This is a genomic window from Pandoraea sp. ISTKB, assembly GCF_001721285.1.
GTDB lineage: Bacteria > Pseudomonadota > Gammaproteobacteria > Burkholderiales > Burkholderiaceae > Pandoraea > Pandoraea capi.
This window is the reverse complement of sequence record NZ_MAOS01000105.1, coordinates 1-57,074: the sequence shown is the minus strand read 5'-3', so window position 1 is coordinate 57,074 and position 57,074 is coordinate 1. Positions and strand designations below refer to the sequence as shown.

The window sequence follows — 57,074 nt, the reverse complement described above, 5'->3', positions numbered from 1 at the left end:
GTACCCGGCTTCGCGCCCCCCCGTCGGCGTGACCGACACGGAGAGCTTCTCGAGCGTCGGGTCGTAGCGCAAACCCGCTTGTTTGAACGCCTCACGCGGCGCGAGCTTCACCGACAGTCCGTCGGCTTCGGCCTGCGACACGTTGCCCAGCACGATCACGGCACGCAACGGCTGGCCCGGACCCGAGCGAACCTGCTGCGGACCAAACTCGGCGGCCCCGGCGTTGAGAAGCCCGAGGCTCCACAAGACAGCCGCTGCCGCACTCAAGCGAAACGAACTACGGGACGAATTTGCGCGCTTGCCGGTCGAGTATTTCCGCACTGTGTCTTGTCTAGCCTGTCAGTCGTTTGTCACTGGCGCCCCCAACGAATTGGAGGGCCTCCCAAAGCGCGGACGGCGGCCTCGCGGGCCGCCGTTCTTCACGCACTACCGATACGCTGCAACGCTCAAGCGTCGAGCAGGATCCGCAGCATGCGACGCAGCGGTTCCGCCGCGCCCCACAACAGTTGATCGCCCACCGTAAATGCCGACAGGTACTCAGGACCCATCGACATCTTGCGCAAGCGACCCACCGGGATCGTCATCGTGCCGGTCACGGCCGCAGGCGTCAAATCAGTCATCGACGCTTCGCGCGTGTTCGGCACCACCTTCACCCAGTCGTTCGCCTGGCCGATGATGTCGGTCAGTTCGTCTAACGGCACATCTTTCGTAAGCTTGATGGTCAGCGCCTGGCTGTGGCAACGCATGGCGCCGATACGCACGCACAGACCGTCGACCGGAATGGCGCGCGTGCCCGGGAAACCATCGCCCAGACCCAGAATCTTGTTGGTCTCGGCACCGCCCTTCCACTCTTCCTTCGACTGACCGTTGCCCAGGTCCTTGTCGATCCAGGGAATCAGGTTGCCGCCCAGCGGCACACCGAATTGCTTGGTTTCGTCGGCCGTCAGCGCGTGCTGCTTGGCGAGCACCTTACGGTCGATCTCGAGAATGGCCGAGTGCGGATCGTCGAGCAGCGCCTTGACTTCAGCGTTGATCGTGCCGAACTGCGTGAGCAGCTCGCGCATGTGCTGCGCGCCGCCACCCGATGCTGCCTGATACGTCATCGACGTCAGCCAGTCCACCAGACCGTGCTGGAACAGACCGCCCAGACCCATCAGCATGCAGCTCACCGTGCAGTTGCCGCCGACGAAGTTCTTCGTGCCCTTGGTGAGCGCGTTCTTGATGACGTCGAGGTTGACCGGGTCCAGAACGATGATCGCGTCATCCTTCATGCGCAGCGTCGATGCCGCGTCGACCCAGTAACCGTTCCAACCCGCAGCACGCAGCTTCGGGAAGATCTCTGTTGTGTAGTCACCGCCCTGGCAGGTAATGATGATGTCGCATTTTTTCAGCTCGTTGACATCATTGGCGTCTTTCAGCGAAGTTTCGTTCTTCGCCATCGACGGGGCTTTGCCGCCCGCGTTGCTGGTGCTGAAAAACACCGGCTCGATCAAAGCAAAGTCGTTCTCCTGCTGCATACGCTGCATCAGAACCGAACCGACCATGCCCCGCCAACCTACCAGACCTACGGTTTTCATTTATCCACTCTCTTATCGTTGCAATTGCGCCGAGGGGCGTCTCACGACGCCCCGTCAACGTTATAGCGCGGCCACCACTGCCGCACCCATTTCGCGCGTACCGACCTTGGTCGCGCCTTCCTGCCAGATATCGGGCGTGCGCAACCCCTGCGCCAGCACCTTCTTCACTGCATTCTCCACGCGGTCGGCCTGCTCGGCACGGCCCAGCGTGTAACGCAGCATCATGGCAGCCGACAGGATCGTCGCCAACGGATTGGCCACGCCCTTACCGGCAATATCGGGCGCCGAACCGTGCGACGGCTCGTACAACCCCTTGTTGTTGGCATCGAGCGATGCCGACGGCAGCATGCCGATCGAACCCGTGAGCATCGCGGCCTCGTCCGACAGGATATCGCCGAACATGTTACCCGTCACCACCACATCGAAGTTCTTAGGTGCCTTGACCAGTTGCATCGCGGCATTATCGACGTACATATGCGAGAGTTCGACGTCCGGATACTGCTTCGCGACCTCGATCATCGTGTCGCGCCACAGTTGCGACGTCTCCAGCACATTGGCCTTGTCGACCGAGCAAAGACGCTTGTCGCGCTTGGCCGCCGCCTGAAATGCCACGTGTGCGATACGCTCCACTTCGGGCACGCTATAGCGCATGGTATCAAAACCTTCGCGCGCACCTTCGAAAGCCCCATCCGGCGATTGACGGAAGCCCTTCGGCTGACCGAAATAAATGTCGCCGTTCAGCTCGCGAATGATCAGGATATCCAGCCCTGCCACGATTTCCGGCTTCAGGCTCGACGCGTCTGCCAGTTCCTTGTACAGAATGGCCGGACGGAAGTTGGCGAACAGTTGCAGATGCTTGCGCAGCCCCAGAATCGCCTGCTCGGGACGCAGCGCGCGCTCGAGCGAATCGTACTTCCAGTCACCCACGGCGCCGAACAGAATGGCGTCCGCTTCCTTGGCCAGCTTGAGCGTGGCGTCCGGCAGCGGATGACCCGCAGCCTCGTAGCCAGCACCGCCCACCGGCGCCTCTTCCAGCTCGAACTTCTCGCCAAGTGCGTTGAGCACATTGACGGCTTCCGTCACGATTTCCGGACCAATGCCGTCACCCGGCAACACAGCGATTTTCATGCAATCTCCTTGGATGTACCTGACGCCCTCTCAACGAACGCGCAAGCACCTTCAGTACACGCGGCGCACTCGGTCACCCGGTGCGCCCAGCACATGGAATCAGCCCGGCAAGCGCGTTGCGAGCCACGGTTGCTTGGCGATTCGCTCGGCTTCATAGGCGCGAATCTTGTCGGCGTGACGCAGCGTAAGGCCAATATCGTCGAAACCGTTCGTCAGGCAATACTTGCGGAACGGAGCGATGTCGAACTCATACGCGCGGCCGTCCGACGTGATCACCGCCTGCTTGTCCAGATCGATGGTCAGTTGATAGCCATTGAACGCAAACGTGTCGTTGAACAGGTGATCGACCTGCATCTCGGACAGCGCGATCGGCAGCAGCCCGTTCTTGTAGCAGTTATTGAAGAAGATGTCGGCAAAACTCGGCGCAATCACGGCACGGAAGCCGTATTGCTGCAACGCCCACGGCGCGTGCTCACGCGAGCTGCCGCAGCCGAAGTTCTTGCGGGCGAGCAGCACGGTCGCGCCCTGATAGCGCGGCTGGTTCAGCACGAAGTTCGGGTTGAGCGGACGCGTGCTGCAATCCTGCCCCGGCTGCCCCACGTCGAGATAACGCCACTCGTCGAACAGGTTCGGGCCGAAGCCCGTGCGCTTGATCGACTTCAGGAATTGCTTGGGGATGATCGCGTCGGTATCGACGTTTTCGCGATCCAGCGGTGCCACCAACCCCGTATGGACGGTAAATTTTTCCATCACGAACCACCTGATCAAAACAGTTCGGCTACGGCCTGCCGCTGCGGGACATGGCCGTCAAAACCGGGAATCTCAAAGGTGCGCGCGACGGGCGTCCCGCCCGTGCAACGCGCACCGTCGCATCACTTCTTCGCGGCGTTCTCGAGGGCCGAGCCGGCGGCTTGCGTGTCCTTGCCGAGGCCCGCCATCGTGTTGCAACCTGCTACGCCCAACAGCAGCACCGCACCGATCAGCATCCACAGTTTCTTCATGGTCTTGTCTCTGTCAAAGAAATTGTCAAACGACGGATAAATCGATGCGTGCGCGTCAGACGAGACGTCGCACGTCCACGAAATGGCCTTCGATGGCAGCCGCTGCCGCCATCGCCGGGCTCACCAGGTGGGTACGCCCGCCTGCGCCCTGACGGCCTTCGAAGTTGCGGTTCGAGGTCGAGGCACAACGCTCGCCCGACTCCAGACGGTCGGCATTCATCGCCAGACACATCGAGCAGCCCGGTTCACGCCATTCGAAGCCAGCGGCCTTGAAGACCTCGTCCAGACCCTCCTGCTCGGCCTGCTGCTTCACCAGCCCGGAACCCGGCACGACCATCGCCAGACGCACGTTCGACGCGACACGTCGACCGAGCTTCTTCACGACGTACGCTGCCGCGCGAATGTCTTCGATGCGCGAGTTGGTGCACGAACCAATGAACACCTTGTCAACGTTGATGCTCGCCATCGGGGTGTCCGGCGTGAGCGCCATGTACTCCAGCGCGCGCTCCATGGCGCTGCGCTTGACCGGATCCTTTTCCTTCTCGGGGTCCGGCACGCGATCTTCGATGCTCACCACCATTTCCGGCGACGTGCCCCAGCTCACCTGCGGGCGCAGCGTGTTCGCGTCGATTTCGACCACGTGATCGAACGCCGCACCGGCATCGGTGTGGAACGTGCGCCAGTAGGCTTCAGCCTGCTGGAATTCCACGCCGGACGGGGCAAACGGACGGCCCTTCACGTAGTTGATCGTCGTGTCGTCGACGGCGACCAGACCGGCGCGCGCACCGGCTTCGATCGCCATGTTGCACACGGTCATGCGACCTTCCATCGTCAGCGAACGAATGGCCGAACCGGCAAACTCGATCGTGTAACCGGTACCGCCTGCCGTGCCGATGCGGCCGATGACGGCCAGCACGATGTCCTTCGCGGAGCATCCGCGCGGCAGCGTGCCTTCGACCTTCACGAGCATGTTCTTGCTCTTCTTCATGAGCAAGGTCTGCGTCGCGAGCGTGTGCTCGACTTCCGACGTACCGATACCGAACGCCAGCGCCCCAAAGGCGCCGTGCGTCGACGTGTGCGAGTCACCGCACACCACCGTCATGCCCGGCAACGTGGCGCCCTGCTCCGGGCCGATCACGTGCACGATGCCCTGACGGACGTCGTTCATCTTGAATTGGGTAATGCCGAAGCTGTCGCAGTTCGAATCCAGCGTATCGACTTGCAGGCGCGACACCGGATCGGCAATGCCTTGCGTACGGTCCGTGGTCGGCACATTGTGGTCCGACACGGCGAGGTTGGCGGACAGGCGCCAGACCGGCCGCTGCGCGAGTTTTAGACCCTCAAACGCCTGCGGACTGGTCACCTCGTGCAACAGGTGACGGTCGATGTAAAGCACGGTCGTGCCATCGTCCTCGGTATGCACGACGTGTGCATCCCACAACTTGTCATACAGCGTCTTGGCCATGATAAAAACGCGGGGGCGGAATATCGTTCTGGGAACGGAAACTATCGTTCTGTGAACTTTTGATTATGCCATAGCGCTTTCGCGCCGGCGGAATACGAAATCCCCGGGAAACCGGGCGGTAAACGCACGATGAACCGGGGATTTGTGCGAATCACAGCAGCTTGTGCCGTGGATTCGAATATAGCGCAACGAGGGCTCGTTGCGGGGCGCACCGCCTTGCCGTTTCGGCAAGGTTACGGTGCCGGCACGGCAAGCGGGGGCCGTGCCGGACGCCTCGACAACGCTTAGCGCTTGTCGATGGTCGCGACTTCGCGCGGCGTGTGGCCGATGAACAGCTGACGCGGACGGCCGATCTTCTGGTCCGGCTCCCCGATCATTTCGTTCCACTGCGCGATCCAGCCCACGGTACGGGCCAGTGCGAAGATGCAGGTGAACATCGAGGTCGGGATACCCAGCGCGCGCTGGACGATACCCGAGTAGAAGTCAACGTTCGGGTACAGCTTGCGCGACACGAAGTATTCGTCTTCCAGTGCAATCTTCTCGAGCTGCATGGCCAGCTTGAACAGCGGGTCGTCGTGCAGGCCCAGTTCGTTGAGCACTTCGTAGCACGTCTCGCGCATCAGCTTGGCACGCGGGTCGTAGTTCTTGTACACGCGGTGACCGAAGCCCATGAGCTTCACGCCCGAGTTCTTGTCCTTCACCTGCTTGATGAATTCGGGGATCTTGTCCGGCGAACCGATCTGCTCGAGCATGTTCAGCGCGGCTTCGTTCGCACCGCCGTGCGCCGGGCCCCACAGACATGCGATACCGGCAGCGATACAGGCGAACGGGTTCGCACCCGACGAGCCGGCCAGACGGACGGTCGACGTCGAAGCGTTCTGTTCGTGATCAGCGTGCAGGATCAGGATACGGTCGAGCGCGCGCACCAGCACGTCGTTGACCTTGTACTCTTCGCACGGGTTGGCGAACATCATGCGCATGAAGTTCGCGCTGTACGACAGGTCGTTGCTCGGGTACACGAACGGCTGACCGATGCTGTACTTGTACGCCATGGCGACCAGCGTCGGCAGCTTGGCGATCAGACGAATCGCCGACACTTCGCGGTGATTCGGGTTATTGATGTCCAGCGAGTCGTGGTAGAACGCCGACAGGGCACCGACCGAACCGGTCAGCACGGCCATCGGGTGAGCGTCGCGACGGAAGCCACGGAAGAAGAAGTTCATCTGCTCGTGAACCATCGTGTGACGGGTCACGGTCTCGACGAAGTCCTTCTTCTGTTCCGCGTTCGGCAGCTCGCCCTTGAGCAGCAGATACGAGGTTTCGAGGAAGTCGCAGTGGGTGGCCAGCTGCTCGATCGGGTAGCCGCGGTACAGCAACTCACCCTTGTCGCCATCGATGTAGGTGATGGCCGAATTGCACGACGCCGTCGACATGAAGCCGGGGTCATACGTGAATTTGCCGGTCTGGCCGTACAGCTTGCGGATGTCAATCACATCCGGGCCCATCGTACCCTGATAAATCGGCAGCTCTACGCTGGGCGAATCGTCAGAGAAAGATAGGGTGGCTTTAACATCAGACGGAGTCATATCGCTTCCTCAAAAAAATTCCAAAACCCCTACACGGCACGCAGAAGCGCCAGCAGGCGCCGCACGTCCGGCCCGTCCAGATCCGCCTCGGGCTCTTTACGCGCTAGCAGCAGATCCATCAAATCGTTATCGCTCAAGTCGAGCAATTTCGTGAGGGCGCCCACATCCTCGTCGGTCATCGAAGCTTCGTACTTGGCGAAGAATCGTTCGAGAATGAGGTCGTTTTCCAGCAAACCGCGGCGTGCCCGCCAGCGCAGGCGGGCACGTTTTACCGGATCGGACTGGTGATTGGTATCCGGCATGATCAATGCATCAGACGGCGCGACGCACCATCAGCTCCTTGATCTTGCCGATCGCCTTCGTCGGGTTCAGACCCTTCGGGCACACATCCACGCAGTTCATGATCGTGTGGCAGCGGAACAGGCGGTACGGATCTTCCAGGTTATCCAGACGCTCGCTGGTCGCCGTGTCGCGGCTGTCCGCGATGAAGCGATAAGCCTGGAGCAGACCGGCCGGGCCGACGAACTTGTCCGGGTTCCACCAGAAGCTCGGGCACGACGTCGAGCACGATGCGCACAGAATACACTCGTACAGACCATCAAGCTCATCACGTTGCTCGGGCGACTGAAGACGCTCCTTCTCCGGTGCCGGCTCGGGGTTGATCAGGTACGGCTTGATCGAGTGGTACTGGTTGAAGAAGTGCGTCATGTCGACGATCAGATCGCGAATGACGGGCAGACCCGGCAGCGGCTTGAGCACGATCTTGTTCGGCAGATCGTTCATGTTGGTCAGGCAGGCCAGACCGTTCTTGCCGTTGATGTTCATCGCGTCCGAACCGCACACGCCTTCGCGGCACGAGCGGCGGAAAGCGATGCCTTCGTCGATCTTCTTGAGCTTGACGAGGGCGTCGAGCAGCATGCGCTCATGACCGTCGAGTTCGACCTCGTAGGTCTGCATGTACGGTGCGGCGTCCTTGTCCGGATCGTAGCGGTAGACTTCAAAAATGCGTTTCATGATCTTGCGAATCCCTTAGAACGTCCGCGCCTTGGGCGGAACCGAGTCGACGGTCAGCGGCTTCATCTGCACCGGCTTGTAATCCAGACGGTTGCCTTCGCTGAAGAACAGCGAGTGGCGCATCCAGTTGGCGTCGTCGCGCTCCGGATAATCGCTGTGCGCGTGCGCGCCGCGGCTTTCCTTGCGGGCTTCGGCTGCGATCATGGTGGCCTTGGCCACTTCGATCAGGTTGTCGACTTCCAGCGCTTCCATACGCGCCGTGTTGAACACCTTCGACTTGTCCTTCAGGTGGACGTGCGACACGCGCTCGGCCACTTGCTTGATCTCGTCCACGCCTTCCTTGAGCAGGTCCGACGTGCGGAACACGCCTGCGTGCTTCTGCATCGTCGCGCGGATGTCGTTGGCGATGTCCTGGGCGTACTCGCCCGAGCTGGAGCCTTCCAGACGACCCAGACGCGCCAGGGCGTTCTCGCCGGCATCGGCGGGCAGCGGCTTGTGGTCACCGTGGTTCTTGACGAAGTCGACGATGTGGTTACCGGCAGCACGGCCGAACACCACGAGGTCGAGCAGCGAGTTCGTACCCAGACGGTTGGCACCGTGGACCGACACGCACGAGCACTCGCCCACGGCGTAGAAGCCGTTGACGGGCACCGACGAGCCGTCCTTCTGCAGGACGACCTGACCGTTGTAGTTCGTCGGAATACCGCCCATCTGATAGTGGATGGTCGGCACGACGGGGATCGGTTCCTTGATCGCGTCGACGTTGGCGAACTTCAGCGCAATTTCGCGAATCGACGGCAGGCGCTTCATGATCGTCTCGGCACCGATGTGCGAGAGATCGAGCAGCACGTAGTCGCCGTTCGGGCCGCAACCACGGCCTTCCTTGATTTCCTGGTCCATCGAACGCGACACGAAGTCACGCGGCGCCAGATCCTTCAGCGTCGGAGCATAGCGCTCCATGAAACGCTCGCCGTTCGAGTTACGCAGAATACCGCCTTCGCCGCGCACGCCTTCGGTGATCAACACGCCCGCGCCGGCCACGCCGGTCGGGTGGAATTGCCAGAATTCCATGTCTTCGAGCGGAATGCCTGCACGCGCAGCCATACCCAGACCGTCACCGGTGTTGATGAACGCGTTGGTCGATGCAGCGTACACACGGCCGGCACCGCCGGTCGCGAACAGCGTGCACTTGCCTTCGAGCAGGTAGACTTCGCCGGTTTCGAGTTCCAGCGCCGACACGCCGAGGACATCGCCCTCTTCGTTGCGGATCAGATCGAGCGCCATCCACTCCACGAAGAAGTGCGTCTTGGCTGCAACGTTCTGCTGGTACAGCGTGTGCAGCAGCGCGTGACCGGTACGGTCGGCAGCCGCGCAAGCGCGCTGAACGGGCTTCTCGCCGTAGTTGGCCGTGTGACCGCCGAACGGACGCTGGTAAATCGTGCCGTCCGGGTTACGGTCGAACGGCATGCCGAAGTGTTCCAGTTCGTAGACGGCGTTCGGTGCCTGACGGCACATGAACTCGATCGCATCCTGGTCGCCGAGCCAGTCGGAGCCCTTGATGGTGTCGTAGAAGTGGTAATGCCAGTTGTCTTCGCTCATGTTGCCGAGCGAAGCGCCAATGCCGCCCTGAGCGGCCACGGTATGCGAACGGGTGGGGAACACCTTGGACAGCACTGCCACCGACAGACCGGCCTTGGCCAGTTGCAGCGAAGCGCGCATGCCCGAACCACCTGCGCCCACAATGACAACGTCAAAGCGGCGGCGCGGCAGCGAATTTTTAATTGCAGCCATTCTTTACACTCTCCACAGAATCTGCGCGGCATAGCCGGCACAAGCCAGCAGCCAGACGATCGTCAGCGCGTACAGCGCCAGTCGGATACCGACGGGCTTGACGTAGTCCATCCAGATGTCGCGCACACCGACCCACGCGTGATAGAACAGCGCGAGCAGCGTGACGAACGTAGCCAGCTTCATCCACTGATGCGAGAAGATGCCAGCCCAGCCTTCGTAGGAGAAATCCTTGGCGGTGAAGAACCACACCAGCAGGATCACGGTGTACACGGCCATGATGACCGCGGTCATGCGCTGCGCAATCCAGTCGCGCAGGCCGTAGTGGGCGCCGACGACGAGGCGCTTGGAACCGATATTGTTCTGTGCCATCTTAGAACGCTCCGAACAGCTTGAGGGCGACGGCCAGCGTCAGCACCAGCGACACGGCCAGCACGACCACTGCCGAATTCTTGCCGCCTTCCTTGCTCACTGCGTCGTGATTGAAGTCCATGCGCAGATGGCGCACGCCGGCACAGAAGTGGTGCAGGAAGCCCCACGACAACGCCAGGATGACGAGCTTGACAAACCAGTTGGAGGCGACGCTTCGCAGAGTGTCGAAGGTCAGTTCCGACGTGAGGCTCTGTTCGAACAAATACAGCGCGAACGGCAACAGAAGGAACAAGATGACACCGCTAATACGGTGCAGAATCGAAACGATACCAGCCGGCGGGAGACGGTACGAGACAATCTGTCCGATACCGATATTCCTGTAGACTGGCCGCTCTTTTTTTACCACTTCAGCCATGCTAGACCCCATGTAGTTACATCAGCCCCGGATTTTAGCGCCGATTCTAGTGCGTTGCACCATACCGGTTCCAATGCTCCGGAAATTCCTGCCAACGGCGCACGACACGCCGCCCCCAAGCCTCGACTCCCAGGGACTTGCCAGCCACGACACCGGCGCATTCCCGAGAACGTCTCCCTACCCTCTCAATACCAATTCAAATCAGATTCATCGACCGAATCAATGCCATGCATCAACTCAGTTCGTTCTGATAATGATGTTCGGTGGTGACATACCAACCCCGGCGCACTTCCACCGGTTTGTCGCCGTAGGTGAACGACACACGCTCCACACTCAGCAACGGAAATCCCTTCGGCACTTTGAGCAGATCCGCGGTCATGTCGTCTGCGGCCACGGCGCGGACTTTTTCCACGGCGCGAATCATGCGCGTACCGAATTCGTCTTCGAACAGGCCGTACATCGGCCCTTTATACTCATTGAGTCTTTCCGCGGTTAGCCCGCGAAACAGCGAACCCGGCAACCAGATTTCGTCGAGCACCGTCGGACGGTCCGAGAAATCCATCATGCGACGGATCAGAATCACGCCATCGCCCGCGCGCAAATCGAGCTGACGCGCGATTTCCGCCGGTGCGCGCATGCGGCGGCACTCGATCAGGCGGCTGGGCGGGTGATGGGGTTCGCCCGAGTCGGGCGCAAGACGCAGGAACCGGAACTGCACCCGGTCCTCATGATGGGTAGCCACGAAGGTGCCCCGGCCCTGACGGCGCACGAGCAAATTCTCGGCAGCCAGTTCGTCAATGGCCTTGCGCACGGTTCCCTGACTCACCTTGTAACGGGAGGCCAGATCGACTTCGCTGGGAATGATTTCGCCGGGCTTCCATTCGCCGGCTTGCAGGCTCTGGGTAATGAGCCCCTTGATCTGCTGGTACAGCGGGCTGAATGTCGGCGACGCTCCGGCAGCCGCACCTTGTTGCAAGGCCTGAGCGGCCTGAGTCACTGGTACGGCGTCGCGCGCGCTGTCCGATCGCTGCGGGGCATCGACAGGCGGCGTAGTGTTGGATGTGTCGCGAACGTTCGCATTCATGGCGGGGATTTGACCACAAATCAAGACCTTCGTCCATCGAATAACAGCAATAATCCTATGTCTTATATAAGACATAAGATAGAGTTGACATTCGATGTGGCGACTCCTACACTGGCGCGGGCTAACAGGGGCCTGCAGCTGCAGCACGGCTATCTTATAAGATAAGAAAGACCGGTGCTTCGCACATATCGACCGCAGTACACCCCGCGCAGCCCGCAAGCTTCCGTAGGTCAAGGAATTTTAGAAGCTTAATGTGACGCGGCGCTGTCAGCCTGGCAAAGCAATTGCCACCCGGACGGCGAGCCTCTCTTGAGCTTCGCAGGAATTTGTACACGTCTGGAGAGATTCTCATGGCAAAACCCGCAATGCGTGTCGCCGTCACCGGCGCCGCTGGCCAAATCGGCTACTCCCTGCTGTTCCGTATCGCTAATGGCGACATGCTCGGCAAGGATCAGCCCGTCATCCTGCAACTGCTCGACCTCCCGCAAGCTCAAGCCGCCGTCAAGGGCGTCGTGATGGAGCTGGAAGACTGCGCATTCCCGCTGCTGGCTGGCGTCGTCGTGACCGACGACCCGAAGGTTGCCTTCAAGGATGCCGACGTCGCCCTGCTGGTGGGTGCCCGTCCCCGTTCGAAGGGCATGGAGCGCAAGGACCTGCTCGAAGCCAACGGCGCAATCTTCACGGTGCAAGGCAAGGCCCTGGACGAAGTCGCCAGCCGCAATGTCAAGGTGCTGGTCGTCGGCAACCCGGCGAACACCAACGCCTACATCGCCATGAAGTCGGCACCGAACCTGCCGAAGGAAAACTTCACCGCGATGCTGCGTCTGGACCACAACCGTGCTCTGTCGCAACTCGCCGCCAAGACCGGCAAGCCGGTCGCCAGCATCGAAAAGCTGGCCGTGTGGGGTAACCACTCGCCGACGATGTACGCCGACTACCGCTTCGCCACGATCGACGGTCAAAGCGTCAAGACCCTGATCAACGACGACGTGTGGAACAACGACGTGTTCCTGCCGACCGTCGGCAAGCGCGGCGCCGCCATCATCGAAGCCCGTGGCCTGTCGTCGGCCGCTTCGGCAGCCAACGCTGCCATCGACCACATCCATGACTGGGTGCTCGGCTCGAACGGCAAGTGGGTCACGATGGGTATCCCGTCGGATGGCTCGTACGGCATTCCGGAAGACGTGATCTACGGCGTGCCGGTGATCTGCGAAAACGGCAAGTACAAGCGTGTGGAAGGCCTCGAGATCGATGCCTACTCGCGTGAAAAGATGAACATCACGCTCAACGAGCTCGAAGAAGAGCGCGCCGGCGTGGCGCATCTGCTGGGCTGATCCTCCAGGATCGCCCCAGGGAAACGGCCCCGCGAGATGCCAAAAGCATCGCAACGGGCCGACAGCGCGCCGGCGGCTACCCCCAGTGCCGGCGCCACTTCCCTAACCTGGTAGCACCTGAACGTTCCTTGAATCCAGAGTGACGACATCGCGTAAGCGCCCCACGGCGACGCAAAACGGGCAAGCCCCGTTGTCGCAATAGGCTCCCGCCACTCCCTCAAGCCTCATCGAGCGATTTCTTGGCCAAGCGAATGCAGCGTCTGATTGCCGCAAGCAACGCAACGCTCCGGACGACCGGCGTCGACAATGTCCGCGACGAGCGTATTGTCCCCTGCCCTGCCCGCGACTTCGTGCATCGTTTCGCGCTCATCTCGCGCTCGTTTCGCCAAGCATTCCGCGCTCCCGATTTCCCGCATTTTTCCGCACCGTCTTCCCGCAGCCCGATCCGGGAAAAGCCCCGCCACATCCGGCGAAACCCCGAATTCCGCACTGCAGCACGATCGAACGCGACGCCGGCTCGTCCCGCTGTCGCCCATTGCGCTTGCCTGAAAGGAATTGAAAAAATTTGTGTGGTGACGTCGAACGACGCAGAGTTCGTACGATAATCTGCGCTTTTGTGAACGTCGGACTTTTCCCTCTGGAGACTCACCATGAAGAAGCTTTGCCTGACTGCGCTGATTGCCCTGTGCTCTGTTGCCGTCTTGCCGACCGCGTTTGCCGCTGAACCGGCGAACAAGACCACGGCCAAGAAGGCTGCGCCGAAGAAGAAGGCGCCGGCCAAGAAGAAGGCCGCAGTGGCTGCGGCACCCGCGCAACCGGACGAAGGTTCGGAACTCTGGAGTTGCAAAGAGAGCAATCGGTTGTACATCAAGGGCGACATGAAGCGCGACCAGATCCTGACGATGTTCTGGCAAGGTCGTAATTACAAGTTGCCGCGCCAGCAGACCACGACCGGCGCCGACCGCTTCTATGACGCCGCAAGCGGCATGGACCTGGTCGTGATCCCGGCCAAGGCGATGCTGTTCAAGCACGAACGCAATCCGATGGATGACACGCGTCTGGCTGACGAGTGCATGACGCAGGCGATGTCGGAGCAAAACAAGGCTGCCCCGACGCAATCGAACGAACTGATCAAGGTCACGAACTGAGCGAGTGCTCAGTGGACGCCAAATCAGTCCGCGTAATGCGCCAGCCGCTTTCCTGCTGTAGCTTTTGCAAGATTTGTAGTAACCGGTACGCCGGATGTTCGACGTACAGGTGTCGCAGCGAGCACTCACGCAGGTGCTCGCGCGATACCGTCCCCCGTTAATGGCATCACCACCGCTTTGTTTTTCTGTATCACTCAAGGAAAGATCATGGCCCACAACCTCCACAAAACGCTTAAAGAGTTCAAGCTCGGCGGCAACAAGAAAGGCAAGTTCTACTCGCTGCCCCAACTGGGCAAGGCCCTGGGTGTGAACGTCGATCGTCTGCCGGTATCGATTCGCCTCGTGCTCGAGTCCGTGCTGCGCAACTGCGACGGCAAGAAAGTGACCGAAGAGCACGTCAAGCAACTGGCCGGCTGGAAGCCGAACGCCGAGCGCACCGACGAAATCCCGTTCGTCGTGGCCCGCGTCGTGCTGCAGGACTTCACGGGCGTGCCGTTGCTCGCCGACCTCGCCGCGATGCGTAACGTCGCAGAGCGTCAGGGCACGAACCCGAAGCGTATCGAGCCGCTGGTTCCCGTGGATCTGGTGGTCGACCACTCGGTCACGATCGACCACTTCCGCGAGAAGAAGGCGCTCGACCTGAACATGAAGCTGGAATTCCAGCGCAACAACGAGCGCTACCAGTTCATGAAGTGGGGGATGCAGGCGTTCGACACGTTCGGCGTCGTGCAACCGGGCTACGGTATCGTTCACCAGGTGAACCTGGAATATCTGGCACGCGGCGTCCACAAGAAGGACGACGTGTACTACCCGGACACCCTCGTGGGTACGGACAGCCACACGACCATGATCAACGGTATCGGCGTGGTGGGCTGGGGCGTGGGCGGTATCGAAGCCGAAGCCGGCATGCTGGGTCAGCCGGTGTATTTCCTCACGCCTGACGTCGTCGGCGTGGAACTGACGGGCCGTCTGCGCGAAGGTGTGACCGCCACCGATCTGGTGCTGACGATCACGGAAATGCTGCGTCGCGAGAAGGTCGTCGGCAAGTTCGTCGAGTTCTTCGGCGAAGGCACGTCGAGTCTGGCGTTGCCGGACCGCGCCACCATCGCCAACATGGCCCCGGAATACGGCGCCACGATGGGCTTCTTCCCGGTCGACGAAAAGACGATCGACTACTTCGAAGGCACGGGCCGCACGAAGGAAGAAATCAAGGCATTCGAATCGTACTTCAAGGCACAGAACCTGTTCGGCGTGCCGAAAACGGACAGCATCGATTACACGAAGACGCTCAAGCTGGATCTGGGCACCGTGGCGCCGTCGCTGGCTGGCCCGAAGCGTCCGCAGGACCGCATCGAAATCGGCAACGTGAAGCACACGTTCCAGGACCTGTTCACGAAGCCGGTCGCCGAGAACGGTTTCAACCTGACGAAGGAACAGCTGGAAACGACGTACAAGACGGCCGGTGGCATCGACGTCAACAACGGCGACGTGCTGATCGCCGCCATCACGTCGTGCACGAACACGTCGAACCCGAGCGTGCTGCTCGCCGCCGGTCTGCTCGCGAAGAAGGCCGTGGAAGCCGGTCTGACGGTCGCTCCGCACATCAAGACGTCGCTCGCCCCGGGAAGCCGCGTGGTGACCGAGTACCTGGAAGCGGCAGGCCTGCTGCCGTACCTGGAGAAGCTCGGCTTCGGCGTGACGGCTTACGGCTGCACGACCTGTATCGGTAACGCCGGCGATCTGACGGCCGAGCTCAACGAGGTGATCACCAAGAACGACATGGTGGCGGCCGCCGTCCTCTCGGGCAACCGTAACTTCGAAGCGCGTATTCACCCGAACATTCGCGCCAACTTCCTGGCATCGCCCCCGCTGGTCGTGGCTTACGCCATCGCCGGCAACGTGCAGCGCGACCTGATGACGGAACCGGTCGGCAAGGGCAAGAACGGCCGCGACATCTTCCTGGGCGACATCTGGCCGACCAGCGACGAGATCCACAAGCTGATGAAGTTCGCCATGAACGCCAAGGTGTTCAAGGCCAACTACGACTCGGTGAAGGAGCCGAGCCCGCTGTGGGCGAAGGTGAAGGGCTCGAAGGGTCAGGTCTACGATTGGCCGACGTCGACGTACATCGCCGAACCGCCGTTCTTCGACGGCTTCGCGATGGAACCGAATGCCGACATCAAGCCGATCCAGGGCGCACGCGCACTGGGCGTGTTCGGTGACTCGGTCACGACCGACCACATCAGCCCGGCCGGTTCGATCAAGGAAACGTCGCCGGCAGGCAAGTGGCTGCTCGATAACGGCGTGCTGAAGGCCGATTTCAACAGCTACGGCTCGCGTCGCGGCAACCACGAAGTGATGATGCGCGGCACGTTCGCGAACGTGCGCATCAAGAACCTGATGATCCCGGCAAAGGCCGACGGTTCGCGCGTCGAAGGCGGTCTGACGATTCACCAGCCGAGCGGCGAACAGCTCTCGATCTACGACGCCGCCATGAAGTACGTTGGCGAAGGCACCCCGACGGTGGTGTTCGGCGGCGAGGAGTACGGCACGGGTTCGTCGCGCGACTGGGCAGCCAAGGGCACGCAGTTGCTGGGCGTGAAGGCGGTCATCACCCGCTCGTTCGAACGCATCCACCGCTCGAACCTCGTCGGCATGGGCGTGCTGCCCCTGCAATTCAAGGGCTCGGACAGCGTGGAATCGCTCGGTATCACGGGCGAGGAAACGTACGACATCGAAGGTCTGACGGCCGACATCAAGCCGCAACAGGATGTCACGCTGGTGATCCATCGCAAGAACGGCGAAACGCAAAAGGTGCAGGTCCTGCTGCGTATCGATACGCCGATCGAAGTGGACTACTACAAGCACGGCGGGATTCTGCCGTTCGTGCTGCGTCAGTTGCTCGCGGCTGCCTGAGTCTGGCGGACGTAGCAATTTAGTCGTTGTGCATTGTGCCGTCGGCGGGTGGATTCCCTCCCCCCCCCCGATGGCGCGCTAAACCCGGCCCTTGCGCCGGGTTTTTTTGTGGTGTTTTCTCCCTGGGGCTAAGCCTCGTCCCAGAAACCCCGCTGTCCCTTATTTCCCCCACCCTCCCACAACGCAGCGGGACAGACGCCAGCGGACACTTCCCGACACTCCACTGAAAGTCGCATCGGTAAGCGCCCCCTGGCGTCTGCCTGCCTTGCCCAGGGCTAACACCTCCCCGCTTTCCTGCGCTTGCGCTCGCGCTTGCATCCCCCCACTTTTCATCGCATCTCTTTCCTTGTCATGTCCGAAAATGACTAGCTTGACGTACGGCTCGCGCGTAGAGTGGGGCCCATGTTCCCCCGCACCGCCCTCCCCATGACGCTCGATCCGGAAGTCTGCTACAAAGCCGTCTCCGCCCGTGACCGGCGCTTCGACGGCTGGTTCTTTGTCGGTGTTTCATCCACAGGTATTTACTGTCGGCCGGTCTGTAACGTCCGGACGCCCCGTTTCGAGAACTGCTCGTTTTACGGCAGCGCCGCCGCCGCAGAAAAGGCCGGCTACCGCCCCTGCCTGAAATGCCGCCCGGAACTCGCCCCCGGCAGCGCTCGCTTCGATGCCTCACGCGAACTCGCCGATGCCGCCGCCGCCATGATCGACGAAGGCTTCCTCAATCACGCCGCCCTGCCCGATCTCGCCGCCCGTATCGGCATCACCGAACGACACCTGCGACGCATCTTTGCCGACGAATTCGGCGTCTCCCCCGTCGAGTACGCACAGACGCAACGACTGCTGCTCGCGAAGCGTCTGCTGACCGATACCGCTTTGCCGGTGACGGAGGTCGCGCTGGCATCCGGATTCGGTAGCGTCCGGCGTTTCAATGGCCTGTTTAAATCACGCTATGGCTTCGCGCCGGGCCGGCTGCGCCTTAGCGCCCACAACGCGCGGATGGCCCGCATCGCGGCACCACCGGAAGGCGATCTGGTCTTCCAGCTCGCCTATCGACCACCCTTCGCCTGGCACGCCCTGCTCGATTTTCTCGGTGACCGCGCCATCGAAGGCGTCGAACACCGCGAAGGTGATACCTACACCCGCACGCTGCGCATCGAGCGACAGAACGGACAGTCGATCACCGGCTGGTGTCGAGTCTCCCCGCTGCCGGATCGTCATGCCCTGCAAGTGACACTGCCGCCGGCGCTCGCAGGCAGCGTGCCGCAAGTGCTGGGCAAGCTGCGTCATCTGTTCGATCTCGGCGCCCGCCCGGACGTCATCGATGCCCATCTGGGGCCCCTCGCATGCGCGACACCGGGCCTGCGCGTGCCGGGCACCGTCGACGGCTTCGAGATCGCCGTACGCGCCATCGTGGGCCAGCAAATCACCGTCAAAGGGGCACGACGCCTGCTCGGCCGCCTCGCCCAACGCTTCGGCACGCCACTGCCGGTCCCCGCCCACGAATTGACGCATACCTTCCCGAGCGCCGCGCAAATGCTCGCCGTTCCCGTCGACGCCCTCGGCGAAGCCGGTATCATTCGAAGTCGTATCGCCGCAATTCACGGTGTTGCACAGGCGATCGTCGAGGGACGGCTGCGGCTCGATCCGCTCGCACCGCTCGACACGACGATGGCATCGCTGCTCGCGATCAAGGGCATCGGCCCCTGGACAGCCCAGTACATCGCAATGCGTGCCCTCGGATCGCCCGACGCGATGCCCGTGGACGATCTGGTGCTGCGTCAGGCGCTCGGCGTCGCCAATGGACGCGCCGTTGCCTCGCGGGCCCATCAATGGGCTCCGTGGCGCGCGTACGCTGCGCTTCATATCTGGCGCGCAGCGGCCCAAGGACCGGCAGGCCAGCCGGTCGAGACTTTGCAGGAGGCAATTGCATGACCCGTATCACTTCCGCCACGCCAGTGACCCACTACGAAACGCTGTACGAGAGTCCGCTGGGCCAGATGCTGCTCGTCGCGAACGGCGACGCGCTGACCGGCGTTTATTTCTCGCATCAGAAGTATTTCCCGCAAGACGGGGATGAGCGCCGCGATGGCGACGGCGTCGCCGTGCTGACAGCCGCAAAACAGCAGCTCGACGAGTATTTTCACGACGGACGCCGCCTCTTCGAACTGGACCTCGCCCCCGAGGGCACGCCGTTCCAGAAGAGTGTGTGGGATGAACTTCGCCGCATTCCCTTCGGGGAAACGCGCAGCTACGGCGATCTCGCGCATGCCTTGGGCGACGCCAACAAGTCGCGCGCCGTCGGCGCCGCCAACGGGCGCAATCCGATAACGATTATCGTGCCGTGCCATCGCGTGATCGGCGCAGACGGTACGCTCACGGGCTACGCCAGCGGCGTGGAACGCAAGCTCGCCCTGCTCTCGCTCGAAGGCGCAGCACTCTCCCCCGTCAAGGGTGCGAGCGCCGCGACGACGCGCCATACGCGACTCTCCGCCCCGGCCAATCTCGCGTTCGACTTCTGAACGCCGCCCAGAACGCTCCGGAAACGCTCCCGAAACGCCCCGTCCCGCAGCGGCCACGCCGCAGCGAACACGGGGTGACGCAGAAGCGACTGGCGGCAGGCGTCGACGCGATTGGTGCAAGCGTCCCATCTATCGCGTTCACGCATGCCGTACAATCGTGAGTTCATGTGTTTCTGCTTTGCACGACTATGCGCTCACGCACCGCCAAACGACTGACCCCCGACGCCGAAAAGCTGGTCGGCCACGCGCTCGCGCTGGCTGCCTCGGGTAGCCGCATCGAAGACCGATTCTGGGAAGCCCAGCTCGACACGTTGCTCACGCGCGTGCTGCGCACGGGCAACCAGCCGGCGATCGATGCCGCGCTCGACCATCTTCAGGCCAACCATAGCGAAGCCTATGGTGCACTCGCCGATCTGATCGAATCGCAAAGCGAATCCGCCGAGCCCGAGGCCGACGGCGAGATCTGGGACGGCCTGCTCGTCGCCATCCCCATTCTCGCGTGGACGCGTTACGCGATTCCCTCGGGTCAGGTGAAATCCGACGCTCTCATGCCCGTGCGCGCACATCTGCACGCCCACGTGCTGGCGGAATCGGCTCGCGTGGCCATCTCGCCCTACCTCTACAGCATCGATCAGCTCCCGCGCACGCACTGCGAATCGTGGAAGGTCACGCAACAGCTCGTGCAGGCCGCCGTCAGCAACGCCGAAGTCAAGGAGCCCGGCAGCGATTTGCCGGAAACCGCACCGATCCTCGCCGATCCGCGTTTCCTGCTCGCCGCCGTGACCGTCCCCAAGGGCGCGCCGATGTTCCGCTGGCAGGAAGATGGCGCTCGCCACGCAGAACGCGGGCAATGCCAGGAGGCCTGGTCGGCCCAGGGCGGCCCCAACCTGAATGCACTGCTGCCGGGCTGCGAAATCGAATGCCTGCTGCCTGACGCTTACTACGCCAGTTGCCGCGAAGCCGACGAGCGTATCCGTCCGCATACGATTCGCACGGCGCTGCGTTATCTGGAAGACGTGCTCACGCTCACGCCGCCGGAACTGCGTGCTGTCGTCGCCGGCTTCGGCGAGCAGAATATCGATGAGTACCGCATCGGCTTCACCAAGCGTGGCAGCAACGACGTGATCTACGGTGTGGTTTGGCCGTTGTATGGCCGTGAGAACGGCGAAGTCGAAGGCGGCGCCCTCGATGAGGTCACGGACCTGCTCAAGGTCTGCGGCGTGACGGACATTCGCAAGCATCCGGGGCGCTTCGATCCGGAGTATTGCGACGATTGCGGCGTGCCGCTCTATCCGGACCCCGTGGGCGAAGTCGTTCATGCGGAAATGCCGGAAGACGCCGAACCGAGCCGTCCCCACTTCCACTGATCGTCGATCCGCCGCCGACGTTCGCCTCCAGGCACATCGGCGTCGCAAAATGCCATCGGCCGTGCGCTCATCCCGCACGGCCGGTTGCGTTTACGGGCTACCGAATCGATGCTGGCGATCGAATGGCGTCCACGCCATCATTGGGACGGCAGCGTGACCACGCAGCGATGCAAGCCGTGTCCAGACGCCAGATACTTCCGCTCAAAAGGTGTGATGGGTTCCACGGATGCCGGACCGTCCTGCGGCGGCCACGCTTCGACGTGGGGCGTGACGCCGCTCAGCCACGTGACCGCCAGCGCGAATTCGTCGATGTAGATATCCCAGTTGCTGCGACACTCCAGCACGCCACCGAGGGCGACGACCGTCGGGAACACGGCATGCGCATGCCATCGACGTGCCAACTGACCGATCTTCGGCCACGGATTCGGATAGAGGATGTAGTGACGCGCAGGACGAATGCCCGCGTCATGAAGCTGCCGCCAGAAGTCCACGAGATCGGCGCGCACCCACACGAAGTTCTCGGGCCACACACCGTCCCACCAATCCTTGCCGCGCACGATGCGGCTCTCCGACTGATCGATGCCGATGACGAAGTGATCGGGAAATTGTGTGGCCAGCCGCAGCGTGCTCTCACCGACGCCACATCCGGCATCGATGATCAACGGCGCGGCGCCTGCATTGCGCCACGCGGCGATAGCGGCATCGAATGCCGCAGCACTGTAGGCCGCAAGCGGCTTGCGAAAGGTCGCGTTGCGATGACGCGCCACGAGCTCTGCGAGTTTGTCGTGCGGGCCGGTTTGGGCACTGTCGACAGTGCGTGAATTTGCAAACATACCGAAGCGTAGGAACGGGAGATGGCCTGAGGCGACGCGCAAACGTGCATTGCACAAACCGCGTGAAATAGCGTGAATTACGCCGCTATTCGAGCGATTGCGCGAACGCCCCGGATGCCACAATGCGCCCCCTGTTACCGCAGGACACGCGCTTTCGCCGCGAAACACGCGTGTGGACGGCGCAGTGTTTGCACGATCGATGCAGTCTCGTCGGAGGATCGACGCGCGTTGCGCCGCATCGAATCACGTCGAAACATCGCTCAGACAGGGCCGCATTGTAGCGCGGTGTAACTTTCACGAGGCGCACTGTTACGTCTGCGGGCTTACCCGGCGGGCGTCAGCGGCTTTTTTTCGGTTAAGATGGATGCCGCTTCGCCGCTGTCTTTCAAAATGCGGTCAAGCTTCTTCGCGAGCGGTGTGTGCGAGCGATTCGTGAAATGAGTCGTCGCATGCCCGCATTGCTCAGCAATACTCAGGGCCGGTTCATGCGAACAGCCTGAACGGTCTGTCAGCCCCCGAGATTACGTCAAGCAATGTCGAATCGATTTTTTCAACGCGCCGCAGGCGTCGTGATGCGAGCCGTGCGCCAGGTCGCCGGCATCGCCGCGGTCGCTGCGCCGCTCTGCCTGTCGGGCTTCACTGCCCCGGCACAGGCCTTCACGCTCGAACAGCATCGCACGCTGGTCGAGCAATTCATCAACACCCGTCACGCGGATCCGCTGGTGGCCGATTGCGCTGCGCACGCGAGTTTCGTCGTCGCTACGCTGCCCGGTTACGAGAGTGTGGAATACGGCGAGACGGCGCTCGATTCGGGGCACGCGAAAGTCGAACCGTGGAACGGTCCGTTCGACGATCGCAAGCAACGTGTCGACGTCACGCAGATGGTGGAGCTCGACGGCGTCGGCAAGCGCACGTCCGGTCAGACCGACAACATCCACATTCGCTGTGGCTACGCCGATGGCCGCATGATGGGCTTCGATTACACCTCGCCGCTCTCGCAGGTGGAGCAGCCCGTGAAGCGCGCAACGCGCAGCAACACGCGCGGCAAGGCATCGCACGCCACGGCGAAGTCAGGCAAGCGCACCACGACGGCAAAATCGTCGGGAAGCAAGTCGACAACGAAGTCGAGCACCGCGAAAAAGAGCACGACGAAAAAGAAGAACTGATCGTCGGACGATCGCGGGTTGCGGTATGACGCACGACGCATTGCGCGTCGTGCGTTGTCGCGTGCGTAGCCTTTCGCTCTGACGTCCGACGTGACGACCGACGTGACAGCCATTACGACGCGACGACATCCATCAGGGCGACGCGCAGGCCCCATCACGGCGTGCCTGCATGCGACATCTCCATTCAGGCCTGATCGGCCTGTAGCTGCGCCCAGATCGCGGCAAGCATCGACGCGCCCAACGCAGCACTGCGCGCCCCGCTCCATCCGACTTGCGGATCGGGGCGGTTCGCGTTGTCCTTGAACGGCATTTCGAGCGTGAGCGACAGGCAGCCGAAACGGTGCGCGATCCATTTCGAGGCCAGCTTCAGCGACTCGGGACCGTGCTTGCCCGGCGGATAGCCGAACTTGTCCTGAAAGTCGAGGCTCGCCGCTTTCAGACGTTCGCCGAAGGCTTTCTCGCGCGCGAGCACGGCATCCGTGCCCCATTCGACACCGTCGTTGCCCGCGAGAAATACGTAAGGCAGGGCCTCGTCGCCATGGACGTCGAAGAACATGTCGCAGCCGGTCGCCTCGATGGCGGCGCGCACGTGATACACCTCGGGACTGCGCACGAGATCGGGCGCTGCCCACTCGCGATTGAGGTTCGCGCCGGTCGCGTTCGTGCGCAGGTTGCCGCGCGACGACCCGTCGGGATTCATGTTCGGCACGACGTAGAACACCGCGTCGTCGAGCAAGGCCGGCGCGAGCGGATCGCCCGCCCAGTCACCCGCGCCGAGCAGACGACGCAGCATGCCTTCGACGAACCACTCCGCCATCGTCTCCCCCGGATGCTGCCGCGCGATCACCCAGATGCGGCGCTTGCCGGCACGCGGCTCGCCCACCGTGAGCAACGTCATGTCGCGACCGTCGACGGTCTGCCCCAGCGAGCGCGAACGCACCAGCGGCGAATTTTGCGAAGTGCCCAGCAACGCCAGATGACGCTCCTCCCCATACGGCTCGAAGTACGCCAGATACACGCTGTCGTGGGCGGGCGTGAAGGCCACCGTCATGACCTGCCCGTCATACGACGTCGGCACACGGAACCACGTCACCCGGTCGTAGGACGCCACGGCACGATAGTTTTCCCAGCCACGCGGATAGGACGTCTGCCCGGCGTTATCGAACACGATGCGGCACGGCACGCCCTTCACGCCCTGCACACAAAAATGGAACCACTGCGCGAATTCGGCGGCGCCGTCCGGCGCAATGCGAACATGGATGTCGTCGGCGCGCTCGGCGCTCACTACCTGAATAGCGCCGCTGTCGAACTGGCTGCTGATGCGTACGGTCATGGCGAGTCTCGCTGGCGAAAAAGAAAAGCCCCGGGACGTTACCCGGGGCTATGGGCGGGCGTCAGGCCACGCGGCGACGGAAAACCCACAGCGAATCGTTCGAAACGCTGTCGTCGAACGCATACCCTTCGGTGTCGAAGGCCTTGAGTTGCTGCACGTCGGTCACGCCGCGCTCGATGGCGTAACGGGCCATCAGACCGCGCGCGCGCTTGGCGTAAAAGCTGATGATCTTGTACTTGCCGCTCTTCCAGTCCTCGAACACCGGCGTAATCACCGGCGCTTCGACCAGACGGCGCTTGACGACCTTGAAGTACTCTTCCGACGCGAGATTGACCAGCACACGGCGCGTCTCGCCATGCTCGGCGAGCGACGCGTTGATCGTCTGCGTCACACGCTCACCCCAGAATGCGTAGAGATCACGGCCGCGTTTGTTCACGAAGCGCGTGCCCATCTCGAGACGGTACGGTTGCAGCAGATCGAGCGGGCGCAGCACGCCGTAAAGGCCCGACAGAATGCGCAGGTGCTTCTGGGCGAATTCGAGCTGGCGGGCGTCGAGCGTGCGGGCGGAAAGACCCTCGTAGACGTCGCCATTGAAGGCGAGTACAGCCTGCTTGGCGTTGGTAGTGTCGAAGCGCGGCGACCACTCGGCGTAGCGCGTGGCGTTCAGCGCGGCGAGTTGATCGGAAATGCTCATGAGCGAGCCGACCTGTGCCGGGCTCAGTTCACGCAGACCTTCGATCAGTTCGGCAGCGTCGTCCACGAACTGCGGCACGGTGTGCGTGCTCACGTGAGGCGGCGTTTCGTAGTCGAGCGATTTGGCCGGCGAGAGAACAATTATCATATCGGGTGCAGCGTTCCTGCTTGATCAAGAAACTAACGAGAAACCGTCATTCTATCCAATGCTTCAAAACGCTGTTGCCACGCCCGCTGATCGGGCCTTCGCCGAGCATCTCGACACTCTCGCCACGCCACCGCGTGTGGTTCTCGACACCAATGTGTGGATCGATTTGCTCGTCTTCGACGATCCGGTGGCGCGCCCGGTGCGCGACGCCATCGTCGAGCGCCGCCTCACCGCACTGATGGCGCCGCGCTGCCGCGACGAGCTGGCCATCGTCCTCACGTACCCGCAATTTGCCTCGCGTGAGATCGACAACGACGCCGCGCTGGTCTGGGTCGACACCCACACGCACCGCATCGTCGTCCCCGAAGACGCCCCTGTGCCCGCGCAACTCCCGCTGTGCCGCGACCGCGACGATCAGAAGTTCCTCGAAGCCGCCCGCGACGGGCATGCGCACTGGCTCGTCAGCAAGGACAAGGCCGTGCTCAAGCTGCGCAGCCGCGTGGCGCGTCAGTTCGGCTTCCGGATTCTGACGGCGAGCGCCTTCACGTCGCTGCTGGTCGTTGCCGGGCTCTGATCGTCGTTGATGGTCATTGAGGGTCGGTGAATGGGGACACGTCCGAAAGCCCGCTAAGAAAATACCGGCGGACGGCCTATCGATAGTCCGAAATCGCAGGTGCCCTGACCATGGACGGCCCGCAGCGGTGGCGCGACGGCGTTAGAATGGCGGCCTGATCACTGCATCGTTGATTGCCAACATGAACGCGCCTCACACTGGATCCACCACGCCTGCGCTGGTTGCCCCGCCGCTCGCGTCGCGCCTGCCGAACGTCGGCACGACCATCTTCACCGTCATGTCGGCGCTGGCTGCCGAGAAGCAGGCGGTGAACCTCGGGCAAGGCTTCCCCGACTTCCCGTGCGATCCGAAGATCGTCGACGCCGTCTCGCGCGCCATGCGCGAAGACCACAACCAGTACCCCCCGATGGCCGGCGTGCCCGCGCTGCGTCAGGCCATTGCCGCCAAGATCGGCAAGCTCTATGGCCAGGCGTACGACTGGAACACGGAAATCACGGTGACGGCCGGGGCCACGCAGGCCCTGCTGACGGCAATTCTCGCCACGGTGCATCCGGGCGACGAAGTCATTGTGTTCGAGCCAACGTACGACAGCTATGTCCCGTCGATCGAGCTGGCTGGCGGCAAGCCGGTGTTCATTACCCTCGAGGCCCCCGAGTTCCGGATTCCGTTCGACAAGCTGGCCGCTGCCATCACACCGCGTACGCGCCTGATCCTGTTCAACACGCCGCACAATCCGAGCGGCACCGTGTGGCATGAGCAGGACCTCACGAAGCTGGCCGACATCGTGGCAGGCACCGACATCCTGCTGATCTCGGACGAGGTCTACGAACACATGGTGTACGACGGCAAGCGTCATGAGAGCGTGGCGCGTCACCCCGAACTCGCGCGCCGTAGCTTCATCGTGTCGAGCTTCGGCAAGACGTATCACGTGACGGGCTGGAAGGTCGGTTTCGTCGCGGCGCCCGCATCGCTGTCCGCCGAATTCCGGAAGGTGCATCAGTTCAACGTGTTCACGGTCAACACGCCGATGCAGGTCGGTCTGGCCGACTACATGCGTGACCCTGCGCCTTATCTGGAACTCGCAGGTTTCTATCAGAAGAAGCGCGACCTGTTTCGTGAAGGTCTCGCGGGCACCCGCTTCAAGCTGCTGCCATGCGAAGGCACCTACTTCCAATGCGTGGATTACAGCGCGATCAGCGACATGAGCGAAGCCGACTTCGCGCTTTGGCTGACGGGCGAGATCGGCGTTGCGGCGATCCCGGTCTCCGCGTTCTATCACCAGCCGCACGAGTCGGGCGTGGTGCGCTTCTGCTTCGCCAAGCAGGACGACACGCTGCGTGAAGCCCTGAAGCGTCTCGCCAAGGTCTGACCTGACGGCAATCGGCGCCGCCCCCGGCGCCGATTGAGCTCAACCTGGGCTCACCCGGGCTCAACCTGCCTTCTTGGCCTGTTGTGCCTGCTGATAAGCCTTCTGCTCGGCACGCATGCGCTGGAACGACTCGCGCTCCGAGAGCATCTTGCCGTAGGCTTTCCAGTCGATGCCTGCCGCGTTCAGGAAGTCTTCGCCATACACGGCTTGCGTGGCCATGCCGAGAATCGGCAGATGGATGCCCGCGGCGATGTCGACCATCGTGAACGTTTCGCCCGCCACGAACGGTGCGAATTTTGCCAGACGCTTGAACGCCACGATGTTCCGGCGCAGCAGCTTCTCGGTGCGATTGCGCGTGCCTTCCGACACCGTGCCGCCAAAGAACGCCTGCGAGTAGATCTCGCGCACCACCAGCTCCAGATGCAACTCCACCATCGTGAGGAGTTCGCGCTCTTTTGCCTGCCGCCACGGATCGGCAGAAAACAGCGCCGGCGTCGGATGCGTCACTTCCAGGAAATCGCAGATCACCTGCGACTCGGCCAGAAAGCCTTTCTCCGTTTGCAGATACGGCACCTTGCCCAGCGGCGAGCATTGCAGCAGCGGCTCGTCCTGGCACGGGATGGATTCGGATTCTTCGAAGGGCAGCCCCTTCTCGTACAGCACAACCTTAACCTTGTTGTAATAGTTGCTGACTGGAAAGCCGTACAGCTTCAACATGATGTCTCCCATGTGAGTAGGCCCGCGTTTGCCCGCCCGTCGGTGACCGACTGGCGAGCGCCGGGTACCGGAAGTGTACCGTCACTGCACAACGGTTCGTGAGCGGAATTCAACCGCCACCGTCCCGAATTTCGGTGTCATGCCCTATGGCACTCCATCGCGCCCCAGATGCTCGCCCTCTCCCTTGCCCTGACCGCTCAGCGGAACAATCGCTGGCAACGGCGACGAGATCGGCGACAATAGCCGCAGCGCGATTTGGGCATCGGTTTGCATCGCCCGGCAACTCGGCAGGAAATTCATTTCCCGACCGACCGGTCGGACGATAGAATGACGAGTCACGTCGACGGCATCGAGCTGCGGGCCTTCAGGCGGGCGGGCTTGCATGCCGTCCTGCGGAGATCCGCGAGATGCCGCGCACCATCAAAACGATATCGGTCGACGACCATCGACCCCAACTTCGAGACACGCCGAATGACTGCATCCCCCTCTTCCGCTGCGCCTGCCGCCCCGATCACCCCGCGCCCCGTCATCGAAGTCCTCGGCATCGTCGGTGCCGGCGCCATGGGTCGTGGCATCGCCCAGATCGCCGCGCAAGCCGGTCTGCGCGTCAAGCTCTACGACACCAACGCCAAGGCCGTACAAGCCGCGCTGGACGCTTTGCGTGACACGCTGGACAAGCTGGCGGCCAAGGGCAAGATCGAGGCATCGAGCGTCGACGCGACGATGGGCCGCCTGCAGGCCTGCAACGCGCTGGAGGATCTGGCCGACTGCCAACTAGTCGTCGAGGCCATCATCGAGAAGCTTGAGATCAAGCGCGACCTGTTCCGCTCGCTCGAAGGCATTGTCGCTGCCGATGCGATTCTGGCGTCGAACACCTCGTCGCTGTCGATCACGGCGATTGCTGCGGCGTGCGAGCGCCCGGAGCGCGTCGCCGGGTATCACTTCTTCAACCCGGTGCCGCTCATGAAGGTGGTCGAAGTCATCGACGGCCTGCGCACCGCCCCGGAAGTCGGCGACGCCCTGCTCGCCCTCGGCCAGCGCATGGGTCACACGGCCGTGCGCTGCAAGGACATGCCCGGTTTCATCGTCAACCATGCCGGTCGCGGCATGAACACCGAAGGGCTGCGCGTGGCGAGCGAAGGCATCGCGAGCTTTGCCGACATCGACCGCATCCTGCGCGAGCAGGCAGGTTTCCGTCTCGGCACGTTCGAGTTGCTCGATCTGACGGCCCTCGACGTCTCGCATCCCGTGATGGAATCGATCTATCACCAGTTCTACGAGGAAGCCCGCTTCCGCCCGTCGCCGATCACCGCAGTGCGCTTCGCCGGTGGCCTGCTGGGACGTAAGGTCGGTGAAGGCTTTTACCGCTACGTCGATGGCAAACAACAGGTGCCGCCCGAAGCACCGGTGCCGGACACGCTGCCGGCGAGCGTCTGGGTCAGCCGCGCCGACACACGCGGCTTCGCCGCCGTGGTCGAACTGCTCGGTGCGACGGGGGTGACCATCGAAAGCGGCGACAAGCCGTCGGAGACGGCGCTGATCGTCGTCACGCCGCTCGGTCTCGATGCGACGACCTGCGCTGTCGAGCAAGGCCTGGACGCCACGCGCACCGTTGCCGTGGACACGCTGTTGCCGCTCGCGGGCGCGAAGCGTCACACGCTGATGACCACACCGGTCACCACGGTGGATGCACGCAACGCCGCCCACGCACTGTTCGCGCAGGGCGGCACGCCGGTGACGGTGATCCGGGACTCGGCCGGCTTCGTCGCGCAGCGTGTCATCGCCACCATCGTGAACATCGGCGCTGACATCGCACAGCAACGCATTGCGACGCCGGGCGACATCGACCGCGCCGTCACGCTGGGCCTCGGCTACGCCAAGGGGCCGCTCGCGCTCGGCGACGCTGTCGGGGCGCGTCAGTTGCTCACCGTGCTGCGCAACCTGCAATCGTTCTATGGCGACCAGCGCTATCGCCCGTCGCCGTGGCTCACGCGCCGCGCGCAGCTCGGCGTGTCGCTGCTCACCGACGAACAGTGATCCGGAGACCCGCTCATGGCCGCTGAACTGCTTGCCGAACGCGTCGACCACACGCTGGTCCTGACGCTCTCCAACCCCGGTGCCCGCAACGCCCTGCATCCGGACATGTACGCCGCCGGGGTCGAGGCACTGGCCACCGCCGAGCGCGACGCCTCGGTGCGTGCCGTGGTGCTCACCGGTGCCGACAACTTCTTCTGCGCCGGAGGCAACCTGAACCGTCTGCTGGAAAACCGCCAGAAAGACCCGTCCGTGCAGGCCGCGAGTATCGATGCGCTGGCCGAGTGGATCGAAGCCTTGCGTGCCTGCCCGAAGCCGATCATCGCTGCCGTCGAAGGCGCAGCGGCCGGTGCCGGCTTCTCGCTGGCGCTGGCGTGCGACCTGCTGGTCGCGGCAGACAACGCGAAATTCGTGATGGCGTACGTCAAGGTCGGCCTCACGCCGGACGGCGGTGGCTCGTGGTTCCTGTCGCAGGCACTGCCCCGCCCGCTCGCCACGGAGATCCTGCTCGAGGGCAAGCCGGTGACAGCCGCGCGTCTGGCAGCGGCCGGACTCGTCAATCGTGTCGTCGCGCCGGGTCAGGCCCGCGCGGAAGCCCTGAACTGGGCGACGGATCTCGCCCAGTTGTCGCCGAATGCCGTGGGCCGTATCAAGGCGCTCGTCGAGAGCGGCGCGAGCGAGACGCTGACGTCGCAACTCGGTGCCGAGCGCGATAACTTCGTGGCATCGCTGCATCATGCAGATGGTCTGGAAGGGATCAGCGCCTTCCTCGAGAAACGTCCGGCACAATACACCTGATCGCTCGTCGGCTGAACGGCATGCATGACGCGTTCCGTTCAGCCGGCATGTGCTTCCTACGCACTGGCGAGTCCGGCGGGTTGTCGCATTGGGACGCGCGCCATCGGTCACTGCCAGGCACGCCGCACTACGCCAAGGTACGCTGACGGCTGCCCCACGTTCAGGAGAATTTCCGCATGAGCTCACTCGGCCATCTCGGCCCCGCCGCCGGTCCGCTGGCGTTCACCCTGCCGCAGCGCCGCCGCATCTATCTGATGCGTCACGGCGACGTCACCTACTTCGACGACAGCGGCAAACCGATCGATGCCGATACCGTCCCGCTCAATGCGCTGGGCCGCACGCAAGCCACCGCTGCCGGACGTGCCTTCGCCGCCGAGCACATCCGCTTCGATCGCGTGATCGTCAGCGGTCTGCCGCGCACGCGCGAGACGGCGGAACGGGTTCTTGCCGAGACAGGACAACACATCGATATCGAGACGTGGACCTGCTGGCAGGAGATTCGCGCCGGTAGCATCTCGCATCTGCCACCCGCCGAACTGGCGCAAGCCTTTCTCAGCGCGTTCGACGGGCTGGTGCCCGAGGACACGCGTTTCATGAATGGCGAGTCGGTGCGTGAGCTGCTCGATCGTGTGGTTCCGCCGCTCACCGAACTTCGGGACGACAAATCGTGGGACACGGTACTGCTGGTGTTGCACGGCGGCGTGAATCGCGCGATTCTCTCGCATGCCATGCACCCGGACGGCCGCCTCTTTCTCGGTCAGCTCGCACAGACGCCCGCGTGCATCAACGCCCTCGACGTCGGCGACAAGCCTGGAGACTGGGTGGTGCGCCTCATGAACTATGCGCCGCCGCAGCCGTTGCACCGTGACAATCGGCTCACCGTCATGGAGAAAATCTTCGCGTCTTTTCTTAGTTCACGTCAGGGGCGTTAAGCGTGCACGAGTCGCGCGAACCTCGTCAGTCCTGATGTCAGCGCACGGATCGGACCATTCCGGTCCGTCGCTCAGCATCCGTGCCCTACTGAAGTCGTCGTAACCGGCAAAACCCACGAATTCGTCTCGATCAACGCAACACCGGAAATGCAGGAGACAGCATGGCCGAGGAGCTTGTACAGGACTTTTCCGCATTTGCAGGCGAACGCACGTTAGGCGATCGCCTTCCCTTCGACGCCACGGCGCTCGAACGCTGGCTGACCGCCCACGTCGACGGTTACGACAGTGACGCCGGCCCGCTCGTCATCACGCAATTCAACGGCGGACAGTCCAATCCGACCTACCGGCTGACCACACCCGCAGCCGCCTACGTGCTACGCACCAAACCCGCCCCGGCGGCCAAACTTCTCCCGTCCGCACATGCCATCGAGCGCGAGTATCGCGTGATGGATGCGCTGTCTCGCACCGACGTCCCCGTCGCGCGCATGCGTGGCCTGTGCGAGGACGAAAGCGTGATCGGACTCGCGTTCTACGTGATGGATTTCGTGGACGGTCGCGTGCTGTGGGATCCGTCGCTCCCGGGCATGACGTCGACGGCGCGCAGCGAGATCTACGACGAAATGAATCGCGTCATCGCCGCGCTGCATCGCGTCGACTATCGCGCCGTCGGCCTCGAATCGTATGGCAAGCCGGGGGACTACATGGCGCGTCAGATTGCGCGATGGAGCAAGCAGTACCGGGCGTCGGAGACGGACACCATCGACGCGATGGACCGGCTCATCGACTGGCTGCCCGCCCATTTGCCCGCCGTCACGGCAAGCGCCCCGGAGCGCACGACCCTCGTACACGGCGATTTCCGTCTCGACAATCTGATCTTCCATCCGAGCGAACCACGCGTGCTCGCCGTGCTCGATTGGGAGTTGTCGACGCTGGGTGATCCGCTCGCTGACTTCAGCTATCACTGCATGGCGTGGCACGTCAGTCCCGGCGTGTTTCGCGGCATTGCGGGACTCGACTGGCCAGCGCTCGGTATTCCCAACGATGCCGACTACATCCGTCGATACAGCGAGCGCACGGGTAGCGTACCGCCTGCACAGTGGGACTTCTATCTCGCATACAACATGTTCCGGATTGCGGCGATCCTGCAAGGCATCATGAAGCGTGCAAGCGACGGCACCGCCGCCAGCGCACAGGCGCTGGACGCGGGCAAACGGGCGCGTCCGATGGCGGAACTCGCGTGGGCATATGCCCAGCGAGCGGAAGGTAGAGACAGTCACTGAACGGAGACCTCATGGATTTCAGCTACAGCCCGAAAGTCGAAGCGCTGCGTGCGCGCCTGTCCTCGTTCTTCGACGAGCACATCTTTCCGAACGAGCAGCGCTATCTGGAAGAGATCGACATCGCGCGGCGCAACGGCGACGCGTGGCAACCGTCGCAAGTCATCGAGCGTCTCAAGCCCCTCGCACAACAGGCCGGGCTGTGGAACCTGTTCCTGCCAGACTCTGGGCGCGGCGCGGGGCTTACCAACGTCGAGTACGCGCCGCTGTGCGAGATCATGGGACAGGTGCCGTGGGCGCCGGAGGTCTTCAACTGTAACGCGCCCGACACCGGCAATATGGAAACGCTGGAGCGCTACGCCACCGACGCACAGAAAGCGCAATGGCTCGAACCGCTGCTGCGCGGCGAGATCCGTTCCGCCTTCCTGATGACGGAGCCGGACGTGGCGTCGAGCGATGCGACCAACGTGCAGTGCCGCATCCGGCGTGAGGGCGACGACTACGTCGTCAATGGTCGCAAGTGGTGGTCCACGGGCGCAGGCGCCCCCCGCTGTGCGCTCTACATCGTGATGGGCAAGACGGATCCGGACGCCCCGAAGCACGCGCAGCAATCGATGATCCTGATTCCGGCGGACGCGAAAGGTGTTTCGCGGGTGCGTCCGCTCACCGTCTTCGGCTACGACGACGCCCCGCATGGTCATATGGAGATCGTGCTCGACGACGTTCGCGTGCCCGCCAGCAGCCTGCTGCTCGGCGAAGGACGCGGCTTCGAAATCGCGCAGGGACGCCTCGGCCCGGGACGCATCCACCATTGCATGCGGCTCATCGGCCTGGCGGAGCGCGCCCTTTCGTTGATGTGCCGCCGCACGCTCTCACGCGAAGCGTTCGGCAAGCCGATTGCGGCGCAAGGCGTCACCCGCGAGCGCATCGGTGAAGCGCGGTGCCTGATCGAGCAGGCGCGTCTGCTCACGCTCAAGGCGGCCGACATGATGGACACGGTCGGCAACAAGGCCGCGCGCGCCGAGATTGCCATGATCAAGGTCGTCGCCCCGAACATGGCGTGTCAGGTCATTGACTGGGCGATTCAGGCGCATGGTGCGGCGGGGCTCTCCGGGGACTTCCCGCTGGCTTATGCCTACGCCAGCGCCCGCACGCTGCGCTTTGCCGACGGCCCTGACGAAGTCCATCGCAACGCTATCGCGAAGCTGGAACTGGCGAAGTACGCGGCGAATGCCGCCGACGGTCACTGACCCCACGCCCGGCAGGGAAAAACGTTCTGTGGTGTAATTTGCGAGCCGTTTTCTCCGGGGACGTGACCGATTCGCGCCCCCGGTGTGCTTCGCTGCCGTCACCGTGCCGGGCGCCCTGCGCAATCGTTGCTGCGCCAGACAAGGAGTGACGTCGACCGACGCCCGAGCGTCGCTGTCGAACGAGACGAATCGAATCGTTCCATGGCGTTCGCCGACGTCCCCTACCGTTCCAACAAGGAGCCGCAATTGATTCAGGTCTATTCCTGGGCCACGCCCAACGGCCACAAGGTCCACATCATGCTCGAAGAGTGCGGGCTGGCCTACCACGCGCATGCCGTCGACATTGGCGCGGGCGACCAGTTCAAGGACGAATTTCTCGCCATCTCGCCGAACAACAAGATTCCGGCCATCGTCGATGAAGACGGCCCGGACGGCAAACCGATCTCCCTGTTCGAATCGGGCGCGATCCTGCTGTATCTGGCCGGCAAGACGGGCCGCTTCCTGCCGGAAGACGTCCGAGGCAAGTACGAAACGCTTGAATGGCTGATGTTCCAGATGGGCGGTGTGGGGCCGATGCTCGGGCAGGCGCACCACTTCCGCATCTACGCTCCGGAGAAGATCGATTACGCGATCAAGCGCTACACGAACGAAGCGCGACGTCTGTACGGCGTGCTCGACAAGCGTCTGGGCAACCATCCCTATGTCGCGGGCGACATGTACACCGTAGCGGACATCGCCATCTGGCCGTGGCTGCGCTCATGGAAGAATCAGGGCGTGGAGCTCTCGGACTTCCCGAACGTGCAGAAATGGTTTGAAGCGATCGAGGCACGCCCGGCGGTGCAACGCGGTATCAAGGTGCTCGCCGACGCCCGCAAGCCGCTTCAGGACGACAAAGCGCGCGAAATGCTCTTCGGCGCAACGCAGTACGCCCGACGCTAATCACCCGGTACGGCAGCTTGCCGGTCGCCGCCCTCCGGTCAATCTGGGGGCGGCAATGGGTTTCCCCTTGCCATGACGATGGCACGCTGCGTGAACTTCTGCGCACCGTGCCGTCGGACGCCAACGCTTCCGCTGGGCCGCAGATCGCCATCCGGCCGGACGTCACTTAAAGTGGTTTACACTTCGAAACAAAGTGCGGTATCGCCGAAATGCGGGCGGTGCTAATCTAGGCGCATTCTCGGGCGCGGTGCACAGCCGTCGTCCCCTTGCAGTTCGCAGTCCCTCGCCGCTGGCTTTTGGAAGATCCGGGAGATCCACATATGTCAGGCAAGTTCGAACTCAAGCGCAGCCCCAACGGTGAATTCCACTTTCATCTGCTGGGCGAGAGCGGGCACATCATTCTTTCCTCCGAAACGTACAAGGCGCGCGCGTCGGCGCAGAACGGCATCGAGTCCGTTCGCAAGAATTCGGGGGAAGATCACCGGTTCGAGCGCAAGACGTCCACCTCGGGACGCCCCTACTTCGTGCTCAAGGCGCGCAACGGCGAGATCATCGGCCAGAGCCAGATGTTCTCCACCGCCGAGCAAATGGAAGACGGGATCAAACAGGTCAAGCACGACGCGCCTGCGGCCTCAGTAAGCGATTTGTCGCATTGAGCAAGACGGCATCGCGCGGTTGACGGCGGCGTCCGCACGCGGGCCGTTCTCGCTTGTCCCTTCACGCGCCGGGACAGACTTCTGCCGCCATCCCGGCCAGATATCGCGATGACATGCCGATGACGGCTAACGTACCGGCAGCGCCTCACGGGTCCATTGCATGCGCGTACCCTGGTCGTATTGGCAGTCATGGACATTCACGTGGTTATCGATGGTGCTCGGTGTGGCGCATTTGCCCAGGATCGTCTTCAACCAGCTCGTCGTTGTGTCGTATCGGTATGTCCCGGTCCCGAGATAGCTTGTTGAGAGAATGACCACATCGGGGAGTGTATCGATACGGAGATATCTGAATTGGGTCGGTGAGGTAACTGAGTCCGCAGAGATGATGGATCCCACGAAATCGTTGAGTTCGTAGAACGAGAAGTCAGCGGGGCCCGTGCACGTTGCCGGATATGGCCGACTGACGTCGCTACGCAAGCACAGGCCACTTTCCTTGTTCTTGTAGCGATAAGGCCCATTCGGAATCAGACGCTTGATTCGTACGCAGGATACTGCGTTAGGCAATGACTCACCGGTACTTCGAAATCCATTGGCAATGAATGCCCGCTTTCCCGAACCATCATTCAATATCTGGCCGGCAGGAATACCGGAAGCGGCCGCGACAGAGGTCGGAGGAATGTTGGCGATCGGACCATTCCCAGGGCCAAACGACACGATGTAACGGGCATAGACTTCGCGGCCGTCGCAGTTCGGTGAGCCTTCGATATCGATCTCCATGCCCTCATGTGCACCAACGACCTCGAACGTGTTGTAGATATTGTCGTCGCAGCCGAATTCGTCGTTATGAAAGTTGACGTACATGTCGTCGAGCGCGGTGAACGTGCACTGCTTTCCGTCACCCGTACGACGCATGACGATCGTCGGCAACGCACGATTACCGGGTTCCCCCTTCTGCGCATCGAGCTCCCGTATGCGCGCCGCAACGGCCTCGGGCGATGGATGCGCGACGTCCGGCGCATTCGGTGCGCTTGCGGCAATCGGCAGAATCGATGCCCCAGGCTGCGCCAGCGCCGTCGCAGAAAATAGGAAGCAACCTGCGATGCTCAAACCGAGCGCGGCAGCACGAATGGCAACGCCTTGAAAAGCGTGCATCACCTTGATCGACAGCTTCATCCCGGAACCTCCATCTCAAAAGTCCATCGCTCACAACGCGCTCAACACCCCATAGATCGTGACGTCATATCATTCGCGACTAACGTACCGGCAGCGGCTCTCGAATCCATTGCATGCGCGTGCCGGCGTTGAATCGACACTCATGGACGCGCACTTCGTTCGGATGCTCGTACTGCTGTGTTGCACAGATGCCGGGAATCGTCCTGAGCCAGTTCGTCGTCGAGTTGTAGTTGATCGACAGCGTCGGGTCATAGCCCGTCGATATCTCAAGCACTGCGTCGCCAAGGTTGGCCTTGAGAAACTTACGGTTGGCGGCGTCGGCTACCGATTCCGAGGGGACCATCGTGCCCCAGTAATCGTTGAGCTCGTAGAAGGAGAACACGCCGGGGCCGATGCATTGCGCTGGGGGAGGCCGATCGACGTCGCTTCTCAGGCACATGCCGCTATCCCGATTCTTGTAGCGATAGGGACCGTTCGGCATCAGCGTCCTGACCATCACACATGACACCGCATTGGGTAGTGGCGCCCCCGAACTCTTGTAGCCATTGGCAATGAACGCTCTCACGCCGGAGCCGTCGTTCAATATCTGACCGACGGGAATTCCCACGGAGGCGGCAACAGACGTCGGTGCAATGTTTCCGACGGGTCCATGCCCTGGGCCGAATGAAACGATGTAGCTGGCGTAAGCTTCACTGCCGTTGCAGTTCGGGGCGCCTTCGATTTCGATTCGCATGCCTTCGTGCGCCCCGATGACTTCGAACGTGTTGTAGATGTTGTCGTCGCATCCGTATGGGGCGTCGTGAAAATTCACATACGACCCATCGAGGACAGAAAACGAGCACTGCTTGCCGTCGCCCGTACGACGCATGACGATCGTCGGCAACGGATGATTGCCCGCTTCGCCTTCCTGAGCCTTGAGCGCCCGTATGCGCGCCGCAATGGCCTCGGGCGATGGCTGTACGACATCCGGCGCGGACGGTGCACTTGCGTCAATCGGCAGAATCGATGCCCCGGGCTGCGCCAGCGCTGCCGTCGGCATGACGAGACAACCCGCGACGCCGAGACTCAGTGCCGCAGCGCGCCGTACAACACCTCGGAAAATGCACATCCACTCGATTGATCGTCTCATCGCGACACCTCTGCCTCGGAAGCCCCCTTCACACACGCGCGACGACAATGAACCTCTCACCCATTTCGCCAGACGCGAGCGCACCCAGCCCGTCATTGATTGATCACTTCGAACGACGACCGTCTGGCGTCCTGCAGAATGCCATCGTGATAGCCGAGCACCCACGCCGCGTTTTCCGGGGTCGGCAGCGAAATGGACGAGACGAGATCGCCGGAGAGATTGAGCTTGAATGCCGCCATCGTCCCTTCGGACGTCGCCACGGAAATCGTCACCGCGAGCGTGTCGCGAGACACCCGAAGCAGTTCGCGACCGTCGTGATCGAGCACCGCACTCAAGGCCGCATTACCCTCGAAGCTCGTCCACGCCATACGCATGGTATGCCCCTGCGGCGAGCGAATTTCCACGGGCACGTAGGGCGATAACGGGTCATTCAGATCGAATCGTTCAAGGCGTTCGGTACGCCCCGAGCGAAACGTGATCAGCACCGCATTCTCGAGCCGCTCGGCCTTGAACGTCGGCAATTTCCTGTCTGGAAATTCGATCTTGTCTACCGATAGCACCGCCAGATGCGTCTCGCCGTTAGAGAGCGTGAGGCGCTTGCTTACCGGCGTTAGCCGCGATGTTCCCCAGGACCAGCCGACGCCCAGACCAAGGTCCACGTTCTGCATGGCGCTGAAGGACAGGGAGAGCACGATATCAGGGCCCGCCAACGCGTTGACGGCAATCTCCGGCATCGAGATCCGGATGGAGTAGGTGCCGGTGCGAGGATCCACCCCCTTCTCCAGAAAGCTCAGGAAGCTCTGCGCGCCAGAGTACAGGGTGCTGTTATCCATCTGCGAGTGATACTGCTGATTCTCGGACATCGAGCCTCCCTGTGGTGGCTTCCAGCGTTAGGCACCACCGCCGTGACCACGCACGACGATCACATGTCGATCATTCCAGTCCCAGGTTGAGCTCCATGGCGTCACACTGTTCCGTGATCGTCAGCCGCAACAGGTTTTCCGTACCGTATTGATCACGCAATCGATAGGCCACGCTCGGCCCGTGCGCCGCCCCCTGATAAGGCCCCAGCGCAGGATCGGAGATGAAGGCAACTGCGCCGCACCCGGTTCGCGGCAGGTTGTTCCGCTCGTAGCGGTAAGACCCGATGAACTGTGTCTGAGAGTATTCGAAGGGACGAACGCGCTCGTCGCTCGACGGCGGCTTGGCGAAGCCGCAAAACGCGCCGGTGCGCGAGGTCACGGCGAGCCATCGGTACGCACTGGCATACTCGTCGAGCACTTCCATATCGCGAATTTCGCGACGTGCACCGTTCATCGTGAGGCCAAGGTAATAGACCGTGACCATGATGCCGCCCGCGACCGCAAATTTCTCCGGCGTCTCCCACTCCGTATCCCATGCCGAAAGCGGGGGCGGCCCGCCGGTACCGACGGCAAGAACGTCGACCTGACCTTCGCTGCCACTCACTTCATCGGAGAAAAAAGTGCGTCCGCTATCCAGGGTGATCGCAGCCGCCAGACGTTTGCGTGTGCCGTCGGCGTCCGCCGTCTGAATGTAGAAGTGGAAGTACTCCCGGTTAGGCACCGGGGGATCGGATGTCACCGGGACACTCCCCTCGTTCGTCGCCGAGACCGGAAAGAAATCGTAGAGGTTCCGCTGCGTCGATGCCCCCCACTTCCCCTGCGCCACCGGCATGGATGAGTCGACTACCGGTATCTCGAGTCTGGAAATACTGTCGATGATGTGCAGCGAACGCATTTCATCCGAAGACAAGGGCGCGTCGGCAATGATTTCGATCTGCAACATTACCTGGCACAGGCCATTGTTGTAGAGCCGTTGATCGGGCGACCAGACAGCAACCTTGAAAGTCGTGACGTCGGTCGCCCTCGTGCCCGGTGTACGCTTTCCCATGGCGGCTCTCGCATCAGAAATGTCGGTCCTTCGATACTAGCCGCGCAAAACAAAGGGGCAACTGTCAACGTTGACAGTTGCCCCGCGTGAAATCCGGTTGGCAATGGTAAGGCTAACAGGCAGCACGCAGCGTCGCCGGCGCATTGCGAATCACCGATTGGGCATCACTCCTGCAGCGCGCCGGCGGCCTTCGGCCAACGTCAAAGACGTTGCCGTTCAGGCGCCGCGCTTTCGATACAGGCCCGTACCTCGGAACCGGCAGACTTCCTCGCCGTGCTGATTGGTGGCGGTCCACAGTTGGCGCACGATGCCACGGTCGGGACGGCTCTTCGACGCGCGCACTTCAAGCGTGCTGCTCGTGACCGTTACCGTGTCGCCGGGGCGCACGGGCTTGAGCCATTCGATCTGCTCCACGCCCGGCGATCCCATGCTCGACGAGCGGGACAGCAGCTTGTCGACGTTCATCCGCATCATGATGCTGCACGTGTGCCAGCCGCTGGCGACCAGTCCGCCGAAATGTGACTCGCGTCCGGCCGCTTCGTCGACGTGAAACGGCTGCGGGTCGAACTGACGGGCGAAATGCACGATTTCGTCAGCCGTGAACGTGTATTCCCCAAGATCGAAGGTGTCGCCGACTGCGAAGTCCTCAAAGTAGTACTCGAGCGTTGCCATGCCAACCTCCCGTGGTGCGAGTGATCGATACGCGGCCAGATCAGGCCAGCGTCAGAGGAACATTATGCATGAGCGCACGACATCGCCATCCGCCACGCGATGTAGCGGAGATAGGCGAACGGCAGGCGGGACCCTTGAGGGAATTCGAGCGGATTTGAGGAGACCTGAAAGGACGGAAAGTCTCGGTCAGATCGTTATTGCAGCGTTTCCTTCACGCTGTCGGGCAACGGCAGCGACATGACGTCGATCCCTTCGTCGGCGAGCGCCTCGGCTTCTTCACGTGATGTCGTCCCGCGAATGTTACGCTCGGGCGCTTCCTGATAATGAATCTTGCGGGCTTCCTCGGCAAAGTTCGCCCCGACGTCTTCGGTATTTGCCATGACGTGCCGCACGGCTTTCATCCACAGCGTCTGCAGCTGACGCTGCGCGTCGGCGACCTCGGGCGAGGCTGCCCTCGCCGGCGCGACAGCACTGGCCTGCGTCGCTCCCGACAGGTTCAGACGAGGCGCGGACGGCATGCGCACGATAGCCGTGTCGCCGCACACCGGGCAACTCACCAGTCCCCGGGACTGCTGCGAAAGGTAATCGTCCTCCGAGCCGAACCAGCCCTCGAAGGTGTGCTCATGGGCACAACGCAAATCAAAAACCTTCATGATGCGACGGAAATGTCCCCGCCCCGGCGGATGGCCGGGACCGGAATGCAAAAATGACCGTGTAACGGTAAATCAGCGCAACGGCGAACGCTCGCCGGGCTGCCAGACTCCCGATAATATCTTTTCCAGCCAAAACGCGCCGATGATCGTCTTGACGTCAGTGACACGCCCGTCGCGCACCCATTCCAGCAGTTCCGTCGCTGGCATCTTGAAGACGTCGAGGAACTCGCCATCGTCGAGCTTCTGCTCGCCCTTCGTGAGGTCGCGCGCCAGCCAGATATCGATGAACTCGGTCGAGTAGGAAATCACCGGGTGAATGCGCGTGAGATAGTCCCAGCGCTTCGCCATATAGCCCGTCTCTTCGAGCAGTTCCCGCTGACCACACACGAGACCGCCCTCGGCCTCGTCGAGCTTGCCGGCGGGCAATTCCGTCATCACACGCTGCAACGGATACCGATACTGACGCTCCATGAGCACCTGACCGTCTTCGAACAGCGGAATCACCATCACGGCACCCGGATGCGTGGTGTACTCGCGGATGGCAGTCTTGCCGTCGGGCAGACGCACCCGATCGCGCTTGATGGTGAGGAAGGCCCCGTCGTACACGGTATCGCTTTCGATGCCCGTCTCGATCAGGTGCGAATCGTCATGCTTAGGTTGGGTCATAAGCCCTCCACGGCTAAAAATTGGCGAACCCAAAATACAAAACGCCGCCCTGGGGCGGCGTCTTGCTAGGCCATCATCTCACGCGGCAGCCGCCGGTCGATGACGCCACAAATACCGATACACGAATCCCGGGAACGCGAACACGACGAACAGGCTGGCGGTCACGGCGTAGAACTCCCAGCCCTGCGAGAAGACGTTACCGATGCCGGACTCGATCAGATAACCGAGCGCGCCGACCACGAAGTACGCCACGATCATCTCGACCAGACGCAGCCATAGCGACTTGGTCGCCGCCTTACGCGCGATAAACCCGAACAGCCGCTGGTTCACGAACGGCAGGTTCGCGCCCAGCACGGCCAGCAGAATCACCAGCGTTCCCCCTGCCGACATGCCCATCGTTCCAATCTCCCGCAACGTCCCGCGTGATCCCGCGCGATTCCGTCTTTCAAACGACAAGGCAGATCGTTCCGATCCGCCCTGTCCTGTTCCCTAAATGGCTTTGCTTGCCGTCGCTTAGCTGGCCAGCGTCAGCTTGATCGTACGCAGGCACCAGTCCATCAGCGAACCCGGCATCAAGCCCAGATAGAGCATGGCCAGACCGTTGAGCGACAGCACGAAGCGCATCGTACCGCTGCCTTGCAGCGCGTTAGTGTCTTCGGCCTTGTCGAAGTACATCAGCTTCACGACACGCAGGTAGTAGAACGCGCCGATCAGCGATGCCACCACAGCCACCACAGCCAGCCACACCATACCGGCGTTCACGACCGCTTGCAGCACAGCCAGCTTGGCGTAGAAACCTGCCAGCGGCGGAATACCGGCGAGCGAGAACATCAGCATCAGCATGACGAACGCAAACCACGGGCTACGCTGATTCAGACCCTTCAGATCCGAGAGGTTCTCGGCTTCGAAGCCCTGACGCGAGAGCAGCAGCACGATACCGAAGGTGCCCAGCGTCGTCAGCAGGTAGATCACGCTGTAGAACATCGACGAGCCGTAAGCATCGGCGATACCGTCGATCTTGCCGCCCACCACGCCCGAGAGCATGCCCAGCAGCACGAAGCCCATGTGCGAGATCGTCGAGTACGCCAGCAGACGCTTGACGTTGGTCTGCACGATAGCCGTCAGGTTACCGATCACAAGCGAGAGCACGGCCAGGATGATCAGCATCTGTTGCCAGTCGATCGCCAGCGGCAGCATGCCTTCGACGAGCAAACGCAGCAGCAGTGCGAAGGCACCCAGCTTCGGCGCGCCACCGATCAGCAGCGTGACCGGGGTCGGTGCGCCCTGATAGACGTCCGGCACCCACATGTGGAACGGTGCAGCGCCGAGCTTGAACGCGAGGCCGGCGACCACGAACACCACGCCGAACACCAGCACGATCTTGTTCACGGCGCCCGAAGCGATCACTTCGAAGACCTTGGCCAGTTCGAGCGAACCCGTCGCGCCGTACATCATCGACATGCCGTACAGCAGGAAGCCCGAAGCGAGCGCACCCAGCACGTAGTACTTCATGGCCGACTCGGTCGCATTCGTCGAATCGCGCCACACGGCGGCGAGTGCGTACAGCGACAGCGACATCAGTTCCAGACCCAGATACAGCGTCAGGAAGCTGTTGCCCGAGATCATCACCGACAGGCCCAGCAGCGAGAACAGGCTGAGGACATAGAAGTCGCCACGGGCGAGACCGCGCGCTTCCAGGTACTTCTGACCGTAGATGAAGGTGACGAACGTCGCCAGACCACCGAAGGCCTTGAGCAGGTTCGACATCGGGTCGGCGATGAACACATTGCCGAACAGGTAGTGCGACGCCGGGTCGGCGGAGTTGCACGCCCACAGCACCGACACGACAGCCGTCGTGATGAGTGCCAGCACGTAGTTGAGCTTGCGCGTCTGGCCGAGGAACGCGTCGCACATCATGATCACGAGGATCATGAGCAGCAGGATGGCCTCCGGCAACGCAGGCAGCAGATTAATGTTTTGCATGATCTAGATGTCCTCCCCGATTACGGCAGCTTGGTCTGCGCCACGTGGGCGAGGAGGTTAACCACGGAGGTATGCATCAGGTCCGTAAAAGGCTTCGGATAGATACCCATGAACAGCGTGAGGGCCGCCAGCACCGCAAGCATGAAGAACTCGCGCTTGTTGATGTCGACCAGTTCGCGCACGTGATCGTTGGCGATGGCGCCGAAAATCACGCGCTTGTACATCCACAGCGAGTACGCAGCACCGGTGATCAGCGAGGTGGCAGCCAGCAGGCCCACCCAGAAGTTCAACTTCACGGCGCCCAGAATCACGAGGAATTCGCCCACGAAGCCCGACGTTGCCGGCAGACCGCTGTTGGCCATCGCGAACAGCATCAGGAAGGCGGCGAACTTCGGCATCGTGTTCACGACACCGCCGTAATCGGCGATGTTGCGCGAGTGCATGCGGTCATACAGCACGCCGATACACAGGAACATGGCGCCAGACACGAAACCGTGCGAGATCATCTGCACCATCGCGCCCTGCATGCCGATTTCGCTGAACATGAAGAAGCCGAGGATCGCGAAGCCCATGTGAGCGATCGACGAGTAAGCCACGAGTTTCTTCATATCCGTCTGCACCAGTGCCACGAGGCCGATGTAGACGATGGCGATCAGCGCGAGCGCGACCATGAAGCCCGACAGGTAATGGCTGGCGTCCGGTGCGATCGGCAGCGAGAAGCGCAGGAAACCGTACGCACCGAGCTTCAGCATGATGGCAGCCAGCACCACCGAGCCGCCCGTCGGGGCTTCCACGTGAGCGTCCGGCAGCCAGGTATGCACCGGCCACATCGGCACCTTCACGGCGAAGGCCATGAAGAAGGCGACGAACAGCAGTATCTGCACGTTCATCGGCAGCTTCGCGGCGTACCAGTCCGTCAGCGTGAACGAACCCGTCACGTTGTACAGATAGATCAGCGCGACCAGCATCAGCAGCGAGCCGAGCAGCGTGTACAGGAAGAACTTGAACGCGGCATACACGCGGTTCGGGCCACCCCACACACCGATGATCAGGTACATCGGGATCAGCGTGGCTTCGAAGAACACGTAGAACAGCAGGCCGTCTTGCGCCGAGAACACGCCGATCATCAGACCCGAGAGGATCAGGAACGCGGCCATGTACTGCGCCACGCGCTCCGTGATCACTTCCCAGCCCGCGATCACCACGATCACCGTGATGAGCGCCGTGAGCACCACCAGCCACAGCGAAATGCCGTCAATGCCCAGGAAGTAGTTGATGTGGAAGCGTTCGATCCAGCTCGACTTCTCGACGTACTGAAACGCCGAGGCCTTCGCGTCGAAATTCGAGATCAGCGGCAGCGTGACCAGGAAGCTCGCCAGCGAACCGATGAGCGACAGCGCACGTGCGCCGCCCGGATTGCGGTCGTTACCCACCGCGAGGACAAGAATCCCCGAAACGATGGGCAGCCAGATGGCCAGACTCAGAAGCGGTATTGATTGCATTGTTATTGGCTCCCCCTATTACTTGCCGTTCAACGTCACAAACAGCGTCAGGAGCCCGAGCATGCCGATGATCATGGCGAACGCGTAGTGGTAGATGTAACCGGATTGCACGAAGCGGATGACACCCGCGAACCAGCCCACCAGACGCGCGCTGCCGTTCACGACTGCGCCATCGATCAGGCCCTGATCGCCCGCCTTCCACAGGCCGCGACCAATCTTGAGCGCGCCCTTGGCGAAGACCACTTCGTTGATCTTGTCCATGTAGTACTTGTTATCGAGCAGCTTGTAGACGCCCGAGAACTTGTTCTTCAGCGCTTCCGGAATGTCCGGGCGCTTGAGGTAGAAGAACGCCGCGAGAATGATGCCCAGGGCCGACAGTGCGATCGGCAGCGTGCCGAACGAGTGCAGCGCCATGGCCACCCAGCCGTGGAACTCGTGGCCGAGTTCTTCCATCGCCGGGTGATTCTCGCCGATGAAGATCACGTCCTTGAACGCCACGCCCTGCTTGAAGAACTCGCCGAAGAGCATCGGGGCAATCGCGATGGCACCGATGATGACCGACGGAATCGCCAGCAGAATCAACGGAATCGTCACGACAGCAGGCGACTCGTGCGGCTTCTGACCCGGCGCGAGACCGTGGTGCTCGTCGTGTGCGTCCTCTTCTTCCTCGTGGTGCGCGTCGTGATGATCATGCGCATGCGCCTGACCGAAACGCTCCTTGCCGTGGAAGACCAGGAAGTACATACGGAACGAGTAGAACGCCGTGACGAACACGCTGGCGACCACTGCGAAGTAGGCGAAGCCCGAACCCGGCAGATGCGAGGCGGCAACCGCTTCGATGATCGAGTCCTTCGAGTAGAAGCCCGAGAAGAACGGCGTACCGATCAAGGCAAGCGAGCCCAGCAGCGACGTGATCCACGTGATCGGCATGTACTTCCACAGGCCGCCCATGTTGCGCATGTCCTGATCGTGGTGCATGCCGATGATGACCGAGCCGGCACCGAGGAACAGCAGCGCCTTGAAGAACGCGTGCGTCATCAGGTGGAAGATGGCGACCGGGTAGGCCGACACGCCGAGCGCGACCGTCATGTAACCGAGCTGCGAGAGCGTCGAGTAGGCCACGACACGCTTGATGTCGTTCTGGATCATGCCCAGGAAGCCCATGAACAACGCCGTGATTGCGCCGATGATCGTGATGAACGACAGCGCGGTGTCCGACAGTTCGAACAGCGGTGACATGCGGCTCACCATGAAGATACCGGCCGTCACCATCGTTGCCGCGTGAATCAGCGCCGAGATCGGGGTCGGACCTTCCATCGAGTCCGGCAGCCAGACGTGCAGCGGGAACTGCGCCGACTTACCCATCGCGCCGATGAACAGGCAGATACAGGCCACGGTGATCAGGCGCCAGTCAGTGCCCGGGAACGACAGGGCCGCGACTTCGTTGGCCTTGGCGAACACTTCGCCGTAGTTCAGCGTGCCGGTGAAGGCCAGCAGCAGGCCGATACCGAGCAGGAAGCCGAAGTCACCGACACGGTTGACCAGGAACGCCTTCATGTTGGCGTAGATCGCCGTCGGACGCGTGTACCAGAAACCGATCAGCAGGTACGAGACCAGACCCACCGCTTCCCAGCCGAAGAACAGTTGCAGGAAGTTGTTGCTCATCACGAGCATCAACATCGAGAACGTGAACAGCGAGATGTACGAGAAGAAGCGCTGGTAGCCAGGATCTTCCGACATGTAGCCGATGGTGTAGATGTGCACCATCAGCGAAACGGAAGTGACCACGCACATCATCGTCACGGTGAGCGTGTCGACGAGGAAACCGATCTCGAGCTTGAGTTCGCCGATGCGCGCCCATTCGTAGACCGTGGCGTTGAAGCTCGCCCCGTTCAGCACGTCGATGAAGGTCATGACCGACAGAACAAACGCGACGAGTACGCCGAGGATCGTGACCGTGTGGGCGCCCGCGCGTCCGACTTGCTTGCCGAACAGGCCGGCAATCATGGAGCCGACGAGCGGCGCCAGCGGAATCGCGAGCAGCAGGTTGGGATTCAATGTGGATGCCATAACAGCGTTCGCTTTTAACCCTTGAGGCGGTCGAGATCTTCGACGTTGACCGTTTCGAGCTTACGGAACAGCGTGACCAGAATGGCCAGGCCAATCGCAGCTTCTGCGGCGGCCACCGTAAGAATGAAGAACACGAATACCTGGCCGGCAATGTCGCCCAGGTAATGCGAGAACGCGACGAAGTTCAGATTGACCGCGAGCAACATCAGCTCGATGGCCATGAGCAGCACAATCACATTTCTGCGGTTGAGGAAGATACCGGTAATGCTGATCGCGAAGAGAATCGCACCCAGCACCAGGTAATGCGCTAGCGACAACGACATCATGCTGTCTCCTTATTCCGCCGCCGGCGTGTCAGTGCCGGTGGATTGCTGCCGGGCTTCGGCGGGCATCGACACCAGACGCACGCGGTCGCGCTTCTTCACGCGCACCTGCTGGCTCGGGTCGGTCTGTTTGTGGTCCTTACGGCTACGCATCGTGAGCGCAACGGCTGCCACGACGGCCACCAGCAGGATCAGACCTGCCACTTCGAAGGCGAAGATGTAGTCGGTGTACAGCGCAATACCGAGCGCCTTGGTGTTCGGCACGTCCGGTGCCGACACGGCCTTGACCGGGGCACGCGTGGCACCGTAGCCGCGCATCAGCACGAGCGCCGCTTCGACGATCATGATCGCACCGACGGCACTCGCCAGCGGAATGAACTTACCGAAGCCGCGACGCAGTTCGTCGAGATTGATGTCGATCATCATCACCACGAACAGGAACAGCACCATCACCGCGCCGACGTAGACGAGCACCAGCATGATTGCCAGAAACTCGGCTTCGAGCAGCATCCAGATCGCCGCAGCATTGAAGAAGGCCAGCACCAGGAACAGTGCGGACTGCACGGGGTTGCGCGAGGTCACGACCTTGAGGCCGGAGATCACGAGGATCAGCGCAAACACGTAAAAAAGAAAGGTTGTGAATTCCATAATCACCGGGTGTGCCGAGAATTAGCCAACGTCTGTTGCCGTACCGGGCGCGCTACACAGGCAACGCGCCCTGCCCTGCTTTAACGGTACGGCGCATCGGCCGCCTTGGCCGCCGCGATTTCGTTTTCGTAACGATCGCCCACCGCGAGCAGCATCTCTTTGGTGAAGTAAAGATCGCCGCGCTTCTCGCCGTGATACTCGAGAATGTGCGTCTCGACGATCGAGTCCACCGGGCAGCTTTCTTCGCAGAAGCCGCAGAAGATGCACTTGGTCAGATCGATGTCGTAGCGCGTGGTACGACGCGTGTTGTCTTCACGCACGTCCGATTCGATCGTGATGGCCATTGCCGGGCACACCGCTTCGCAAAGCTTGCAGGCGATGCAGCGTTCTTCGCCGTTCGGATAACGACGCAGCGCATGCAGACCGCGAAAACGCGGCGACAGCGGCGTCTTCTCTTCCGGAAACTGCACCGTCACCTTGCGTGCGAACGTGTAGCGCCCCGTGAGCGCCATGCCCTTGAGCAGTTCCAACAACAGGAAACTGCCGAAAAAGTCCTTGATTGCCCTTACCATGGGATTCCTCTACTCCGTTCGCCTCAGCCCCAGATGTTCCAGGGCGACATGATCCAGCCCCCAACCACGATCACCCAGAGGATCGTCAACGGCAGGAACACCTTCCAGCCCAGACGCATGATCTGGTCGTAGCGGTAGCGCGGGAACGTCGCACGTACCCAGATGAACACCGACAGCAGCAGGAACACCTTGAATGCCAGCCAGAACACACCCGGGATGAACGACAGGAAGCCGAACGGGGCACTCCAGCCACCCAGGAACAGCACCGACGCCAGCGCCGAGATGATGATCATGTTGATGTACTCGGCCAGGAAGAACAGGGCGAAGCCCATGCCCGAGTATTCGATCATGTGACCGGCCACGATTTCCGACTCGCCTTCCACCACGTCGAACGGGTGGCGGTTCGTCTCGGCAATGCCCGAGATGAAGTAGACGACGAACATCGGCAGCAGCGGCAGCCAGTTCCACGACAGCAGATTCAGCCCCAAGCCTGCGAACATGCCGTGCTCTTGCGAGCGCACGATGTCCGACAGGTTGAGCGAGCCGGCCGTCATCAGCACCGTGACCAGCGCAAAGCCCATCGCGATTTCGTAGGAAATCATCTGAGCCGATGCGCGCATGGCGCCGAGGAACGCGTACTTCGAGTTCGATGCCCAACCGGCGAGAATCACGCCGTACACACCGATCGACGAAATCGCGATCGCGTAGAGCAGACCGGCGTTCACGTCGGCCAGCACGGCACCCGGCTGGAACGGGATCACCGCCCAGATCGCGAAGGCCGGCAACACGGCCATGACCGGCGCGATGGCGTAAATGCCCTTGCTGACTTGCGACGGCGTGATCACTTCCTTGAGCAGAAGCTTCAACACGTCGGCGATCGGCTGGAGCAAACCGGCCGGACCCACGCGGTTCGGACCGAGACGCACGTGCATCCAGCCGATGAGCTTGCGCTCCCACAGAATCAGATACGCCACGCACAGCAGCAGAATCACGGCAACGACGAGAATGCGGACCAGCGCCCACACCGTCGGCCAGGCAACGCCCAGCAACTGCGTGCCGTATTGATTGATGACTTCGTTCAGGCTCATTTACGCCTTCTCCACCGAAATTTCACCGAACATCGCGCCAAGCGCGGCGGACGCCGGCGTGGCTGCCGGAACACGCACCACATTGGCAGGCAGCGTTTCCGAGCGAGCGGCCGGCAGCGTAACCACGGCGTCGCCCTGACGCACGCGCACCGCGTCGCCCTTGGCAAGCCCCAGGCTGTCGAACAGCGCAGCCGGCAGCGTGGCACGCAGCGCAGCCTTGGCATCGTTGGTCAGTTGCAGCGACGGTGCGCGGCGCACCAGGGCATCGGCAGCGTAAATCGGCACATCGGCCAGACGCTCCAGACCCTGAGCCGCCGCCTTCGGCGCAGCCAGTGCAGCCTTGGCGCGGTTGTCGAGCGATGCTGCCGAGAAACCGGCCAGCGCTTCGTCGCGCACCTGCTCGGCGGTGTCCTGCTCGAAGCCTTGCAGCTTGAGGAGGTTGCCCAGCACGCGCAGCACCTTCCAGCCCGGACGCGCTTCACCCAGCGCACGCACCACACCGTTGAAGTGTTGCGGCAGGCCTTCGGCGTTGACGAACGTACCGGCCGTTTCCGTGAACGGCGCGATCGGCAGCAGCACGTCGGCGTATTCCAGACCGTGCTTGAACGGCGAGAGCGAGACGACCATCTTCGCGGCGTTCAGTGCCGTGAGTGCTTGCTTCGCATCAGCCGAGTCGAATTCCGGTTCGGCGTTAAGCAGCAGGTAAGCCTGACGCGGTTGCGCGAACAGCGCAGCGGCGCCCTTCGCATTCGTCGCCTTCACGGCATAACCGCCGACCGTGTTTGCGCCTTCGGTCAGGAAGCCCAGCTTGGCGCCGGTGATGTCAGCGATCACTTGCGCGACGGCGTGCAGTTGAGCGAATTGCGGATGCTGCACCACGGCGTTGCCCAGCAGAATCGCACGACGCTCGCCGTTGATCAGCGAAGCGGCGATGGCCTTGGCCGCGTCGCTTGCGCTCACACCGGCCAGCTCTGCCGGAGCGGCGACGCCCTTGGCAGCGGCAGCGGCCACGGCGATACCAGCCAGCTCGCTCACCCAGGCGCTCGGCGCAGCGATGATCTTGTTGGCCAGCTTCACCAGCAGATCGTCGTCCGAGCCATGCAGCAGATTCAGTTGACCACCGGCCTTCACTGCCGAGCGCAGACGCGAGGCGAACAGCGGATGATCCTTACGCAGGAACGAACCGACGACCAGCGCGCTTTGCAGCGTATCGAGTTCGGCGATCGGCAGGCCGAGCCACGGGGCACCCTGAGTGCCGCCCGACACGTCCGTCTGACGCAGACGGAAGTCGACGTTGTCGCTACCCAGCGCACGCACGAACTTTTGCAGCAGGTGCAGTTCTTCGATGGTCGCGTGCGGCGAAGCCAGCGCGGCGACGGCATCGGCGCCGAAGTCGCGGATGATGTCCGTCAGACCGTGACCGACGTACTCAAGCGCCGTCTGCCAGTCGACTTCATGCCACTCGCCGCCTTGCTTGAGCATCGGCTTCGTGAGGCGCTCGTCGCTGTTCAGACCTTCGTACGAGAAACGGTCCTTGTCCGAGATCCAGCACTCGTTGACCGCTTCGTTCTCGAGCGGCACAACGCGCATGACCTTGTTGTTCTTCACTTGCACCACGAGGTTCGCACCCACGCCATCGTGAGGGCTCACCGACTTGCGGCGCGACAGTTCCCACGTACGGGCGCTGTAGCGGAACGGCTTCGACGTCAGTGCACCGACCGGGCACAGGTCGATCATGTTGCCCGACAGTTCGGAGTCGACCGTCTTGCCGACGAACGACGTGATTTCCGAGTGCTCGCCGCGACCCAGCATGCCGAATTCCATGACGCCGGCCACTTCCTGACCGAAACGCACGCAACGGGTGCAGTGGATGCAGCGCGACATCTCTTCCATCGAGATCAGCGGGCCCACATTCTTGTGGAACACCACGCGCTTCTCTTCCTGATAGCGCGATGCCGACTTGCCGTAACCGACGGCCAGATCCTGGAGTTGGCACTCACCACCCTGATCGCAGATCGGGCAGTCGAGCGGGTGGTTGATCAGCAGGAACTCCATCACCGATTGCTGTGCCTTCACAGCCTTCTCGGAGTTCGTACGCACGATCATGCCGTTGGCCACCGGCGTAGCACATGCCGGCACTGCCTTCGGGGCCTTCTCGACCTCGACCAGGCACATGCGGCAGTTCGCAGCGATGGACAACTTCTTGTGGTAACAGAAGTGGGGAATGTAGGTGCCGTTCTTCTTGGCAGCCTGGATCACCATGCTGCCTTCGGGCACCTCGACCTTTTGGCCGTCAATTTCGATTTCAACCATAGCGGTTCAATGCCAAGCGTCAAAAGGGATTAGTGAGCGCCGACCAAGCAATGCTTGTGCTCGACGTGGTAGGCGAACTCGTCCCAGAAGTGTTTGAGCATGCCGCGCACCGGCATCGCTGCGGCGTCGCCCAGCGCGCAAATGGTACGGCCCATGATGTTCTCGGCCACCGAGTTGAGCAGGTCCAGATCTTCCTTGCGGCCTTCACCGTGCTCGATACGATTGACCACGCGCCACAGCCAGCCCGTACCTTCACGGCACGGCGTGCACTGGCCGCACGATTCTTCGTAGTAGAAGTACGACAGACGCAGCAGCGACTTCACCATGCAGCGCGTTTCGTCCATGACGATCACCGCGCCCGAACCCAGCATCGAGCCAGCCTTGGCGATGCTGTCGTAGTCCATCGTGGTTTCCATCATCAGCCCGGCCGGCACGACAGGTGCCGACGAACCGCCAGGAATCACTGCCTTCAACTTCTTGCCGCCGCGCATGCCGCCGGCCAGTTCGAGCAGCTCGGGGAACGGGGTGCCCAGCGGCACTTCGTAGTTACCCGGCAACTCGACGTCGCCCGACACCGAGAAAATCTTGGTGCCGCCGTTGTTCGGCTTGCCCAGTTCCAGATACTGCTGCGGGCCGGTGGCCAGCAGGAACGGAACGGCAGCGAACGTTTCGGTGTTGTTGATGGTCGTAGGCTTACCGTACAGACCGAAGCTCGCCGGGAAAGGCGGCTTGAAGCGCGGCTGACCCTTCTTGCCTTCGAGCGATTCGAGCAGTGCCGTTTCTTCGCCGCAGATGTACGCACCGTAACCATGGTGGCCATGCAACTGGAACGAAAAATCCGTACCGAGAATGTTGTCGCCCAGATAGCCGGCAGCGCGCGCCTCATCCAGAGCCTCTTCGAAGCGTTCGTACACTTCGTAGATTTCGCCGTGGATGTAGTTGTAGCCGACGGTGATACCCATCGCGTAACCGCCGATGATCATGCCTTCGATCAGCGAGTGCGGGTTGTAGCGAAGAATGTCACGGTCCTTGAACGTACCGGGTTCGCCTTCGTCCGAGTTGCAGACGAGGTACTTCTGCCCCGGGAATGCGCGCGGCATGAAGCTCCACTTCAGGCCGGTCGGGAAGCCTGCGCCCCCGCGACCACGCAGGCCCGACGCCTTGACGTCGGCAATGACCTGCTCCGGCGTGATGCCCTCTTTCAGGATACGTGCGAGCTGCTGGTAACCACCGCGCTTGACGTAGTCCTCGAGGTGCCAGTTCTCGCCGTTCAGGCCGGCGAGAATCAGCGGTTTGATGTGACGGTTGTGCAGCGACGTCATGCTTTCTCTCCTGCGGCGCCCTTGGCCTTGAGCTCGTCGATGAGCGCATCGACCTTTTGTTCGCTCATGAAGCCGCACATGCGATGGTTGTTCACCAGCATGACGGGAGCATCGCCGCAAGCGCCCATGCACTCGCCTTCCTTGACCGTGAAGAGGCCGTCAGGCGTGATATCGCCATACTCGACGCCCAATTTTTCCTTCAGGTACTTGGCCATCTCTTCGCCACGCGTGAGCTGGCAAGGCAGGTTCGTGCACACGGTCAACTTGAACTTGCCCACGGGGCTCGTGTTGAACATGGTGTAGAAGGTTGCGACCTCTTGCACCGCGACTGCGGGCATTTCGAGGTAATCCGCCACGAACTGCATCACTTCGGGCGACAACCAGCCTTTTTCGACCTGCGCTACGGCAAGCGCGTGCATCACCGCCGACTGCTTCTGCTCGGCAGGGTATTTGGCAACGGCGCGGTCGATTTTCTTCAGGGCTTCGGGAGAAAGCATTTCCGATCCGACTGTTTTCTAAAACGTTATCCCCGCTCGTGCCAGCGCGGGCGCGTCGATTTTGTCGACTGCCCACGCACTACTGGCACGGCTACTGGAACGGCAATGGTATCGACCTGCGAAACCCTGCCGAATAAAACCTGCGGGCGCCTGAGGCGCCCGCTGCGCATTTAGCGATCGATCTCGCCGAACACGATGTCCTGGGTACCGATGATCGCCACAGCGTCGGCAATCATGTGACCCTTCGCCATTTCATCGAGCGCAGAAAGGTGGGCAAAGCCCGGCGCGCGAATCTTCAGACGATACGGCTTGTTGGCGCCGTCCGACACGAGATAGATACCGAACTCGCCCTTCGGATGCTCGACAGCGGCATACGTCTCGCCGGCGGGCACGTGGAAGCCTTCGGTGAAGAGCTTGAAGTGGTGAATCAGCTCTTCCATGTTCGACTTCATTTCGACGCGCGACGGCGGTGCCACCTTGTGGTTATCCGTGATCACGGGACCCGGATTCGCACGCAGCCACTTCACGCACTGGCGGATCAGGCTGGCCGACTGGCGCATTTCTTCCACGCGCACCAGATAACGGTCGTAGCAATCGCCTTCCTTACCCACCGGAATGTCGAACTCGAGACGGTCATACACTTCGTACGGCTGCTTTTTGCGCAGGTCCCAGGCAATGCCCGAGCCGCGCAGCATCGCGCCGGAGAAACCGAGCTGCATCGCACGTTCCGGCGACACCACGCCGATACCTACCAGACGCTGCTTCCAGATACGGTTGTCGGTGAGCAGCGTTTCATACTCGTCGACACACTTCGGGAAACGGATCGCGAAATCTTCGATGAAGTCGAGCAGCGAGCCTTCGCGTGCTTCGTTCATCTTCTTGATCGCGCGCTCGTTGTGGAACTTAGACGCGCGATATTTCGGCATCGTGTCCGGCAGATCGCGGTACACGCCACCCGGACGGTAGTACGCCGCGTGCATGCGGGCGCCCGAGACGGCTTCGTACACGTCGAACAGGTCTTCGCGCTCACGGAAGGCGTACAGGAACACGGCCATTGCGCCCACGTCGAGGGCGTGCGAGCCGATCCACATCAGGTGGTTCAGCACGCGCGTGATCTCGTCGAACATCACACGGATGTATTGTGCGCGAATCGGCACGTCGACGCCGAGCAGCTTTTCGATCGCCATGACGTATGCGTGCTCATTGCACATCATCGACACATAATCGAGACGATCCATGTACGGCACGGATTGCAGGAACGTCTTCGACTCGGCGAGTTTTTCGGTCGCGCGGTGCAACAGGCCGATGTGCGGATCGGCGCGCTGGATCACTTCGCCGTCCAGCTCGAGCACCAGGCGCAGCACGCCGTGCGCTGCCGGGTGCTGCGGACCGAAGTTCAGGGTGTAGTTCTTGATGTCTGCCACAAGGCCACCTTAATGTTTCAGACCGGCGTAATGCTCTTCGCGGATGATGCGCGGCGTGATTTCGCGCGGCTCGATCGTCACCGGCTGGTAGATCACTCGCTTCTGCTCGGGGTCGTAACGCATCTCGACATAGCCCGACGTCGGGAAGTCCTTGCGGAACGGGTGACCGATGAAGCCGTAGTCCGTCAGGATGCGGCGCAGGTCCGGGTGACCTTCGAACACGATACCCACCAGATCGAACGCCTCACGTTCGAACCAGTTGGCCGAGCTCCACAGATCGATCAGCGATGCCACGACCGGCAGATCGTCTTCCGGTGCGAACACGCGCACACGCAAACGCCAGTTGTGGGTGAGCGAGAGCAGATGCGAGACGGCAGCGTAGCGCGGGCCATCGTGGGCGCCATCGCCGTAAGCCGAATAGTCCAGGCCGGCAACGTCCATCAGTTGCTCGAACTTCAGCTCGGGATGATCGCGCAACGTGCGCGCCACTTCGAGATAGTCGCTCGCCTTGACGGTGAGCGTGAGCTCGTCGAGAGCTTCCACCAACTGCTCGGCACGGGGGCCAAGCACGTTTTGCAGGGTGGTTTTGAGTTTTTCTAGTGTAGACATGGGCGGTAGCGGTTATTTACGCGCGATCGTCGCAGTCCGCTTGATCTTCGACTGCAACTGGATGATGCCGTAGACCAGCGCCTCGGCCGTCGGCGGACAGCCCGGCACGTAGACGTCGACTGGCACGATGCGATCGCAACCGCGCACCACCGAGTAGGAATAGTGATAGTAGCCGCCGCCGTTGGCGCACGACCCCATCGAGATCACCCAGCGCGGCTCGGCCATCTGGTCGTAGACCTTGCGCAGCGCAGGCGCCATCTTGTTGCACAGCGTACCGGCCACGATCATCACGTCCGACTGACGCGGGCTGGGGCGGAACACCACGCCAAACCGGTCCAAATCGTAACGCGCCGCGCCGGCGTGCATCATTTCGACGGCACAGCACGCGAGGCCGAACGTCATCGGCCACAGCGAACCCGTGCGCGTCCAGTTGATGAGTTTGTCAGCCGTGGTGGTGACGAACCCTTCGCGCAAAACCCCTTCGATGCTCATATGCTTACCCTGAATCCTTCTGCAATGCTGCCAATGACGATGACGGTCTTATTCCCAGTCGAGCGCACCGCGCTTCCACAGGAAAACGAAACCGACGAGCAGTTCAAGCAGGAAACCCATCATGGAGATAAAGCCCACCCAGCCGATATCGCGCAGAGCAACGCCCCACGGAAACAGGAATGCCGTTTCGAGATCGAACAGGATGAAAAGGATGGCGACGAGATAGTAGCGCACATCAAACTTCATGCGCGCGTCTTCGAAAGCCTCGAAGCCGCACTCGTACGGAGAGAGTTTTTCGCTGTCGGGATTGTTGGGGCCGAGGAATTTACCGACGCCAATCAGGACCGCCCCAAGACCGCCACCTACCAGAAGAAATAGCAGGACGGGATAATAGGTTCCGAGGTTCAACTCTACCCTCTTTCGGTTAGTTCAAAGAACCGCTCTCGTCGATGGTGTGGGGACCGGAAAGCGGATGAACGGTGAGCACAAAATAAAATGCCAGCCAAAGCATAAACGCAAGGCTGGCATCGTAGAACTGTGGTGCCGACGGCGAGACTCGAACTCGCACAGCTTTCGCCACTACCCCCTCAAGAT

The 57,074-nt window shown here is 62.1% G+C and carries 56 protein-coding genes (1 of these 56 running past the window's edge); 17 read left to right on the top strand and 39 right to left on the bottom strand.

The window, feature by feature from the left end; all coding sequences use genetic code 11:
• The 13 genes from A9762_RS27285 to A9762_RS27225 all read right to left on the bottom strand — a co-directional run.
• On the bottom strand, positions 1 to 267 hold the beginning of the coding sequence (locus tag A9762_RS27285) for a FimV/HubP family polar landmark protein (RefSeq protein ID WP_139133429.1). 2,760 nt of this gene lie to the left of the window's left edge; 267 of the gene's 3,027 nt are visible here — the first part of the coding sequence; the start codon lies at positions 265 to 267; its stop codon lies beyond the left edge, outside the window.
• 179 nt (positions 268 to 446) lie between these two features.
• On the bottom strand, positions 447 to 1,577 hold the full coding sequence (gene asd / locus A9762_RS27280) for an aspartate-semialdehyde dehydrogenase (protein WP_072617453.1): 1,131 nt from the start codon (positions 1,575 to 1,577) through the stop codon (positions 447 to 449).
• A 60-nt stretch (positions 1,578 to 1,637) separates the two neighbouring features.
• On the bottom strand, positions 1,638 to 2,705 hold the full coding sequence (gene leuB / locus A9762_RS27275; RefSeq protein WP_069345084.1) for a 3-isopropylmalate dehydrogenase: 1,068 nt from the start codon (positions 2,703 to 2,705) through the stop codon (positions 1,638 to 1,640).
• A 99-nt stretch (positions 2,706 to 2,804) separates the two neighbouring features.
• Positions 2,805 to 3,455 carry a 3-isopropylmalate dehydratase small subunit gene (leuD, locus tag A9762_RS27270; protein WP_069345083.1) on the bottom strand — a complete coding sequence of 217 codons (651 nt, stop codon included), beginning with the start codon at positions 3,453 to 3,455 and terminating at the stop codon, positions 2,805 to 2,807.
• A gap of 122 nt (positions 3,456 to 3,577) precedes the next feature.
• The gene (locus tag A9762_RS27265) at positions 3,578 to 3,706 is read right to left on the bottom strand and encodes an entericidin A/B family lipoprotein (RefSeq protein ID WP_023596599.1); all 129 of its coding nucleotides are present in this window, start codon (positions 3,704 to 3,706) and stop codon (positions 3,578 to 3,580) included.
• Between the two features lie 55 nt (positions 3,707 to 3,761).
• The gene (gene leuC, locus A9762_RS27260) at positions 3,762 to 5,171 is read right to left on the bottom strand and encodes a 3-isopropylmalate dehydratase large subunit (RefSeq protein ID WP_069345082.1); all 1,410 of its coding nucleotides are present in this window, start codon (positions 5,169 to 5,171) and stop codon (positions 3,762 to 3,764) included.
• Positions 5,172 to 5,455: 284 nt separating this feature from the next.
• Positions 5,456 to 6,757, bottom strand: a complete 1,302-nt coding sequence (gltA, locus tag A9762_RS27255; protein WP_069345081.1) for a citrate synthase — start codon at positions 6,755 to 6,757, stop codon at positions 5,456 to 5,458.
• A 29-nt stretch (positions 6,758 to 6,786) separates the two neighbouring features.
• A complete protein-coding gene (locus A9762_RS27250) occupies positions 6,787 to 7,059 on the bottom strand; it encodes a succinate dehydrogenase assembly factor 2 (protein ID WP_069345168.1) in 273 nt (90 codons plus the stop codon).
• A 10-nt stretch (positions 7,060 to 7,069) separates the two neighbouring features.
• Positions 7,070 to 7,774 carry a succinate dehydrogenase iron-sulfur subunit gene (locus tag A9762_RS27245; RefSeq protein WP_039368514.1) on the bottom strand — a complete coding sequence of 235 codons (705 nt, stop codon included), beginning with the start codon at positions 7,772 to 7,774 and terminating at the stop codon, positions 7,070 to 7,072.
• Positions 7,775 to 7,786: 12 nt separating this feature from the next.
• Positions 7,787 to 9,562: a succinate dehydrogenase flavoprotein subunit gene (sdhA, locus tag A9762_RS27240; protein ID WP_069345080.1), complete on the bottom strand. Its 1,776-nt coding sequence runs from the start codon at positions 9,560 to 9,562 to the stop codon at positions 7,787 to 7,789.
• Positions 9,563 to 9,565: 3 nt separating this feature from the next.
• Positions 9,566 to 9,931, bottom strand: a complete 366-nt coding sequence (gene sdhD / locus A9762_RS27235) for a succinate dehydrogenase, hydrophobic membrane anchor protein (protein ID WP_069345079.1) — start codon at positions 9,929 to 9,931, stop codon at positions 9,566 to 9,568.
• 1 nt (position 9,932) lies between these two features.
• Positions 9,933 to 10,346, bottom strand: a complete 414-nt coding sequence (sdhC, locus tag A9762_RS27230) for a succinate dehydrogenase, cytochrome b556 subunit (protein WP_069345078.1) — start codon at positions 10,344 to 10,346, stop codon at positions 9,933 to 9,935.
• Positions 10,347 to 10,578: 232 nt separating this feature from the next.
• A complete protein-coding gene (locus A9762_RS27225; protein ID WP_139133428.1) occupies positions 10,579 to 11,430 on the bottom strand; it encodes a GntR family transcriptional regulator in 852 nt (283 codons plus the stop codon).
• Positions 11,431 to 11,780: 350 nt separating this feature from the next.
• On the opposite strand from A9762_RS27225, the gene A9762_RS27220 reads away from it, so the two are divergent.
• The 7 genes from A9762_RS27220 (at position 11,781) to A9762_RS27195 (ending at position 20,714) form a co-directional block, all read left to right on the top strand.
• Positions 11,781 to 12,764: a malate dehydrogenase gene (locus A9762_RS27220; protein ID WP_069345077.1), complete on the top strand. Its 984-nt coding sequence runs from the start codon at positions 11,781 to 11,783 to the stop codon at positions 12,762 to 12,764.
• A gap of 251 nt (positions 12,765 to 13,015) precedes the next feature.
• Complete coding sequence (locus A9762_RS28765; protein ID WP_139133427.1) at positions 13,016 to 13,369, top strand: hypothetical protein; 354 nt, start codon at positions 13,016 to 13,018, stop codon at positions 13,367 to 13,369.
• 45 nt (positions 13,370 to 13,414) lie between these two features.
• Complete coding sequence (locus A9762_RS27215; RefSeq protein WP_069345076.1) at positions 13,415 to 13,912, top strand: hypothetical protein; 498 nt, start codon at positions 13,415 to 13,417, stop codon at positions 13,910 to 13,912.
• Positions 13,913 to 14,119: 207 nt separating this feature from the next.
• A complete protein-coding gene (gene acnA, locus A9762_RS27210; RefSeq protein WP_069345075.1) occupies positions 14,120 to 16,828 on the top strand; it encodes an aconitate hydratase AcnA in 2,709 nt (902 codons plus the stop codon).
• 426 nt (positions 16,829 to 17,254) lie between these two features.
• Positions 17,255 to 18,760, top strand: a complete 1,506-nt coding sequence (locus A9762_RS27205; protein ID WP_069345074.1) for a DNA-3-methyladenine glycosylase 2 — start codon at positions 17,255 to 17,257, stop codon at positions 18,758 to 18,760.
• Positions 18,757 to 19,347 (top strand): methylated-DNA--[protein]-cysteine S-methyltransferase, encoded by a 591-nt coding sequence (locus tag A9762_RS27200; RefSeq protein WP_083254332.1) that lies wholly within the window; start codon positions 18,757 to 18,759, stop codon positions 19,345 to 19,347. Before A9762_RS27205 ends, A9762_RS27200 begins: the two co-directional genes overlap by 4 nt.
• Before the next feature lie 188 nt (positions 19,348 to 19,535).
• Positions 19,536 to 20,714 carry a DUF2863 family protein gene (locus A9762_RS27195; protein WP_069345073.1) on the top strand — a complete coding sequence of 393 codons (1,179 nt, stop codon included), beginning with the start codon at positions 19,536 to 19,538 and terminating at the stop codon, positions 20,712 to 20,714.
• A gap of 137 nt (positions 20,715 to 20,851) precedes the next feature.
• Here the strand turns inward: A9762_RS27195 and A9762_RS27190 are convergent, their stop codons facing one another.
• Positions 20,852 to 21,547, bottom strand: coding sequence for a tRNA (guanosine(46)-N(7))-methyltransferase TrmB (locus A9762_RS27190; RefSeq protein ID WP_069345072.1), 696 nt, complete (start codon positions 21,545 to 21,547; stop codon positions 20,852 to 20,854).
• A gap of 572 nt (positions 21,548 to 22,119) precedes the next feature.
• On the opposite strand from A9762_RS27190, the gene A9762_RS27185 reads away from it, so the two are divergent.
• Positions 22,120 to 22,713, top strand: a complete 594-nt coding sequence (locus tag A9762_RS27185) for a BspC domain-containing protein (RefSeq protein ID WP_069345165.1) — start codon at positions 22,120 to 22,122, stop codon at positions 22,711 to 22,713.
• A gap of 184 nt (positions 22,714 to 22,897) precedes the next feature.
• Here A9762_RS27185 and A9762_RS27180 read toward each other — a convergent pair whose 3' ends face one another.
• Positions 22,898 to 24,046, bottom strand: coding sequence for a M14-type cytosolic carboxypeptidase (locus A9762_RS27180; protein WP_069345071.1), 1,149 nt, complete (start codon positions 24,044 to 24,046; stop codon positions 22,898 to 22,900).
• A 61-nt stretch (positions 24,047 to 24,107) separates the two neighbouring features.
• The gene (gene yaaA, locus A9762_RS27175; RefSeq protein WP_069345070.1) at positions 24,108 to 24,887 is read right to left on the bottom strand and encodes a peroxide stress protein YaaA; all 780 of its coding nucleotides are present in this window, start codon (positions 24,885 to 24,887) and stop codon (positions 24,108 to 24,110) included.
• Positions 24,888 to 24,945: 58 nt separating this feature from the next.
• Between yaaA and A9762_RS27170 the strand changes: the two genes are divergently transcribed.
• Positions 24,946 to 25,461 (top strand): putative toxin-antitoxin system toxin component, PIN family, encoded by a 516-nt coding sequence (locus A9762_RS27170; RefSeq protein WP_083254330.1) that lies wholly within the window; start codon positions 24,946 to 24,948, stop codon positions 25,459 to 25,461.
• A gap of 181 nt (positions 25,462 to 25,642) precedes the next feature.
• A complete protein-coding gene (locus A9762_RS27165; protein ID WP_069345069.1) occupies positions 25,643 to 26,830 on the top strand; it encodes a pyridoxal phosphate-dependent aminotransferase in 1,188 nt (395 codons plus the stop codon).
• A 60-nt stretch (positions 26,831 to 26,890) separates the two neighbouring features.
• Here A9762_RS27165 and A9762_RS27160 read toward each other — a convergent pair whose 3' ends face one another.
• The gene (locus A9762_RS27160; RefSeq protein ID WP_069345163.1) at positions 26,891 to 27,547 is read right to left on the bottom strand and encodes a glutathione S-transferase; all 657 of its coding nucleotides are present in this window, start codon (positions 27,545 to 27,547) and stop codon (positions 26,891 to 26,893) included.
• A 471-nt stretch (positions 27,548 to 28,018) separates the two neighbouring features.
• Here A9762_RS27160 and A9762_RS27150 point away from each other — a divergent pair, with 471 nt between their 5' ends.
• From A9762_RS27150 to A9762_RS27120, 7 genes are all read left to right on the top strand, one after another.
• Positions 28,019 to 29,584, top strand: coding sequence for a 3-hydroxyacyl-CoA dehydrogenase (locus A9762_RS27150; RefSeq protein ID WP_069345067.1), 1,566 nt, complete (start codon positions 28,019 to 28,021; stop codon positions 29,582 to 29,584).
• Positions 29,585 to 29,599: 15 nt separating this feature from the next.
• Positions 29,600 to 30,379, top strand: coding sequence for an oxepin-CoA hydrolase, alternative type (locus A9762_RS27145; protein WP_069345066.1), 780 nt, complete (start codon positions 29,600 to 29,602; stop codon positions 30,377 to 30,379).
• Positions 30,380 to 30,555: 176 nt separating this feature from the next.
• The gene (locus A9762_RS27140) at positions 30,556 to 31,311 is read left to right on the top strand and encodes a histidine phosphatase family protein (protein ID WP_069345065.1); all 756 of its coding nucleotides are present in this window, start codon (positions 30,556 to 30,558) and stop codon (positions 31,309 to 31,311) included.
• Between the two features lie 161 nt (positions 31,312 to 31,472).
• A complete protein-coding gene (locus tag A9762_RS27135; RefSeq protein ID WP_069345064.1) occupies positions 31,473 to 32,591 on the top strand; it encodes a phosphotransferase in 1,119 nt (372 codons plus the stop codon).
• 11 nt (positions 32,592 to 32,602) lie between these two features.
• Complete coding sequence (locus A9762_RS27130) at positions 32,603 to 33,838, top strand: acyl-CoA dehydrogenase family protein (RefSeq protein ID WP_069345063.1); 1,236 nt, start codon at positions 32,603 to 32,605, stop codon at positions 33,836 to 33,838.
• Positions 33,839 to 34,084: 246 nt separating this feature from the next.
• On the top strand, positions 34,085 to 34,777 hold the full coding sequence (locus A9762_RS27125; protein WP_069345162.1) for a glutathione binding-like protein: 693 nt from the start codon (positions 34,085 to 34,087) through the stop codon (positions 34,775 to 34,777).
• Between the two features lie 320 nt (positions 34,778 to 35,097).
• Complete coding sequence (locus A9762_RS27120) at positions 35,098 to 35,433, top strand: YegP family protein (RefSeq protein WP_069345062.1); 336 nt, start codon at positions 35,098 to 35,100, stop codon at positions 35,431 to 35,433.
• Between the two features lie 126 nt (positions 35,434 to 35,559).
• On the opposite strand, the gene A9762_RS27115 is transcribed toward A9762_RS27120, so the two are convergent.
• The 22 genes from A9762_RS27115 to A9762_RS27010 all read right to left on the bottom strand — a co-directional run bounded on the left by A9762_RS27115 (position 35,560) and on the right by A9762_RS27010 (position 56,888).
• Positions 35,560 to 36,606, bottom strand: a complete 1,047-nt coding sequence (locus A9762_RS27115; RefSeq protein ID WP_069345061.1) for a hypothetical protein — start codon at positions 36,604 to 36,606, stop codon at positions 35,560 to 35,562.
• 79 nt (positions 36,607 to 36,685) lie between these two features.
• Positions 36,686 to 37,735, bottom strand: a complete 1,050-nt coding sequence (locus A9762_RS27110) for a hypothetical protein (protein ID WP_139133426.1) — start codon at positions 37,733 to 37,735, stop codon at positions 36,686 to 36,688.
• Between the two features lie 92 nt (positions 37,736 to 37,827).
• Entirely contained in the window at positions 37,828 to 38,598 is a 771-nt protein-coding gene (locus A9762_RS27105; RefSeq protein WP_069345059.1) for a hypothetical protein, read from the bottom strand.
• A 70-nt stretch (positions 38,599 to 38,668) separates the two neighbouring features.
• Positions 38,669 to 39,646 carry a hypothetical protein gene (locus A9762_RS27100; RefSeq protein ID WP_069345058.1) on the bottom strand — a complete coding sequence of 326 codons (978 nt, stop codon included), beginning with the start codon at positions 39,644 to 39,646 and terminating at the stop codon, positions 38,669 to 38,671.
• A 216-nt stretch (positions 39,647 to 39,862) separates the two neighbouring features.
• On the bottom strand, positions 39,863 to 40,318 hold the full coding sequence (locus tag A9762_RS27095) for a MaoC family dehydratase (protein ID WP_069345057.1): 456 nt from the start codon (positions 40,316 to 40,318) through the stop codon (positions 39,863 to 39,865).
• 194 nt (positions 40,319 to 40,512) lie between these two features.
• Entirely contained in the window at positions 40,513 to 40,971 is a 459-nt protein-coding gene (locus tag A9762_RS27090; protein ID WP_069345056.1) for a DUF1178 family protein, read from the bottom strand.
• Positions 40,972 to 41,043: 72 nt separating this feature from the next.
• Positions 41,044 to 41,637 (bottom strand): NUDIX domain-containing protein, encoded by a 594-nt coding sequence (locus A9762_RS27085; protein WP_069345055.1) that lies wholly within the window; start codon positions 41,635 to 41,637, stop codon positions 41,044 to 41,046.
• Between the two features lie 78 nt (positions 41,638 to 41,715).
• The gene (locus A9762_RS27080; RefSeq protein WP_069345161.1) at positions 41,716 to 42,027 is read right to left on the bottom strand and encodes a DUF2818 family protein; all 312 of its coding nucleotides are present in this window, start codon (positions 42,025 to 42,027) and stop codon (positions 41,716 to 41,718) included.
• Positions 42,028 to 42,150: 123 nt separating this feature from the next.
• Positions 42,151 to 43,620, bottom strand: a complete 1,470-nt coding sequence (gene nuoN / locus A9762_RS27075) for an NADH-quinone oxidoreductase subunit NuoN (RefSeq protein ID WP_069345054.1) — start codon at positions 43,618 to 43,620, stop codon at positions 42,151 to 42,153.
• A 20-nt stretch (positions 43,621 to 43,640) separates the two neighbouring features.
• Positions 43,641 to 45,122, bottom strand: a complete 1,482-nt coding sequence (locus A9762_RS27070; protein WP_069345053.1) for an NADH-quinone oxidoreductase subunit M — start codon at positions 45,120 to 45,122, stop codon at positions 43,641 to 43,643.
• 18 nt (positions 45,123 to 45,140) lie between these two features.
• Positions 45,141 to 47,192 (bottom strand): NADH-quinone oxidoreductase subunit L, encoded by a 2,052-nt coding sequence (gene nuoL, locus A9762_RS27065; protein WP_069345052.1) that lies wholly within the window; start codon positions 47,190 to 47,192, stop codon positions 45,141 to 45,143.
• A gap of 14 nt (positions 47,193 to 47,206) precedes the next feature.
• Entirely contained in the window at positions 47,207 to 47,518 is a 312-nt protein-coding gene (nuoK, locus tag A9762_RS27060; protein WP_023596640.1) for an NADH-quinone oxidoreductase subunit NuoK, read from the bottom strand.
• 9 nt (positions 47,519 to 47,527) lie between these two features.
• Positions 47,528 to 48,163 (bottom strand): NADH-quinone oxidoreductase subunit J, encoded by a 636-nt coding sequence (locus tag A9762_RS27055; RefSeq protein WP_069345051.1) that lies wholly within the window; start codon positions 48,161 to 48,163, stop codon positions 47,528 to 47,530.
• A gap of 80 nt (positions 48,164 to 48,243) precedes the next feature.
• On the bottom strand, positions 48,244 to 48,735 hold the full coding sequence (gene nuoI, locus A9762_RS27050; RefSeq protein ID WP_039399235.1) for an NADH-quinone oxidoreductase subunit NuoI: 492 nt from the start codon (positions 48,733 to 48,735) through the stop codon (positions 48,244 to 48,246).
• Between the two features lie 23 nt (positions 48,736 to 48,758).
• Positions 48,759 to 49,823: an NADH-quinone oxidoreductase subunit NuoH gene (gene nuoH / locus A9762_RS27045; protein WP_069345050.1), complete on the bottom strand. Its 1,065-nt coding sequence runs from the start codon at positions 49,821 to 49,823 to the stop codon at positions 48,759 to 48,761.
• On the bottom strand, positions 49,824 to 52,136 hold the full coding sequence (gene nuoG / locus A9762_RS27040) for an NADH-quinone oxidoreductase subunit NuoG (RefSeq protein ID WP_069345049.1): 2,313 nt from the start codon (positions 52,134 to 52,136) through the stop codon (positions 49,824 to 49,826).
• A 29-nt stretch (positions 52,137 to 52,165) separates the two neighbouring features.
• Positions 52,166 to 53,458: an NADH-quinone oxidoreductase subunit NuoF gene (gene nuoF / locus A9762_RS27035; protein WP_069345048.1), complete on the bottom strand. Its 1,293-nt coding sequence runs from the start codon at positions 53,456 to 53,458 to the stop codon at positions 52,166 to 52,168.
• Positions 53,455 to 53,955: an NADH-quinone oxidoreductase subunit NuoE gene (gene nuoE, locus A9762_RS27030; RefSeq protein ID WP_069345047.1), complete on the bottom strand. Its 501-nt coding sequence runs from the start codon at positions 53,953 to 53,955 to the stop codon at positions 53,455 to 53,457. Before nuoE ends, nuoF begins: the two co-directional genes overlap by 4 nt.
• A gap of 170 nt (positions 53,956 to 54,125) precedes the next feature.
• Complete coding sequence (locus tag A9762_RS27025; protein WP_069345046.1) at positions 54,126 to 55,379, bottom strand: NADH-quinone oxidoreductase subunit D; 1,254 nt, start codon at positions 55,377 to 55,379, stop codon at positions 54,126 to 54,128.
• Between the two features lie 9 nt (positions 55,380 to 55,388).
• On the bottom strand, positions 55,389 to 55,988 hold the full coding sequence (locus A9762_RS27020; protein WP_069345045.1) for an NADH-quinone oxidoreductase subunit C: 600 nt from the start codon (positions 55,986 to 55,988) through the stop codon (positions 55,389 to 55,391).
• Between the two features lie 12 nt (positions 55,989 to 56,000).
• A complete protein-coding gene (locus A9762_RS27015; protein ID WP_010807413.1) occupies positions 56,001 to 56,480 on the bottom strand; it encodes an NADH-quinone oxidoreductase subunit B family protein in 480 nt (159 codons plus the stop codon).
• Positions 56,481 to 56,528: 48 nt separating this feature from the next.
• Complete coding sequence (locus tag A9762_RS27010) at positions 56,529 to 56,888, bottom strand: NADH-quinone oxidoreductase subunit A (RefSeq protein WP_039368621.1); 360 nt, start codon at positions 56,886 to 56,888, stop codon at positions 56,529 to 56,531.
• Positions 56,889 to 57,074: the final 186 nt, after the last annotated feature.

Excerpts from the sequence above, each read along its gene's own strand:
- nuoL (WP_069345052.1), bottom strand. The coding sequence starts at position 47,192 with ATGGCATCCACATTGAATCCCAACCTGCTGCTCGCGATTCCGCTGGCG.
- nuoF (WP_069345048.1), bottom strand. The coding sequence starts at position 53,458 with ATGACGTCGCTGCACAACCGTCACATCAAACCGCTGATTCTCGCCGGC.
- A9762_RS27080 (WP_069345161.1), bottom strand. The coding sequence starts at position 42,027 with ATGTCGGCAGGGGGAACGCTGGTGATTCTGCTGGCCGTGCTGGGCGCG.
- sdhA (WP_069345080.1), bottom strand. The coding sequence starts at position 9,562 with ATGGCTGCAATTAAAAATTCGCTGCCGCGCCGCCGCTTTGACGTTGTC.
- A9762_RS28765 (WP_139133427.1), top strand. The coding sequence starts at position 13,016 with ATGCAGCGTCTGATTGCCGCAAGCAACGCAACGCTCCGGACGACCGGC.
- A9762_RS27150 (WP_069345067.1), top strand. The coding sequence starts at position 28,019 with ATGACTGCATCCCCCTCTTCCGCTGCGCCTGCCGCCCCGATCACCCCG.
- leuC (WP_069345082.1), bottom strand. The coding sequence starts at position 5,171 with ATGGCCAAGACGCTGTATGACAAGTTGTGGGATGCACACGTCGTGCAT.
- A9762_RS27225 (WP_139133428.1), bottom strand. The coding sequence starts at position 11,430 with ATGAATGCGAACGTTCGCGACACATCCAACACTACGCCGCCTGTCGAT.
- nuoN (WP_069345054.1), bottom strand. The coding sequence starts at position 43,620 with ATGCAAAACATTAATCTGCTGCCTGCGTTGCCGGAGGCCATCCTGCTG.
- asd (WP_072617453.1), bottom strand. The coding sequence starts at position 1,577 with ATGAAAACCGTAGGTCTGGTAGGTTGGCGGGGCATGGTCGGTTCGGTT.
- acnA (WP_069345075.1), top strand. The coding sequence starts at position 14,120 with ATGGCCCACAACCTCCACAAAACGCTTAAAGAGTTCAAGCTCGGCGGC.
- A9762_RS27250 (WP_069345168.1), bottom strand. The coding sequence starts at position 7,059 with ATGCCGGATACCAATCACCAGTCCGATCCGGTAAAACGTGCCCGCCTG.
- A9762_RS27265 (WP_023596599.1), bottom strand. The coding sequence starts at position 3,706 with ATGAAGAAACTGTGGATGCTGATCGGTGCGGTGCTGCTGTTGGGCGTA.
- A9762_RS27020 (WP_069345045.1), bottom strand. The coding sequence starts at position 55,988 with ATGTCTACACTAGAAAAACTCAAAACCACCCTGCAAAACGTGCTTGGC.
- A9762_RS27115 (WP_069345061.1), bottom strand. The coding sequence starts at position 36,606 with ATGAAGCTGTCGATCAAGGTGATGCACGCTTTTCAAGGCGTTGCCATT.
- A9762_RS27095 (WP_069345057.1), bottom strand. The coding sequence starts at position 40,318 with ATGGCAACGCTCGAGTACTACTTTGAGGACTTCGCAGTCGGCGACACC.
- nuoE (WP_069345047.1), bottom strand. The coding sequence starts at position 53,955 with ATGCTTTCTCCCGAAGCCCTGAAGAAAATCGACCGCGCCGTTGCCAAA.
- A9762_RS27145 (WP_069345066.1), top strand. The coding sequence starts at position 29,600 with ATGGCCGCTGAACTGCTTGCCGAACGCGTCGACCACACGCTGGTCCTG.
- sdhD (WP_069345079.1), bottom strand. The coding sequence starts at position 9,931 with ATGGCACAGAACAATATCGGTTCCAAGCGCCTCGTCGTCGGCGCCCAC.
- A9762_RS27165 (WP_069345069.1), top strand. The coding sequence starts at position 25,643 with ATGAACGCGCCTCACACTGGATCCACCACGCCTGCGCTGGTTGCCCCG.
- A9762_RS27085 (WP_069345055.1), bottom strand. The coding sequence starts at position 41,637 with ATGACCCAACCTAAGCATGACGATTCGCACCTGATCGAGACGGGCATC.
- A9762_RS27195 (WP_069345073.1), top strand. The coding sequence starts at position 19,536 with ATGCGCTCACGCACCGCCAAACGACTGACCCCCGACGCCGAAAAGCTG.
- A9762_RS27185 (WP_069345165.1), top strand. The coding sequence starts at position 22,120 with ATGCGAGCCGTGCGCCAGGTCGCCGGCATCGCCGCGGTCGCTGCGCCG.
- leuD (WP_069345083.1), bottom strand. The coding sequence starts at position 3,455 with ATGGAAAAATTTACCGTCCATACGGGGTTGGTGGCACCGCTGGATCGC.
- A9762_RS27220 (WP_069345077.1), top strand. The coding sequence starts at position 11,781 with ATGGCAAAACCCGCAATGCGTGTCGCCGTCACCGGCGCCGCTGGCCAA.
- A9762_RS27130 (WP_069345063.1), top strand. The coding sequence starts at position 32,603 with ATGGATTTCAGCTACAGCCCGAAAGTCGAAGCGCTGCGTGCGCGCCTG.
- yaaA (WP_069345070.1), bottom strand. The coding sequence starts at position 24,887 with ATGATAATTGTTCTCTCGCCGGCCAAATCGCTCGACTACGAAACGCCG.
- A9762_RS27190 (WP_069345072.1), bottom strand. The coding sequence starts at position 21,547 with ATGTTTGCAAATTCACGCACTGTCGACAGTGCCCAAACCGGCCCGCAC.
- A9762_RS27215 (WP_069345076.1), top strand. The coding sequence starts at position 13,415 with ATGAAGAAGCTTTGCCTGACTGCGCTGATTGCCCTGTGCTCTGTTGCC.
- A9762_RS27070 (WP_069345053.1), bottom strand. The coding sequence starts at position 45,122 with ATGCAATCAATACCGCTTCTGAGTCTGGCCATCTGGCTGCCCATCGTT.
- A9762_RS27110 (WP_139133426.1), bottom strand. The coding sequence starts at position 37,735 with ATGAGACGATCAATCGAGTGGATGTGCATTTTCCGAGGTGTTGTACGG.
- gltA (WP_069345081.1), bottom strand. The coding sequence starts at position 6,757 with ATGACTCCGTCTGATGTTAAAGCCACCCTATCTTTCTCTGACGATTCG.
- A9762_RS27105 (WP_069345059.1), bottom strand. The coding sequence starts at position 38,598 with ATGTCCGAGAATCAGCAGTATCACTCGCAGATGGATAACAGCACCCTG.
- sdhC (WP_069345078.1), bottom strand. The coding sequence starts at position 10,346 with ATGGCTGAAGTGGTAAAAAAAGAGCGGCCAGTCTACAGGAATATCGGT.
- nuoH (WP_069345050.1), bottom strand. The coding sequence starts at position 49,823 with ATGAGCCTGAACGAAGTCATCAATCAATACGGCACGCAGTTGCTGGGC.
- A9762_RS27170 (WP_083254330.1), top strand. The coding sequence starts at position 24,946 with ATGCTTCAAAACGCTGTTGCCACGCCCGCTGATCGGGCCTTCGCCGAG.
- A9762_RS27160 (WP_069345163.1), bottom strand. The coding sequence starts at position 27,547 with ATGTTGAAGCTGTACGGCTTTCCAGTCAGCAACTATTACAACAAGGTT.
- A9762_RS27100 (WP_069345058.1), bottom strand. The coding sequence starts at position 39,646 with ATGGGAAAGCGTACACCGGGCACGAGGGCGACCGACGTCACGACTTTC.
- A9762_RS27180 (WP_069345071.1), bottom strand. The coding sequence starts at position 24,046 with ATGACCGTACGCATCAGCAGCCAGTTCGACAGCGGCGCTATTCAGGTA.
- leuB (WP_069345084.1), bottom strand. The coding sequence starts at position 2,705 with ATGAAAATCGCTGTGTTGCCGGGTGACGGCATTGGTCCGGAAATCGTG.
- A9762_RS27015 (WP_010807413.1), bottom strand. The coding sequence starts at position 56,480 with ATGAGCATCGAAGGGGTTTTGCGCGAAGGGTTCGTCACCACCACGGCT.
- nuoI (WP_039399235.1), bottom strand. The coding sequence starts at position 48,735 with ATGGTAAGGGCAATCAAGGACTTTTTCGGCAGTTTCCTGTTGTTGGAA.
- A9762_RS27120 (WP_069345062.1), top strand. The coding sequence starts at position 35,098 with ATGTCAGGCAAGTTCGAACTCAAGCGCAGCCCCAACGGTGAATTCCAC.
- nuoG (WP_069345049.1), bottom strand. The coding sequence starts at position 52,136 with ATGGTTGAAATCGAAATTGACGGCCAAAAGGTCGAGGTGCCCGAAGGC.
- A9762_RS27055 (WP_069345051.1), bottom strand. The coding sequence starts at position 48,163 with ATGGAATTCACAACCTTTCTTTTTTACGTGTTTGCGCTGATCCTCGTG.
- A9762_RS27135 (WP_069345064.1), top strand. The coding sequence starts at position 31,473 with ATGGCCGAGGAGCTTGTACAGGACTTTTCCGCATTTGCAGGCGAACGC.
- A9762_RS27200 (WP_083254332.1), top strand. The coding sequence starts at position 18,757 with ATGACCCGTATCACTTCCGCCACGCCAGTGACCCACTACGAAACGCTG.
- nuoK (WP_023596640.1), bottom strand. The coding sequence starts at position 47,518 with ATGATGTCGTTGTCGCTAGCGCATTACCTGGTGCTGGGTGCGATTCTC.
- A9762_RS27090 (WP_069345056.1), bottom strand. The coding sequence starts at position 40,971 with ATGAAGGTTTTTGATTTGCGTTGTGCCCATGAGCACACCTTCGAGGGC.
- A9762_RS27140 (WP_069345065.1), top strand. The coding sequence starts at position 30,556 with ATGAGCTCACTCGGCCATCTCGGCCCCGCCGCCGGTCCGCTGGCGTTC.
- A9762_RS27205 (WP_069345074.1), top strand. The coding sequence starts at position 17,255 with ATGACGCTCGATCCGGAAGTCTGCTACAAAGCCGTCTCCGCCCGTGAC.